Consider the following 45453-nt stretch of genomic DNA (forward strand, 5'->3'; position numbering starts at 1 on the left):
GATCCCTTCTCGAACTCAGAAGTGAAACATCGTCGCGCCAATGGTAGTGTGGTTCGCCCATGTGAGAGTAGGTCATCGTCAGCTCCCTATACCTAAAAGCCCCCATTCATCCGAATGGGGGCTTTTTCATTTGCCGAGGGTTTTTATTAGCGGTGCAACATACCAATAAAGGGGTTGTTTAGAAATTAGTGGTAAAATACAGTAATCTTTATAAGCTTTATGAGTACTCAGATGGCCATTGATTTATCTAATACCCTTATTGTTGCAATCTCTGCAACTGCACTTTTTGATTTGAATGAATCTGAGCAGTATCGTGAGCAGTTGATTAAAAAAGATCCTCTAACTGCTGCCCAAAGTTTTAGGGAGTATATGTATGAGCGTGAAAATGAGCCATTAGAGACTGGCGCTGGCTTTCCGTTGATTGAAGCCATTCTTAATTTGAATAAATGTGCTCAAAATACCAGTGACAGCAGTTATCAAAATAACGCTCCTTTAGTTGAAGTGGTGATTATTTCAAAAAGCTGTCCTGAGACAGGCATTAGAGTGCTGAATGCTATACGGCAGCGAGGTCTGTGCATTACGCGTTCCGCCTTTATTTCAGGTGCGAAAGTGGCGGATTATATTGCAGATTTTAAGGTGGATTTGTTTTTGACCACAAATCGTGAGGATGCTCAAAGCGTGGCTGACGCTCAAATCTGCGCTTGTGCTATTTTAGACGCTACTCCTGTTAATACTTTTAAATTAGACACAGATCAATTACGCATTGCCTTTGATGGTGATGCGGTACTATTTGATGATTCAGGTGAGTTGCTATATAAGCAAAAAGGACTTAAAGCCTTTCATGATAGAGAGGCTAAGATGGCGGACTTACCCATCGAAAAAGGGCCCTATGCAGATTTACTGATTAAGTTGTCGGTGTTGCAAAGAAGATTGCCAAATTTAGAGGCGCAGCAGCCCATTCAGATTGCACTAGTGACCGCACGGAATTCGCCCGCTGATTTGCGCGCTATCAAAACTTTGCGGCAATGGGGTGTTACGGTTGATATGGCTTTCTTTTTAGGGGGGCTTGAGAAGACGGCTGTTCTTAAGAGTTTTGCCCCACATATTTTCTTTGATGACTCTATTCAGCATATTGAAGCCGCTAGAAATTATGTGCCTTCAGGTCTTGTACCATACCATTCCACCTCGAAGCTACACTCACACACTTGGCAACTGACCGAAAAATAGCCGTTAACAGAGACGCTTTTACGCCATCTATGACTTTTGATACGGCATGACTTATGAATTGGCAAAGAATCTTTAGATTAGTCGGGCAGCGCATTCAGCAAGTGTTTGGCTTGTATGCCTTCATGTTGATCCCTATTTGGGGCATGTTTTTTATCAATAGGTTGGTGCTGTTTGATTACTGGAATGCTTTTGGTATCGTACCACGCACTTTAAGCCTTGGTAGCTTGATAGGGATTACCGCCTCTTGGACCATGCATGATGGCTTTGCGCATCTGATGGGCAATACGTTGGTGTTGGTGCAGATTTTATTTTTGTTTGGTATCTTTGAGCGCAATGCTTATCGCACTATGGTTAAGCTCATTATTGGCTCAGGCTTGATGACTTGGGGGCTCGGCTCTCCTTTTTCGATTCATATTGGTGCTTCAGGTCTGATTTTTGCTATGTTGGGCTATATGGTTGGTGGTGCATTTTTTGCTAGGCGTTGGGGCTATCTATTGGCCTGTGTGCTGATGAGTGCCAGTTATTGGCTGATTCTTAAAGAGGGGCTAATGCCGCAAGCCGGTATTTCTTTTGCTGCTCATTTTGGTGGTCTGTGTATTGGACTGCTATTAGGCGCAAATTCTAAGCATTATTATGGTCAGGCTTACTAACTGACTGATTAATGTAGCTTAGGTTGAGTATGTTGGGCAGCAGCCTTGAAAATTTGTTACACTAACGCTTATATATGCCTAGTGTTACTGCTTATAATTGATAGCAGTTAATACAGCGCTTTTGTTGGTTTGTAGGGAGTAGATGCATGGCAGAACGTTCAGCCAAGCAGTTAGGGTTAAGTAAGGCGGATTTACCCAATTCGATTATTGAAGTGATTGTCACTTTAAACAAGGGTGGTTTTGATGCCTATATTGTCGGTGGCGGGGTTCGCGATACACTTTTGGGCTTAAGTCCAAAGGATTTTGATGCCGTAACTGATGCCAGACCGCATGAAGTAAAAGACTTATTTGGCAAACGTTGCCGTATTATCGGTCGCCGCTTTCAATTGGCGCATGTGTATTCTGGCCGTGACATGATTGAAGTGGCTACTTTTCGTGCGCCACCAACGGGAGATGCGCATGCCACCAGTGATGGCATGATTGTGCGTGATAACGTCTGGGGCGATATTGAGCAAGATTTTGCACGCCGTGATTTTTCTATCAATGCCATGTACTATCAGCCTTTAAAAGGCGTGGTACATGATTTTTGCAATGCCTTAGACGACATCAAAAATAAGACCCTAAGATTATTAGGTCATGCGCCTTTGCGTATTGAAGAAGACCCCGTTCGTCTGCTACGTGCCTTACGTTTTAAAGCAAAGTTGGGTTTTGAGTTTGATGAAGAGCTGTCCAATCAGTTTCATGATGACAATTGGGCGCTGTTAGATCAAGTGTCTCCGCACCGTCTGTATGATGAATCACAAAAAATGTTTACCGGCGGCTATTTGGTCCCTTTATTGCCCTTATTATTTGAATATGGTGCCATTCGTCATTTGATTATTTATCCACCACAAGCGCCCACGCGATTGGTTAATCAAGTGGCCATTAATACCGATAAGCGTATTGCTCTGGGCAAAAGTATTAATCCAGCGTTCTTCTATGCCGCTTTGTTGTGGGAAAATTATTTGCATCAATTGGCTAAGTTTAAAAAGAAAAACATGCCTTTTCATGATGCACAATTGCAAGCAGCAAGTAAGGTCATTGACCGTCAACGGGTAAAAACAGCCATTCCTCGTTTTGCTGAGCAATTTATTCGTGATATCTGGGTTATGCAGCCCAAGCTTGCCAATCCTAGAGTAAAGCAGATCCCACAGTTGGCCGAGCACCCTCGTTTTCGCGCTGCGTTCGACTTTTTATTATTGCGTGAGCAGTGTGATGATGAGCTCAATCCTTTATCTGAGTCGACCAATGGCATGGGTGAGTGGTGGCAGACTTATCAGACCCTATCTGAAAAACAAAAGCAGCAAGCCATTGATAACTTTGCAGGTGATGCGCGCCGTGGCAGCGGTAAGTCAGGTCGCAATCGTAGCCGTAATAGAAATCGCATCGAGGAGCAAAACCCAATAGACGCACAAGCCAATACTGAGGCCACCACTAGCTATAAGCCAAAAGTGCCCAAACACAAGGCAGCACTTGATTCTAAGCCAAAAGACGCTGCTCAAGATGATCGCTATGTAGAAGAAAGAGCCCAGCTTGAGAAGCTGTCATTAGGTAACTTAGTGGGTGAGCAGTCACCCAAGCACAATCAGCCAAGCCCACTATTTACTATTAATGCTGAAAAAATGGCCAAACAAGTGCCGCAGCAGCCAGGTATTGAGGCGCAGGCAGAGTTACAGGCTACCAGCGTACAAAATGAGGTAGAAAGTAAAGCAGCAGGTCGCACCGAGACTGCCTCTAAACCTGCTAAAGCCAAGAATTCTCAAAAGCAGGAGCCTCAAAAGCAGGAAGCTAAGCTAGATCAGGCAACTGCTGCACAGGCTACCGTTCAAGTTCAGTCACAGGCCGTGCTATTGCCTAAATCTGAACCAGTACCTGCCAAGCGCCGTCGTCGTCTACCCAGTCAAGAGATGAGCCAGTCTGAACAAGCGCAGGCTAAGCTCGCTACCGCTCAGCCGTCATCCACTAAAGCCGACGTAACACCAGCTACTAACAACGCCGCTTCTGCCGACGCTAAGTCTGCCAAAGCAGAAGAGCCTGCCAATAACAGTAAAGCTGCTAAGACATTAGTTGAGGTACCCGCTAATAGCGAAACGAGAGTTGATAGCGAAACCAGAAAGGCTAAGCCGGAAGTAGCAAAAAAACGGTCAAAGCCGGCAGCAACCCTTGATGTGAATAGTCTAATTGCAAAAAGTGAGCGGGTTCCTGCCACACGTCGTCGTCGTCAACCAAGCTCGATGCTTAGTGTGAGCGAAACAAGTCAGTCGTAACTTTTGTTAAGCATTTGGAAGAGGATAACCACTAATATGGTCAATCTGTCTGAGTCTCGAGCTTTAAAAACCTGCTACCTTGGACTCGGTGGCAATCTAAGCAATGAGCTAGGTACGCCCAGTGAGCATATTGCTAAGGCCATAGCCAGCTTAAGTGCGCATCCACAAATTGAGCAAGTGCGTGCCTCTTCCTTATATGCCTCTAAGCCTATGGGGCCCCAAGATCAGCCAGATTTTATCAATGCTGTGGTCGAGCTGCAGACCTCGCTTAGCGCGCAGCAACTGTTAGAAGTGTGCCAACACTTAGAGCAACAAGCACAAAGAGTACGCCTACGCCGCTGGGGTGAGCGCAGCTTGGATGTGGATGTGCTGCTTTATGGTGATGAGAGTGTATCGACGCGCACGTTAACTGTGCCGCATCCAGGGATTAAGCTGCGTAATTTTGTGCTTATTCCTTTAGCTGAGCTCAATGCTAAGCTTGTGATACAAGGTGAGCTGATAACTGATTTGGCACCCGCTCATGACTGGACGGGGCTGACCCGTTTGGATGACAATCCTTCTTAACCTCTCATTTCAATCAGTACCGCTATACCAGCGCGCACTTCTTTGTTCTTACCCATTTTGCCTAGGTACTTTCTATGATTACTTTATCCACTTTAAAAAAATACAAAAAAGAAGGTCGTAAGTTCAGCTGCCTAACTTGCTATGATGCTATGTTTGCAAAAATGATGCAAAATGCTCAAGTAGATACCATCTTAATTGGAGATAGCTTAGGCATGGTGGTGCAGGGTAATGACTCAACCTTACCTGTAACGGTAGAGGATATTGTTTATCATACTGGCAATGTGAGTCGTAGCAATAAACATGCCCTTATCCTAGCTGATCTGCCTTTTATGAGCTATGTCACAGTAGAAGATGCCATTGCCAATACGCGCAAAGTGATGCAGGCTGGTGCTCAAGTTATTAAACTTGAAGGTGGGGCAGAGCTGAGCGAGATGGTAACCACGTTGACTAAGGCAGGCGCCCCTATCTGTGTACATTTGGGGTTAACACCGCAGTCAGTAAACGTATTTGGTGGCTATAAAGTGCAAGGTAAAAGCGATGATGCGGCCGCTAAGCTTATGAGCGATGTTCATGCTGTGGTCGCGGCGGGCGCTTCACTGATCTTGTTAGAATGTGTTCCAGCCTCCTTGGCCAAAGCGGTAACTGAAGCGGTGGACGTGCCAGTGATTGGCATTGGTGCAGGTGCGGATACTGATGGTCAAGTACTGGTGATGCATGACATGCTGGGCGTGACCCACGGGCGTACTGCTCGCTTTGTCCATGATTTCTTGACTGATGAGCGCAATCAAAAAAGTGAATACGCCGGCAGTGTGGAAGGGGCTTTTGCTTTGTTTCATAACTCAGTCATTGAAGGCAGCTACCCTCAAGCTGAGCATCAGTTCAATTAGTTAATTTCGGACAACAGTTATGACGATCACATTTAACGCTATCCAAGATCTTCAGCAAGCGTTGCATCCGCTTCGCACGGACAAAAAAATCGCCCTAGTGCCTACCATGGGTAATTTACATGACGGCCATATCTCTTTAGTAAAACTGGCACAAGAGCACGCAGATGTGGTAGTGGTCAGTATCTTTGTTAACCCTACTCAGTTTGGTGTAGGGGAAGACTTAGACAGTTATCCACGCACGCTTGAGGCCGATACCCAAAAGCTGACTGAGGCTGGGGTAGATTATATTTTTGCGCCAAGCGTGGAGGAGATGTATCCTGTCATGCCGCCGCCTACTCAAGTATTAGCCGGTGCTATCAGCCAGTATTTATGTGGCAAGTCACGTCCTACACATTTTGATGGGGTCGGCATTGTGGTGACTAAGCTGTTTAATATCGTGCAGCCGAATGTGGCAGTATTTGGCAAAAAAGACTATCAGCAATTGGCCATCATTAAGCAATTGGTGCGTGACTTAAGTTATAACATTGAAATAATTGGCGCGCCTTTGGTGCGGGCAGTAGATGGATTAGCTTTATCGTCTCGCAACCAATATCTTACCGAAACAGAGCGTCAGATTGCACCGATGTTAAATCAACACCTGAGTAAATTAGCTCAAAAACTTAAAAATACCCCTATCGCTAATAATCAACAGCTACAGGCCTTAATCGAAGACACGATAGCACAAATAAATAATGCAGGCTTTAGGGTGGATTATCTTGAGGTTAGCAATCAAGATTTGAGCAAGATTACGGATTTTTACGGTCAAAAGCAGTGGGTTATCGCTGTAGCAGCCTGGCTTGGCAAGGCGCGCTTACTCGATAATCAAGAGGTGAATGGCTAAGCGCCTAAGCGATGATAACCTTGGGTCGTTATTATCTGTCGTATCATAAAATAGGGAGCAAGCTTTATGTCGGCCAATGAGTCTGTGGTAACTGCTGACTTAAAACCAAGAGTACCTTCGACAGGCGGTGTGGATGTACTTATCGTCTCAGGGCGTTCAGGTTCGGGCAAAACGTCAGTGCTTAATATCTTAGAGGATTTGGGCTATTATGTGATTGATAATATGCCGCTGTCTTTGCTCTCTGATGCCGCCCATAAGCTTACCGAAGATGGCGGTATTACTAATCTGGCGTTAGGGGTAGACATACGCACCTTAAAGGCAGATTCGGCCAGCTTCTCAGCCATATATGACACTTTGCTAAACAGCTATGGGCCTGATAAAGTCAGAATTATGTATGTGACGGCTCAAGAGTCGGTATTGGTGGCTCGATTTGCTGCTACCCGCCGTGTACATCCTCTAATGGCAGTTAATGATTACGAAATCAAAAACCTGCCCAGCGCGATCATAAAAGAGACTGAAACGCTGCGTCCAATATCGGGCAATGCTGATATTACCATTGATACCAGTCAGCTAAACATTCACCAGTTAAAAGAGTTGGTACGCGAATATGTGGGAGCGGACAATCAAATCACGGTGAATGTTTTGTCTTTTGGGTTTAAATATGGCGTGCCTATTGATGCAGACTTCGTGTTTGATGTGCGTATCTTACCCAATCCGCATTGGGAGCCACAGCTTCGCGTCAAAACTGGCAAAGATACCGAAGTGGCAGCATTTTTTGCTAACTTTCCCCAAGTTGAAGAGATGAAGCAAGATATCTATCGCTATTTGGACCGCTGGCTACCTGAATTTTTGCATAACAATCGTCACACAGTGACAGTCGCCGTAGGCTGTACAGGCGGTAAGCACCGATCAGTGTTTCTTGCTGAATACTTATATAGCATATTAAGTGAGAGCCTACCACGTGAGATTAAGGTGATGGTTAAGCACAGAGAAAAAGCGCACTGGAAAGCCTAAAAGATACGGTCTCATATCGCATAAAGACAACATGCTAAAAGTATCGCCTATAGCACCACCGCCTGCCGAAGTGGCAAAAATAGCAGGTGATAATATTAGGAAAATTGCGGCGCTATGAACGTTTTAGCCCCAGCCGCGCAAGTTTATTTATTAATAATTTGAGAGTTTTATGATTGATTGGTCCGAACATGATATGCGAGTTTCTCGCACTGAGCTAAAAAAAGCACACGAGCGCTTACAACAGCTGTCTGTGCCCTTAGCTGCATTATCAAAAAAACAGATGAAAAAGCTGCCAACCACTGAGTATTTTTTGGCAGAATTGATGGCTTTAGCCGACATAACCAGTGCGAATGCTCGCAATCGTCAAATCAAGCGTGTGGGTAAGCTGATCAGTGAAGAGGATCGTCATGCCTTGGTAGATGCTCTATTTCAAATCCGCTTTAGTCATGAGCAGGCGGCTAAAATTGAAGGCTGGTTCACCCGCTTAAACATCCATGATGAAGGCACTCTCAAACAGTTTGGTAAACAGTTTAAAGCCTCTGAGCGCAACAGCGTTTATCAGCTATTATTGTGGATTGAGTATGCCAAGCACATGAATGATGATGAGCTGCTGCAAGAATCTGAAGATGATTTAATGAGCTATATCAAAGAGGTTGCCATTTTAACTCAGTTAGCTTAGTAGGCTTAACGTATCTAAAACGACTCTAGCTTTATCACGTCGTAAGCGGGCGTCTCATAAGGATGCGCCTGCTTTAAAGCCTCTATAACGGCTGTTATCTTATCTTTGGCCACCACCATCTCGACCCGCCACTCATTTACTTGCTCTATATGGTTTTGCTGACCGATGTGCGGCTGACTGCCTGATAAGGGCATAAACTGCCCTGTGCCTTGCACCTGCCAACAGCAATGAGAGTAGTTACCAATATGACCAGCACCTGCCTTAAATAAAGCGGCCTTGACTGCTTGTAGATCAGAATCTGGTATAAACACGGTTAGTTTGTACATAAATAGAGACTCCTTAAGGGTTTATTATAAGACTTAAATCGGGTTATTAACTATAGATGCCCCCACACAGTGCAAGGCGAAAAAAAGGCCGACTATAAATTACTCATAGTCGGCCTTTTTTACACATTAGCAGTCATTTTTAGTTCATTGGAACGCCGATACGTTGAGCCACTTCTTCATAAGACTCGATAACATCGCCTAGGCTCTGACGGAAACGGTCTTTGTCTAGTTTTTTCTTGGTTTCTTTGTCCCAAATACGGCAGCCATCTGGAGAGAACTCATCCCCTAATACGATGCGGTCTTGGAACACACCAAATTCAAGTTTGAAATCAACCAACATCAAACCGCCTGCATCAAACAGCTCTTTTAGCACGTCATTAACCTTGAAGGTAAGCTCTTTCATTTTTGCTAATTGCTCAGGTGTCGCCCAGCCTAAAGATACAGACAATGATTCGTTAACCATAGGGTCGCCTAGCGCATCATCTTTGAAAAACAGCTCATAAGTGGGTGGTGTAAGAGGCTGTCCTTCTTCTAGACCTAAGCGGCGTACTAAGCTGCCGGCAGCAAAGTTACGTACCACACACTCTACAGGAATCATCTCTAGGCGTTTTACCAATACTTCATCATCAGAAAGCTGTTTTTCAAAATGAGTTTCAATACCGGCTTCAGCAAGCTTTTGCATGATAAACGCATTGAAGCGGTTATTCACTTGTCCTTTACGGCCTAACTGTTCGATGCGCTCACCGTTAAAAGCTGAGGTGTCATCACGGAAATGAAGTATCAGATAATCAGAGTTCTCTGTTTCATAAACAGATTTGGCTTTGCCTTTGTAAAGGAGGTCTTGTTTTTGAAGCTGCATGATTTAAGTCCTATGCAAATAGCTAAGTGAGATAAGTATCTTAGCTAAGAGGGGGTTGAAAAGGGTAATGTGAGTGCAACCAATCGCGCGACTGGGCGCATAAACGCAGGGTATAGTGTACTAAATTAGAGCATCAGACTAGTTAGAATCAGACTCAATATCGCCAGATTTTTGTCCCAGTACTTGACGATAAGGCGGTGGTAGCTCGAAGCGTTTACCAGACTCATTTTCAAGATCAAGCGTATTTACCCCAACAGCGGGTGTGGCATAAAGTGGAACAAATGGGCCTGCTTCTAGGTCTGCAGGCAATTGAATTGGATCAAGCTTTTCAGCTTTTTGGTAAGCCAAGCTGCCATCATCAACCTTACCAAATACGCCTTTGGTGGCTTGGCATCCTGATAGAATAGCCAGACTACTCGCACCGACAATGAGCAGTTGTATAGCGGTGCTAAGAGCAGCATTAACCGGCTTTGGTGAAGTTTTAGAAAGTTGGGTTTGGTGCATGGGAAATCCTTTGTCAGTGGCGCTTTATGCAAACCCAGCGTGGGTAATTGGCATAAAACAGCCACTTATCTTCAAAAGTACTATGTATCAAAGTACAGGCGTTGAAACGGTTGGTCGTAACCATTGATCTTAATAATGGGTATAATTGCTTTAAATCTAGTTAATCAAACCGGCAGCTCGTAAACCGGCGTCCACTTGGTCATGAAACTTCTCATTTAACCACACCATAGGTAAGCGGATGCCTTTCTCAATTTTGCCCATTTTATTTAAAGCATATTTGACCGGAATGGGGCTTGATTCAACGAACATAAGTTTGTGCAAAGGCTCAATGCTGTCATGTACCTTTTTGGCCGTTTCAAAGTCACCTTTTAAGGCGGCACTAAATACATCACTCATCGCTTTTGGCACAATGTTAGCCGTTACTGATATATTACCTTTGGCACCATGTTTCATCAGCTCTAGCGCCGTGCCATCATCACCTGATAACACCACGATACGATCACCTAAAGCGTCAATTAATAGCTTGCCACGTTCTACCGAGCCGGTGGCATCTTTTATGGCGACAATGTTGTCAAAATCTGCCAAACGCTCTACGGTCTCTTGCGCAATATCGACCACAGTACGCCCTGGCACATTATAAAGCATTTGCGGCATATCTACAGCCTCAGATATCGCTTTATAGTGCTGGTATAACCCCTCTTGAGTGGGCTTATTATAATAAGGTGCTACTAAAAGGGCGCAATCGGCGCCGGCCGCTTTTGCCTCAGAGGTTAGGTGAATTGCCTCTTGAGTATTGTTGGCACCAGTACCTGCTATTACGGGCACTCGGCCGTTTACGTGTTTCACAAAAAAGTGGATAACATCACTGTGTTCTTGCATAGATAACGTGGCTGACTCTCCGGTGGTACCTACGGCAACCAAGCAGTGAGTGCCTTGTTCAATTTGCCAGTCAATCAGATCGGCTAAGCGCGGGTAATCTACTTCGCCATTGGCTTTCATTGGGGTTACTAAGGCAACCATTGAGCCTTGCAGTTGGGTTTTAAAGTCAGAATAGCGGTTACTCATAATATTGCCTTGTTATTTTAACTAATTTGTTTTAACTAATGTTATCTGAACTCGTTTGGCTCACCCTAAGCGGCGTAAAACTGAGTTGGGTTAAACTGTGTGGCCCACAGTTTTGAAATTGCAATACTGATGTCAATTAGTGTAGCACAATCTAGCCTGCGCAATCATCAAGCTATTTTACGTCTAAATGTAGCACAGTGATACCATGAGCGGCATAAAAAACATGAATAAAAGATGAATTCTTTTTTACCCATGCGGCAAATACCCAATTAGCTTACCTGTCTGTTGTGACTCCTTACAAACTGTAGTTTTGTGTGCTAAGCAAGTGTGGTTTAATTAAAGGACATTTTAAGCCATATTTTAAGGCTCACTTGCCTTTTTTTATTGATGCCCTATTTTTTAAAGGATGAAGCAACATGAGCTCTGATACTGCCTCACAGGACAGCCGTCCCTATGACATCATACTTTACGGTGCCACCAGTTTTGTTGGTCAATTGACTGCCGCTTACTTACATCAGTTTTTATCACAGGCTAATAAGGATGAAGCCGACTCAGTCAGATGGGCCATCGCCGGACGTAATCAAGATAAGTTAACTCAGGTCAAAGAACAGGTGGGCGATAGCAATTTGCCCATTTTAATTGCCGACAGTGAAGACGCACAAAGCTTAGATGCGCTGGCCTCTAAAAGCCGCGTAATTATCTCAACAGTTGGCCCTTATCTTAAATATGGTGAGCCATTAATTAAAGCCTGTGTGGACAATGGTACCGATTATGTTGACTTAACCGGTGAGGCTATATTTATCAAAGCCATGCTTGATAAATATCAGTCTGCCGCTCAAGCGTCGGGCGCTCGCATTGTTAACTCATGTGGCTTTGACTCTCTGCCTTCTGATTTGGGCGTGCTTTTTACCCAAAATTATGCCCAGCAGACATTAAACGCGCCTTGTCATACTATTCATATGCGCGTCAAAGCAGCCAAAGGCGGTCTGTCAGGCGGTACGTTTGCTTCGATGGCCACCATATTACAGGAAGTCGGTACCAATAAGGCCGCGCGCAAATTATTGGCCAACCCTTATGTGTTAAATGATGACCCAAAGCGCCCTAATATTCGCCAAAGTAGTGTAAAAGTACCTGAGTGGGATGAGCAGAATAAGCGCTGGCTGGCACCATTTATCATGGAGTCTATCAATACCCGCGTGGTACATCGCAGCAATCAGCTACGTGGCTATGAGTATGGCCGCGACTTTAAATACGATGAGGCGATGTGGATGCCATCTGGACTAAAAGGTCGCTTGCTAAGTTATGGCTTAGTGGCGGGTATGGCCGGATTTGCTGCAGGCATGATATTTAAGCCCACTCGTGATTTGATTAACGACAAGCTGTTACCACAATCTGGTGAAGGTCCAAATAAACAAGAGCGAGACGAGGGTTACTTTGATATTCGCTTCTTTGGCGAGGGCAGTCATGGCAAGCAGGTGTTGACCAAAGTAACCGGAGATAAAGATCCTGGATACGGCAGCACTTGCCAGATGTTATCTCAAAGTGCGCTTTGTTTACTACAAGATATCTCAAAGCAAGAAATAACAGGTGGGTTTTGGACGCCGGCTTCATCAATGGGCGAAAGATTAATCGAGCGTCTACAGGCGCATGCTGGTATCACATTTGAGGTGCTGTAAATCGCTGTCAATCACAGTTAGGCTAGCTGTGATCAGCTTTTATGGACAGTTATATTTATGAATAGTTATAACAGTCACGCATAAAAATACCCCACAAGTTGTGTGCAACTGATGGGGTATCGTTTAATGGGCGGCTCTATTTGATTTTAGATATTGATTGCAAAGCAGCAATGAATGCTAGGTTATTTTTTTAACCCAGCTTGCTGTAGCAAGGCACCGAGTGAGCCTACTTTAGCCTCTTCAGCTTTGGGCTTAGCAGATTTGCTAGGCTTTGGCTTATCACTGCGGGTATTGGCAGTACGAGCGGCTTTATTGGCAGGTTTAGCACGACTATTTTTGCGCGCCTTGGCCGGCTTAGTCACAGCATTCTCAGCGTTTTTGTCAGTACTGCGCTGCGGGCTAGTAGCACGTTTGGCCGAAGCGGCATCTTCTGATTTCATGCTAAAGCCGATACGATTGCGTTTGGCATCAATTGAAATAACGCGAACGCTGACGATATCACCGGGTTTAACCAAGTTCATGGGGTCTTCAACAAAGTCGTTGGCCATCTCAGAGATATGCACTAAGCCATCTTGATGTACGCCAACATCCACGAAGCAGCCAAAACCAGTCACATTGGTAACCACGCCTTCAAGCTGCATGCCTTCTTCTAGATCGCTTACGCTGTTTACGTCGTCTCTAAACTGAGCTGTTTTGAACTCAGGGCGAGGGTCATGAGCAGGCTTAGCAAGCTCTTGTTTGATGGCGGCAATGCTGATGTTGTCATCGTTGGCTGCGTCAATACCATCGGTGCTTAGCGTATTGATAAGGCTGTCATTACCCAGTACGTCAGCAATTGACTTGCCAGATTTGTCTAATATGGCTTTCACCAAGTCATAGCTCTCTGGATGCACACCGGTAGCATCCAGCGGCTCTTCGCCATCACGAATGCGTAGGAAACCCGCTGCCTGTTCAAAGGTTTTTACCCCAAGTCTGGGCACATCTTTTAGTTGCTCGCGGTTAGTAAATGCACCATGTTCTTTGCGGTAGTTGACAATTTGCTGAGCGACGTTACGGTTTAGACCGGCAATGTGGGCTAAGATAGCAGGGCTTGCGGTATTGACATCCACACCCACTGCGTTCACACAGTCTTGCGTCACTTTATCTAAGCTGTCAGACAGCTGAGCTTGGTTCACATCATGCTGATATTGACCTACGCCAATGGCTTTTGGCTCAACTTTAACCAGCTCTGATAAGGGGTCTTGTAGACGGCGGGCGATAGACACTGCACCGCGGATAGAGACGTCTAAATCAGCGAGCTCATCACTGGCAAGCTCGCTGGCAGAATACACAGAAGCGCCTGATTCATTGACCACGACGGCTTTGGCTGTGATGGTCTCATCGGCTTCAATCAGCTCTTTGATCATGGCATCGGTTTCACGGCTGGCAGTGCCATTGCCGATTGCCACAAGCTCTACCTGATGGTCTTTTAACAGATGAGCAATAGTTGCTTTAGCCTCATCCATTTTGTTATCGGGGGCAAATGGATAGACTGTCGCGATGGCCGGCTTACCTTCGCCATCTTGCATAACTTGACCTTGTGCATCGATCACCGCCATTTTTACACCATGACGAATACCAGGATCCACACCTAAAATAACTTTACGGCCGGCAGGGGCGGCCATTAATAGGTGCTGTAAGTTACTGGCGAAGACATCAATAGCATCAGCTTCTGCGGCCAGACGTTTTTCGGTCAATAAGCGGTGCTCTAAATGCGGGCGCCACTTATCCTTCCACAAGCTGTTGGCAGCAGTTATTAAAAAGTCATGACGCTCTTGAGGCTTGGTATTTTCAAGCTCAAATTTATTGATAACTTTATCGACAAAAGGAGTATCTTCACCATCGACTTTAAGCACCAATACATTTTCTTGACGACCACGTAGCATCGCAAGCAGGCGATGATTGGGCAGGCGTGCTAAGCTTTCGCTATGCTCAAAATAATCAGCGAACTTCTCACCCACCTCACGTTTTTCATCAGAAGCTAGGCTTGAATTGATAGTGGCAGTTTTAGCAAAACCGCTACGTAAGTTATCAAGTAGCTCAAGCTCTTGGGTCCAGCCATCGATGATAATGGCTTCCACGCCGGCTAATTGTTTTTCGGTATCTGAAAAATCAACGTCAATCTCAGCGCCGGTATCATCAGTGATAGTCTCAGGCAGACTGTAATCGCTTAGGGCGTCAAGTGGCGTGACTTCATTATTGAGTAGAGTTTTAGCAACCTTATCCAGACCTGCAGCACGGGCTTTAGCAGCCAATGAGCGGCGGCGAGGGCGATAAGGCAGGTAGATGTCTTCTAATTCAAGCTTAGAGGTGGCCTGCTCAATTCGAGATTGCAGCGCTTCGGTTAAGTTACCTTGGCTTTGCAGTAGCTCAAGAATCTTAGCACGACGTGAGGCCATGTCACGCTCGTAGTTTAAACCTTTTTCCAAAGCACGTAATTGGCTGTCGTCTAAGCCTTGTGTTTTTTCTTTACGATAACGAGCGATGAACGGCACCGTAGCACCTTCGTCGTAAAGCTTAACAAACGCATCGACTTGCGCAGGCTTAATACCCAGCTCTTTTGCAAGCTTATTATGGATGTTGGCAATGACATCAGCCGGCAAATTGCTGCTGCTTTGGCTGGTAGGGGTGTTGGCAGTTGTAGTATCGGTTTGGTTCATATCCGTATCGAAGTTAAGAAATGTGGTTGGCATTATAGCAAAAGCTGAGATAATAAAAATGGTTTTGCTTATTAATGTTTATTTATGTGATTTTGTCTGCTTAAATTAACAAACACATACAGCATTACTATGTAATAAGTGTGTAATTTCTTGCGTAATCTTATACACTAATTAATTACTACAGTTTATCTGCTTTATGTGGGTAATAAAAGCCGACGCTTGGTGTCATTAAATACAGATACTATATCGTCTAAAGATGGTTTATTAAAAGCACCGTCATTATCAGACAAACGTAACTGCGCTAAAATAAACCTGTGTCAGCCACGCATAAACAGCAACCAGATAACTAGCAGCCGCATAAATGACAAGCAGATAAAGCGCTGCTGTATAGGATTTAAAAGACGCTTAAAATAATAATAAATACCGGACAATAAGGGATAGGGAATAAAAAGATTGATAAATAGCCCAAACACTCCCATATAAATAATGAGTCTCTTATAATAATTTAAGCGAATAAGTAGTACCCTTTAAAACCATTGCCCCTTTATAATCAATTTATAATAATGAGTGATAGCCCTTTTATCAAAAATACGCTTTAATCGTGATTTGCTAAACTTGCGCCATAAGCTTTAGCGCTAAATGTGTATAATTAAGCCATATTAAATAAAATAACAATAGGACGCCTAGTATGTCAGACAATAAAATCAACAATACCGACAGTTTAACCCACCGTATCTTGGTGGTCGATGATGATGCCCGTTTACGCTCTTTGCTACAGCGCTTTTTAGAAGATGATGGCTTCGTGGTGCGTACCGCCCATGATGGCAGCCAAATGGATAAACTGATGCAGCGCGAGTTATTCTCCTTGGTGGTATTAGACTTAATGCTACCCGGTGAAGATGGCATTGCTATCTGTAAGCGCCTGCGTGAAGAGAACAGTGATATCCCTATTATTATGCTCACTGCAAAAGGCTCAGACAGTGATCGTATTGCTGGCCTTGAGGCGGGTGCTGACGACTATTTGCCTAAGCCTTTTAACCCAAAAGAGTTGCTGGCCCGTATCAAAGCGGTTCTGCGTCGTCACAGCCGTGAGCTGCCTGGCGCGCCTTCGCAGCAAGTGGAGGTGGTGGAGTTTGGCCCATGGACGCTTGATTTATCTACTCGAACTTTAAAACGTGATGGTAATGTGGTCACCTTGACCACAGGTGAGTTTTCGGTATTGAAAGCTTTAGTACAGCACCCTCGAGAGCCACTCACGCGTGATAAGCTGATGAATTTAGCACGTGGCAGAGAGTGGGGTGCTATGGAGCGCTCAATCGATGTGCAGGTATCGCGTCTACGCCGCCTGATCGAAGATAATCCTTCACAGGCTCGTTATATCCAGACAGTCTGGGGTGTGGGGTACGTATTTGTTCCTGATGAAGAAGAGGCCTAGCCTGCATGTAGGTATTTATTAGTAGGTATTTATTAGTAGGTATTTGTTAGGGTGTTGATAGGTGACAATACTCCTTTTTAACGATTAACACATCTAATAAGACATGGCTCATCAAAGACACAAGACAATAAAAAAGGCGCTTAGTCCTTGGGACTAAGCGCCTTTTTTATTGTCTGCTTGGCTAACGTAGCTGGCTGTCTTTACTACCACGGCGGTTATACAGCTCTTGGCTCTTGCTATGAGCTTCTATTTCACTTTGGCATTTTACGCAGTGCTCGACACCAGGCAGCGCTAGCCTACGTGCTTTGGGTATTTTTTCTCCACACTCATCACAATACAGCAGGCTTTCACCACTTGGCAGCGCCCTGCGAGCCCGCTCTAGAGCATCATTCACTGTGGCGTCCATTTGTTCGTGTTCTGCGCCATCACGCGCCCATCCTCCGGCCATAATTGACTCCTTTTTATTATGCAGATGCACCCGGTAATCAGGGCGCTATCCTTGATATATGAGGCTCAAGCCGCCTGTTATCAAGCCAGAGTAAATAGGATTGGTAACACGCATAGCACAAAAATATCACAAAAAAAGGCCACCTATACGAGTTAGGCGACCTGATGTACTTAGCCTTGATGACAGGGCACTGGTTTAAAACACAGTTAGCAGGTGTCAGCTTTATTTAGGTTGTAATGCAATAACTTGACCTCTAACCCCAATACTGGCATCGCTCATTAAGCAGACATATGCCGGCATTAAATCCTCAGCGGTCTTTAATGACATAGGGTTCTCGCCGGGAAAGGCATGGGCGCGCATGTTGGTGCGGGTGGCGCCAGGATTGATACAGTTAAAGCGTAGGCTGGTGGTATTTTGGGTTTCTTGAGTGAATATGTCACTCATGCCTTCCACCGCCTGTTTTGATAAGGCATACGCGCCCCAGAATGCGCGAGGATGCGTACCCACTGAGCTGCTTGTGAACACAAATGAGCCGTTATCTACAGATTTGACCAAGGGCATAAGCACTTGAGTGAGCATAAAGGTGGCGGTGGTATTCACTCGCATTACCTGCTCGAAGGTCACCACATCATACATCTCAAGCGGGGTTAGGGCACCCAATATACCAGCATTGTGTAACACGCCATGCAGCGTACCAATCTCACTTTGGATGAGATTGGCCAATTGCTGCATATCGCTATAGCTGGCTGATTCTAGGTTCATCGGCATGATGGCTGGCTGCTTACCACCAGCGGCTTCTATTTCATCATAGACCGCCTCAAGCTTGCTTAACGTTTTGCCAAGCAGTAATACAGTGGCGCCATATTTGGCATAGGTTAAAGCAGCCACGCAGCCAATGCCGTCACCGGCGCCAGTGACTAAGATGGTTTTACCCTCTAGACAATTGGGCTCAGGGTTAAAGGTGCGTATCGCTTCATGAGTTAAAACAGGTTGAGTCATAAGGTCACTACTATTTTGGTAGAGGTTTTATTAAATGGTAAATACTAAGGGATAACTGTTAAGTGATAAATACTAAGTTATAAGTACTAAGTTATAAATAATCAAACTGCTTTGAGCGCAGTAGTTTCACCAAGGCCTTGGGCGTGTCGGCAATATAATCGGCGCCCCAAGCTTCCAAGTCATCTTGGTCCTCTGGCGGGATATAGCCATAGCTGGCCAGAACCGTCGTCATGCCTGCTGCACTACCTGCTTGCACATCACGGATATGATCTCCGATATAAATCACACTGTTGGCAATACCGCGTGGCAATTCTAACTTCTCTAATGCCAAATACATAGGCTCAGGGTCGGGCTTGGTATTGCTCACATCATCGGGGCAGACCAGCACTGAGCAGCGCTCATCGAGAGCAAGGCTTTGTAATAATTTGGTGGCCAAATAGCGCGGCTTATTGGTGACAATTCCCCAAGGAATGCCGCTTTTTTCATAAAAGCTTAGCAGTGGCTCAAGCTCTGTAAACACCTGGCTATCAACACAGATATCGGCCTCATACTCATCCAAAAATTGCTGGCGGTAGTGCTGAATCTGCCCTTCAGTAAGCGGCTGCTCATTGTGCTTGAGCATCAGGCTCACCATAGCACCTGCACCGGCCGACACTTGCTCACGGATGGCTTGACTTGGTGGTACTTGCCAGCCATTTTGCTCTGACATACGCTTGATAATACGGATAAAGTCAGCAGCGGTATCAATGAGAGTACCATCTAAATCAAATAAGACGGCTTTGACATAATTTGTTGACATAATGTTGTACTTTTTAAAAGGTGTGTTTATAACGCTAAACTTAAGCTCAGTGGCCCATTAAATAGAGCGCTAAATGGGCAATTAAGCGGGTTTTACGACGGCCATCATGTAGTTGACATCAACATTCTGTGCTAACCAGTAGCGTTTGGTGATGGGGTTGTAGTGTAGACCGATTAAGTCTTGACGGTTGAAGCCGGCATTAATTGCCATCTTATCTAACTCAGCAGGCGTGATGAATTTGGCATAATCGTGGGTACCACGGTCAAGTAGACGCAGCACATATTCAGCACCAATAATGGCGAACAGATAAGACTTAGGATTGCGGTTAATGGTCGATAGCACACACACCCCGCCCGGTTTTAGTAAATCATAGCAGGCTTGCACGATTTGGCTGGGGTCAGGTACGTGCTCTAGCATCTCCATACAAGTGATGACATCATAGCTCTGTGGCTGCTCAGCGGCCAATTGTTCAATAGCAATGTGCTTGTATCTTAGGCGGTCGGTTAAGCCGCTTTGCTCAGCATGTATGGTCGCGGCCTGTAGATTTTCAAGTCCCAAGTCCACACCGGTGGCATCAGCGCCTCGGCGGGCCATAGATTCGGTTAAGATACCGCCGCCACAGCCCACATCCAATACTGTTTTTCCGGTGAGCCCTGTGCCTGTGTAACGAATGACGTTCTCTTCTATCCAGTTCAAACGAAGCGGGTTAATCTGATGCAAGGTTGCAAAAGGACCTTGTTTGTCCCACCATTGGCTGGCGAGTTGAGTAAATTTACCCACTTCACTCATATCAACATTATTACCCAGGTTAGAGGCGGTATTATCAGTGGCAGCAGTGTTAGAGGTTGCGTCGGTATGGGTCTGAGTCATGAGCTGTCCTAAACCTTAAAATATTAGGGGGGTTAATAGGGGAAGATAATATAAGGCTGATAACCGATACTGGGCTTAAAATGCCTTATTATGAGATGGTCTATCTTACCATGCTTCGTAAATCCTATCTTACCATGCTTCATAAAATAGGGCATCTTTGATAATATTTTGCTACGATGACTACGCCATTATTTTAAGGTTGTTGGCTGAAAAAAATCACAATATAAGATCTAAATGAGAATTACTAACGCTTATTTAACCATTGGTTAAGGTTTTAGCAATGCTGACGGTTCACACAGACTGGGCAAATGCGGTATCATAGGCAATCTTAAAAAAAGTAAAGTAGCAGGCGACAATCTACTAAAGATATCAAGATCAGGGTTGTTTGAACTCGCTGTCGCTGTAAGCTCTATGTTGAATACAAGCCACTTATAATATAGACCCCAATCACCTCCTAAATATTCTTAAGGAATTACGATGAAGTTTTATTCTCAACGAGGTTTTGCTTTGGCCTCTTTAGCTGCTGCCGTTGGTTTGGCTTCTATGCCAGCATTTGCTGCAGATTATGTGGCCGGTAAAGACTATATAGTATTGGACAATCCCGAAACCATCAGCGGTGACAACATTATCGTACGCGAGTTCTTCTGGTACGGTTGCCCTCATTGTTACAATCTAGACCCTTATATGCTTAAATGGGCGAAAAACAAGCCAAGCGACGTCATCTTCATGCAGTCGCCTGCTGCGCTTAATCCTATGTGGGAAACAAATGCCCGAGGATTCTATGCCGCTCAACTTATGGGATATCTACCGCAAACTCACACTAAGCTATTTGATGCCATCCATAAAGACAACAAGCGTCTGTTTGATCAAGCTTCTTTATCTAAATGGTATGCCAGCCAAGGCTTAGACCAAAAAGAGTTTAACAAGCTATACAATTCATTTGCGGTAAGTACCAAAGTAGCGCGCTCTAAAGCAGGTGCTATGCGTTATCAAATTACTGGTGTGCCTGCGGTAGTGGTACATGGTAAATACGTGGTACAAGGTGAAGATGGTAAGGTGCCAAAAGTGGTGGATTACTTAGTCAAAAAAGTACGTATGGATATGAAAGCGGGTAAATAGCCAAGCTTTTATGTCGTGGTTTAATTTTTGATTACCGCTACTTATTATCCTAAGACAATTAAGACTGAGCTTAAGCTCAGTCTTTTTTTTTGGCTAAAAGCTATATAGATAGGTAATTTTTAGCTGTTATCACTAATGCAAATAGTGGCGTTAATCAAGTTTTTCTGAAGTTAATTTTTTTGTAAATATGGCGAATTAGATAAAAATAACTGTTGTGAATAAGAATTATTATCGTTATCATAAGCAGTAACTTACTAATCTTAGGTGCTTTGGCAAGCCAATAACTGAGGGTATCAAAATGATCGTTTGCATATGCAATAATGTTAAGGACCGCCAAATTAAAGCGGCACTTGCTTCGGGCGTGGACTCTATGGATGCCTTAAAAGAGGCCTTAGATGTGGCTACTTGCTGCGGCTGCTGTGAGCCTATGGTCAACGACTACCTAGAAGAGCATCATGCCATGAGCTACGATAGTGAATTGGTAAGTCAATTGGCTTATGCCGTTTAGCTTGCCTTTAACCTTAGTGGATTAAAAGTAAAACAGCCTAAAGCGTAGATACAATATAAAAGACAATATAGTGAAAGTGAGCCATGATAAATTCAGGTTCACTTTTTTTTGTTTGATACGTTCTCATTTGCATTTGTCCCTCCATTCTCAGTTCTAAAAACAACTGTCTTAATACTGTGAATTTGCTACTATATTATTTATACAAAGAGTTATGGTTATACAAAGAGTTATGGGTTTAAAGACGTAGCCACATTGCAAATGATAGGGCGTCACTTATCAATAAAACGTTAAATAAAAGGTAACTACCATGAAAGGCAGCCAAAAAGTCATTGATTACTTAAACTTCTTGCTCGGGGGTGAGTTAGGGGCCCGCGATCAATACTTTATCCATTCAGAGATGTATGGTGAATGGCATTACGGTAAGTTATATGATCGTATTCATCATGAAATGGAAGATGAAACCTTACATGCCCAAGCCATTATCCGCCGTCTATTAATGCTAGGTGGCAAACCTAACATGACTGTAGATCCTATCAATATAGGTAGCACAGTACCTGAGATGCTGAAGCTAGACTTAGAGCTAGAATACAAAGTACAGCAACATCTAAAACAGGGCATCGCGCTGTGTGAACAAGAGCACGACTATGTCACCCGTGATATTTTGGTGGCTCAGTTAGAGGATACTGAAGAAGATCATGCGCACTGGTTAGAGCAGCAGCTTCGATTGATTGACATGGTAGGTCTACCAAACTACTTACAGAGCCAAATGGGCGAGATTTCAGAATAAGCCTCATTTGCTATGAGTACACAATTTTAGCCGCCATGAAGTCAACAGCAGGATTAGGAGAAAGTTATGCAGGGTGACAAAGACGTTATTCGTGCCTTAAACAAGGTGCTTGGCCAGTCATTAATCGCAATCAACCAGTATTTTTTGCATGCCCGTATTGCCAAAAACTGGGGTATTGAAGAGTTAAATGAGGCGTTTTATAAACAATCTATCGCTGAGATGAAATGGTCAGATGCGCTGATTGAACGCATCTTATTACTAGAAGGTCTGCCTAATTTGCAAGATTATGGCAAGCTGTTCATCGGTGAAGATGTGGCCGAGATGATTGAGTGCAACGTACTTTTAGAAAATCAAAAATTTGATACTATTACCGAATCAATTACACTGTGTGAGCAAAAGCAAGATTACGTGTCTCGCAAGCTGCTACTGGATCTAAAAGACGGTAATGAAGATTATGTGGATTGGTTAGATACTCAAAAAGACTTGATTGAAGCTATGGGTATTGAGAATTATATCCAAGCCAAAATCGAAGATGAGTAATACGTTATCTCGCTATTACCTTTGTAATCTTTGCCAAAGACCCGCTTACTCATAAGTGGGTCTTTTTTTTGTTAATTCCGCTCAGTCATGAGTTAAGTTGTACTCATCAGCAGGTTCCAGCTATACTAAAAACGCAAGGTAGTATTTGTGGTATAACTAGTGTCACCCCCCAAGTATGATTTTAATAAAAAATAGGAGTAGCTATGCCTGCATTACGTTCCGATGTTGATCCTGATGGTTTGTTAGAGTATTCAGTAGTTTATACCGATCGTGCTTTAAACCACATGTCAAAAGTATTTCAGCAAGTCATGACTGACTTATCCAGCAATCTAAAGCAAGTTTATGCCGCCGATGCTGTGGCCATTGTGCCAGGCTCAGGCACCTATGCTATGGAAGCGATTGCCCGCCAATTGGCCACAGACAAAGACTGTTTGGTGATACGCAATGGCTGGTTTAGTTATCGCTGGACCCAGATTTTAGAAAAAGGCAAAATTGCCAAATCTGTAGAAGCGCTAAAGGCCCAGCAAGTAGAGGGTGAGTCAGAACAAGGCGCGCCCAATCCATTTGCACCTGTGGCCATCGAAGACGCTGTGGCTGCCATTAAAGACAAAAAGCCTGCTGTGGTATTTGCGCCGCATGTTGAGACCGCCTCAGGTATGATTTTATCTGATGACTACATCAAGCAGTTAGCAGAGGCTGTACATAGTGTGGGTGGATTACTGGTTATCGACTGTATTGCTTCAGGCTGTATCTGGTTAGATATGAAGCAGTTAGGTATTGATGTTCTGGTTTCTGCGCCGCAAAAAGGGTGGAGTAGTACCCCTTGTGCCGGTCTTGTTATGCTCAGCGAAAATGCGGTCTCCCAAGTAGAGGCGACTGAGTCTGACAGCTTTAGCTTAGACTTAAAGCAGTGGCTTAATATCATGCGTGCCTATGAAAATGGTGGACATGCCTATCATGCCACTATGCCCACCGATGGCCTACGTATGTTCCGTGATGTGATGCTAGAAGCCAAAGAAATCGGTTTTGAGGAATTAAAGCAGGCGCAGTGGGAGCTTGGCAATCGTATCCGCGACTTGCTAGAAGACCGCGGTATCCAAAGCGTTGCTGCCGAAGGCTATCAAGCGCCAGGTGTGGTGGTGTGCTACACCCAAGATGAAGAGATGCACAAAGGCCGTGCTTTTGCTGCTCAAGGTATGCAAATTGCCGCCGGTGTGCCGCTACAAGTGGGTGAGCCTGATGGCTTTAAGACCTTCCGCTTAGGTCTGTTTGGCTTAGATAAATTGATCGATATTGATGGGGCAGTGGCGCGCTTTAAGCAAGTGCTAGATAAGGTGCAGCCTGCTGCTTAATTGGCTGATTGTAAGAGTTAAAAAAACGCCAGCGAATCATTCCTCGTTGGCGTTTTTTATAGCGGCTATAAAGTATGGATACTGCCTAAGACTTTACCTTGGGCTCTTCATTGGCCATAGATTGGGCGGCATTACGCAGCTCAAACTTTTGGATTTTTCCGGTGCTGGTTTTAGGAATTTCACAGAAAATCACATGTTTGGGCACTTTAAACTTAGCCAGATGATGACGACAATGCTCAATAACCTGATCACGGGTCAAAGTTGCGCCCTCAGCTATTTCGATGAAGGCCACAGGCACCTCTCCCCACTTATCATTGGAGGCTGCCACCACGCCGCAGCTACTCACCTCAGGCATTTTGTATAAGGTGTTTTCAATCTCAATACTTGAGATGTTCTCGCCTCCTGAGATAATGATATCTTTTAGGCGATCCATAATTTTGATATAGCCATCTGGGTATTTGACGCCCAAGTCACCGGTACGGAACCAGCTGCCTGCAAACGCCTCTTTGGTCGCTTTGGGGTTTTTTAAATAGCCTTTCATAACCATGTTGCCCTTTAAGGCCAGCTCGCCCATCTCAGTTGCATCAGCAGCAACCGGCTCGGTGGTGCCTTGTTTGAATACCTCAAAGCCGCTCATTAAGTGTGACACCACACCTTGACGCGATTTTTTGGCAGCACGTTCTGACACCGAAAGCTGTTGCCATTCATCATGCTCAGCACAGATGGTCACCGGCCCGTAGACCTCAGTGAGACCATACACATGAGTGACATTAAAGTTCATCGCCTCCATCTTCTCGAGCATGGCTTCAGAAGGCGGCGCACCGGCCACAAAGCCTTTCACATTATGGTTAATGGCTTGCTGTAGCTGGCTATCACCTGCTGCTATCATATTATGCACAATGGGGGCGGCGCAGTAATGAGTAATCTGATATTTGGCAATCAGTTTTAGGATTAAATTGGCATCGATTTGACGTAAGCAGACGTTAATACCAGCACGCTCAGCGACTGTCCAAGGAAAACACCAACCGTTACAATGGAACAAGGGTAAGGTCCATAAGTAGGTGGTATGCTTGGGCATGTCCCAATCTAAAATATTTGACAGCGCATTCAAAGTAGCGCCGCGGTGATGATAGACCACGCCTTTGGGCTTGCCGGTGGTACCTGAAGTGTAATTGAGAGCAATGGCATCCCACTCATCGGTGGGATAGATGGTGCCATCAAAGGCTCTGATTGCCTCATCAGAGTCAAATTCACCGCTTTGTAAGAGTGCCTCATAGCTCATTTTGCCAAAAGCAGGCACATCAGGCAGCGTCATGTCGATGGCGTGAATGAGGATTAAGTTGGGGAAGGTTTCTTCTATAAGCTCTACATGATGAGCGTATTCGCTGTCAATGATCAACACTTTGGCTTCGGAGTGCTGCAAACAAAAGGTGAGGGCATTGATGTCTAAACGCGTATTTAGAGTACACAGTACCCCTTGCGACATAGGTACTCCAAAAGCGGCTTCCACCATGGCCGGTGTATTGGGTGCCATAATGGCCACAGTATCTTCTTTGCCAATACCAAGCTTGCGCAGGGCGTGGGCCAATTTACGGCAGCGCTCAAAGGTTTGAGACCAGGTATAGGTAATGGGCGTGTTGACTAAATCATCATAAATGATAGAGGTTTTATGAGGATAGACCGAAGCGGCGCGAGTGAGGAATTGTAAGGGCGTGAGCGGCTGGTGATTGGCCTCGGTTTTGCCTAAACCGGTAGTATAATCGGTCATAAAAGATAGTCCTTTATCAGAAATGTTGAGTTAGGTATCTGAGCATGAATGTCTAAGCGGTCATTGCATACCCTTTGCACGACCCCTCTAAATAAGCTTATGATACAGATAGTTTGTCATTTTTATTGTGATGACAATGAGTGAGTATATGTTAACTCAAATTAGTTGGTCAACTAACAATATCAAATTTGTATTACCCAATATACCGGCTAAGTATAAGTTAATAAATAATTTTTTTATGATTGAGTTGCCGCTTTAGTCCGCAGCTCTTTATAAGAGCTAATTATTAGTTCAGTTAAGTTAAGCAATGTTATCGTTAGAGAACCCGCTACCCATCTGTTACCTAACCATTTAGATAATTTTCCCTTTAAGTCATTGTATATTGATAAGGATATTTTTTATGGCAGCTGCCGCTACCTCAGCCCAACCTTCCATCTCGGTCGATAATGCACAGAATATTTCTGTGACCAATATGGCCTATCCACATATTTTTGAGCCTTTAGATTTGGGCCACACCAGCTTAAAAAACCGTATTGTCATGGGGTCGATGCACACCGGATTAGAAGATCGCTTTTATAACTACGGTAAGCTGGCAGCTTATTTTGCTGAGCGTGCTAAAGGCGGCGTGGCGATGATGATTACCGGTGGTATTTCACCCAACCGTGAAGGGTGGCTGCTGCCGGCAGGTGGTAGTATGAATACTAGAGCGGATGTGATTAATCATCAGCGGTTAACCCGTGCGGTACATCGCCATGACAGTAAAATCATTATGCAAATTTTGCACAGTGGTCGTTATGGTTATCATCCATTTGTGGTATCTGCCAGTCCCTTTAAGTCGCCCATATCCCCCTTTAAACCGCGCCAAATGAGCATTAAAAATATCAAAAGTACCATTGCTGATTATGCGCGCTCTGCTAGCCTTGCCAAACAAGCTGGCTACGATGGGGTAGAAGTGATGGGCTCAGAAGGCTACTTACTGAACCAGTTTTTATCGCGTCATGTGAACCAGCGCACCGATGAATATGGTGGTGATATCAATGGGCGTATGAAGTTTGCAGTCGAAGTAGTCGAGGCAATACGCGAAGCGGTGGGTGAAGACTTTATTATTATATTTCGTTTATCCATGATTGACTTGGTCAAAGATGGCAATGTTATGGATGAAGTCATCACGGTCGCCAAGGCATTAGAGGCGGCTGGAGTGAGTATCTTTAATACAGGTATCGGCTGGCACGAAGCCCGTGTACCGACCATTGTCACCAGTGTCCCACGTGCCGCTTTCGTAGACTATACTGCAGAGGTCAAAAAACATGTGTCCATCCCTGTGATGGCAGCCAACCGCATCAATATGCCACAGACAGCAGAGCAAATCTTGGCGAATGGGCAAGCTGATTTAATTCAGATGGCGCGCCCCTTTTTAGCGGATCCAGACTGGGTCAATAAGGCCAAAAATGGTCAAACCGATCGCATCAATACCTGCATTGCTTGTAATCAGGCCTGCTTAGACCATACTTTTGAAAACAAGCGCTCCACCTGTTTGGTCAACCCCAGAGCCTGCTATGAGACTGAGCTGAGCTATGAGCCTACCAAAAAGCCGAAGAAAATTGCTGTGGTTGGTGGCGGTGTGGCAGGCATGTCAGCGGCGACCATTGCTGCCAAACGTGGCCATGATGTCACCCTTTATGAGGCCAAAGACATCTTAGGCGGCCAGTTCAACTACGCCAAAGTGATTCCGGGTAAAGAAGAGTTCTTTGAAACCACCCGCTATTATCTCAACGAATTAAACTATCAAAACGTTGCCATTAAGCTCAATACCAAAGTGACCAAAGAGATGTTGGACGAGGCCGAGTATGACCACGTCATTATCGCCACAGGGGTAGTGCCACGCAGCTTAGAAGGCAAGCTTGAAGGGGCGGATAATGCTAAGGTGATTAGTTATGCTGAGCTGCTATCTGGCGAAAAAGCTGTGGGTGAGAGCGTAGCGGTGATTGGGGCTGGCGGTATTGGCTTCGATGTCAGTGAGTACTTGACTGCCCGTCATGGCCAGCCACTACATGAATTGGGCCCTGAGACCTTAAAAGACCCAAGCTACCGCCCTGAGCCGCAGTCTGTGACTGACTGGAAGCAAGAGTGGGGGGTCAATACTCAAGCGGATTATCAGACCGATGGCGGCTTAACTCGTCCTGAGAAGATTGTTCCGGCTCGCCGTGTGTATTTGCTACAGCGCCGTGATGGTCGTCTGGGCAAGGGGCTGAACAAAACCACCGGCTGGGTGCACCGTGCCCATATTAAGTCTCATGGTGTGCTACAAATGCCTGGTGTGACTTATGACAAGGTAACCAATGAGGGCTTATGGGTCACCACGCCGCAAGGCCACAGTCAGCTACTTCGTGTTGATACCATTGTGGTCTGTGCAGGGCAAGAGTCAGTCAATGAGCTTATGCCGGCCTTAACAGATGCCAAAGCCAGTACCAAACTAGGTAAGACTGAATACCATATTATTGGCGGTGCGAAATTAGCAGCAGAGCTTGATGCCAAGCGGGCGATACGTGATGGGGCTGAGCTTGCTGCTAGACTATAACGCCAGCTCATAGCTTAATCATAATCAGACACAAAAAAAAGAGGCCGTTAACGGCCTCTTTTTTTTGGCTTTGCGACAACAATGGCTTATCTGGCTAAAAGCTGCGTGCAGCAGCTAGGCGGCAGATTTCGCCAGCAACACTGAATAGAAGATAAAGGTTAGAATGAGCACCACGCCACTGCCATGCTTCATCTCACCTTGACGCTTAAAGGCTATAATTGCCAATATAAAAAGTAGCACGCTGACCATGCCCACCATCATCACATCGCGAGACAAAATCTGAGGGTCAATGTGTTGCATGGGTTTAATGATGGCAGCCAGCCCTACCACACCTAATGTATTAAATAAATTTGAGCCAATGACATTGCCCAGTGCCATGTCATGCTCACCGCGTCTAGCGGCTGCCACACTGGCTACCAGCTCGGGTAATGAGGTGCCAATGGCCACGATGGTTAGACCGATAAGCAGCTCACTCATGCCCCACAGTGTGGCTAATTCAACCGCACCCCAAACGATGGCTCGTGAGCTGGTGATTAATAAACTCAAGCCCAAGATTAAGGTGCCAAAGGATTTGAAAACATTAACCTGCTCTTTGGCTGCCAATTGCTCTGGTAACTCTACTTTGTCCTTGTTACTTCGTAGACTTAACAGAATCTGTATCAGTAACACCGCCACTAAGGCGACAACAAGCACAATGCCATCGAGCCGAGATAAACTACCATCGACCAACTGAATAGCCGCCAAAGCAGTGACCGCCAGTAACAGCATTAAGTCGTATCGAATCACATCGCTACGGATCAAGATGGGGCTAATTAACGCGGTCACGCCAAGTACTAAGGTAATATTGATAATATTAGAGCCATAAGCGTTACCCAGCGCCAAATCTGGACTACCAGCAAACGCTGCTAAAGCAGATACCACAAGCTCGGGCGCTGAAGTACCAATGCCTAAGATAATGACCCCAATCAAAAAACTTGGCATATTAAAGCGCACAGCCAAGCTGGTGGCACCATCAATAAAGGTGTCTGCACTCCAAACTAAAATGGCCAATCCAAGGACAACAGCGACAATCGCTAGGCCCATAAAACACTCCCATACGGATTAATAAAAATAATAGGATAATAAAAATAAAAAATGCTAAGCAAAGTGAATCGCTTAGCATTTACTAAAAGGGGGAATAAAGGGTAGGGATTAAGACACTTGGACCGGAATGATATTGGCCGTATCTTTTACAGTATTGTCTTCATTACAATAGACTAGTTTTGGTTTATGCGTATCGGCTTCTTGCTCATCCATCTGAGCGTAAGCACAAATGATAACGATGTCGCCTAAGTCTGCCATATAAGCGGCAGCACCATTTAATGAAATAATACCAGAGCCGGCTTCAGCACGGATGGCATAAGTGCGAAAGCGCTTGCCATTGCTGACGTTGTAGATATCAATGGATTCGTTTTCACGAATACCAGCTAGATCCAATAAGTCGCCATCTATCCCACAAGAGCCTTCATAGTGCAAATCTGCATGGGTAACGCGGGCACGGTGTAATTTGCCTTTTAATAAGGTCAATAACATAGAGGATTCCTTGAAATAATGGGCCGGAAAAATTGTACGCAAAAAACGTGAGAGCAAATTATACTCATAAAAACAGCACTATTCTGCTATTTTTTGAATAAATTAGCAAAAAGAAAAATACGGAAGGGGTAGTAACTTAATAGCGGCAAATATCAAAAAAATCAATAGCCGCCTTAAGTTAATGTCTATCAATTGGGAAGTTTAAAGCCATTAATTTGACTGCGTGCTTTTTCAATATCGCCTGTTACCATCAACTTTAATGAGGACATAGCGGCGTCTAAAGCAGCTTCAATAGCAATTTGATCTTCAGGAGAGGGTTTAGATAGGACATGGCCACTTACTTTAGATTTATGACCGGGATGGCCAATGCCTATACGTAAGCGGTGAAAGTCATTGCCTAAATGGGGCGTGATATCACGTAGGCCATTATGACCGCCATGACCACCGCCAGTTTTTAGCTTAATACTACCTGCTGCAATATCAAGCTCATCATGAGCGATAAGGAGCTCTTCAGGTTTAATGTCATAGTATTTCGCCATAGGCACAACCGATTGACCTGACTTATTCATAAAAGTCATCGGCAACAACAGGCGAACATCGGTACCAAAGATACGTCCGCGTCCGGTTAAGCCATTGAACTTCTTGTCAGCTGCCAATTCAATATTAAATTGATCGGCAATCAGGGCCACAAACCAAAAGCCAGCATTATGTCGGGTTTCGACATACTGCTGACCTGGGTTGCCAAGCCCAACAATAAGTTTAAGTTGGGACATAGCGTTTTCACTGTCTAGTAAGTAAGGAGGGCCACCCATAACTGATAGCACAAGGCGTATCGGTTGTGAGTGGCGGGCGAAAATTATTCGCCTTTGTCTTCTTCACTACCTTGTTCGGTAGCTGGAACGTCAGCTGCGTCAACTTCTTCAGCATCAGTGTCAACTTCTTCAACAGTTGGGGCCTGCATGTTAACCACAGTGCGGTCAACTGGCTCATCAACGTCAAGTTCGAAGATAACAACACCTTCAGGAAGTTTGATGTCTGTTAAGTGTAGAGACTCACCGATTTCTAGGTTAGACACATCTACTTCTAGGAATTCTGGTAGGTTAGAAGGTAGACATACGATTTCGATGTCAGTCACTAGCGTAGATAAGATACCGCCTGCTTTGATACCTGGTGCTTCTTCACGACCTGTGAAGTGCAATGGAATCTGCATGTTGATCTTCTGACCTTTAACGATGCGCTGGAAGTCAGCGTGCATTGCAAAGCCTTTAGAAGGATGGCGCTGTAGGTCTTTAATAACCGCTAGATGCTCTTCGCCTTCAAGGTTGATGGTCAAAATGTTTGAGAAGAAAGCTTCGTTTTCAAGAAGTTTCCATAGCTCATTTTTTTTGATAGCGATAGCTGTAGGCTCTTCGTTACCACCATAGATAATGGCTGGTACAAGATTTTGCTTACGCAGGCGGCGGCTCGCACCTTTGCCCTGCTGATCGTCGGTACGGGTGATGCCGTTTACCGTGTATAAAATATCACTCATGAGAGTATCCTTGATTAAATAATTTGGTTTGATGTTGTCTTCAAGCTACGCTTGCGACCAACGTGGCCAGACAAACATCGTAGTTTTTGTACCCAAAATAGCCTCAACTTGAGGTTGATACAGATACAAAGGCCGTATTATACGGGTAATGGGCATTAAAATCTAGCACAAAAAAACCGCCCGGCATTAGCGGGCGGTTTTTTTGTTAGTCATCAGGCTGCAGTGATTAGTCGATAGACTCAAACATTGCACTGATAGACTCTTCATTGTTGATACGGCGTAAGCTTTCGGCCAATAGTGAAGCAATGGTCACTTGACGAATTTTGCTGCAAGCCTTAGCTTCATCAGACAAAGGAATACTGTCCGTTACGACCAGCTCATCCAACACAGATTCGCCAATGGTTTTAATCGCATTACCTGATAATACAGGGTGAGTGATATAACCTAATACGCGACGGGCGCCATTGTCTTTAAGGGCTTGGGCGGCTTTACATAGCGTGCCTGCGGTATCTACCATGTCATCAACAATCACACAATCACGGTCTTTTACATCACCAATGATGTGCATAACTTGTGATTCATTAGCACGAGCACGACGCTTGTCGATGATGGCAAGCTCGGTGTTACCGCCAAGCTCTTTGGCCATAGCACGCGCACGAACAACACCACCTACGTCTGGTGACACAACCATTAGGTTGTCGTAGCCTTGCTTTCTAAGGTCTTTTAACAATACTGGCGTACCGTAGATGTTATCTACTGGAATGTCAAAGAAACCTTGAATTTGGTCAGAGTGCAAATCGACAGTCATCACACGATCAATGCTAACGATGTTTAGCATGTCTGCCACTACTTTTGCCGAAATAGGCACACGCGCTGAACGGGGACGACGATCCTGACGGGCATAGCCGAAGTAGGGCATAACCGCAGTGATACGACCGGCACTTGAACGACGCAGTGCATCAGCCATCACCATGATTTCCATCAAGTTATCGTTGGTAGGGGCGCAAGTAGGTTGTAGAATGAAGACGTCTTTACCACGTACGTGCTCTTTAATCTCAACAGCGATTTCACCGTCAGAGAAGCGCGTGACATCAGCACGGCCAAGAGGAATGTGTAAATGATCTGCGACAGTTTTTGCCAGCTCAGGGTGGGCATTACCCGTAAAAATCGCCAGATATGGCATGGTTCAAGTCCTATTTATTTGACTTAGGAGAGGAGCAGTAGAGACTGCACAAATAAAGAAGAAAGTTGAACGTTTAGAAAATGGCAGGGGTAGCTGGACTCGAACCAACGGATGTCAGGATCAAAACCTGATGCCTTACCAACTTGGCTATACCCCTGTAACAGACAAACTTTATCAAGAACTCATGTGCTGCTGTTAAAGTAGCATGTCTCTTGATAATTTACTATCAAAATATTTATAATTTATCAATATTTTGATACTTTTTACTTACTGTCTTCTCGGTTGCGTTCGACGCGAACTATACCGAAAACTAACTAGATATGTCAATAAACTAAGCCATTTAATTTTATAAATACTTGGCTAAGCCTTTGACGAATATGGCAGGGGTAGCTGGACTCGAACCAACGGATGTCAGGATCAAAACCTGATGCCTTACCAACTTGGCTATACCCCTTTATGGGCGAGTTATTATACACAAGAATTTTTCGATTGCAATAGTTTTTCAATACTAATTTAAAAGATATTATTTTTGATGGAAATTACCAGGGTTTAAAACAGCAGGGTGCCCTGCATTTAGATAGTCTTTAAGCAGCCTTTAAATAGCAATTTTGCCAAATTATTCAGGGTTTTGCCCGTTTTTATCTAAACTTTGGGTCAGTACATAATCACAAGGCGCCCCAGCATTGCTAAGGTGATGTGTTATGAGGCTGATTTTGTCAGTAGGTATTGGCAAAAATACACTGCTGCCGGTACCGGTCATACGTGCTTGGGTGCCGGTGAGCGCCTCAAGCTGTCTAAGATAATTGAGTGCCTGATTCACCTCAGGCACCAACTTGGTCACCACCGGCTCAAATACATTGCTAAATGGCGCATTAAGCTGCTGCAAGTAGCAAGATTGTGCCGCTTTTATCTCATCTATGCTTAATGCGGGCACATTGCGCTGCAAGTCAGGGTGGGCAAATAGGGCTTGGGTTGCTGCATGAGCTGCAGGATTTAATAGCAAATATTGATGCTGTGGCAACTTGATGGGGGTTAGCCGCTCGCCGATGCCCTCAGCAATGGCATCTTGCCCAAGCACAAAAATTGGCACATCAGCGCCGACCGTTGCGCCAATCTTGATTAAAGCCTCGATGTCATAATGAAAGCCCCATAGCTTATTTAGCGCTATTAAGGTAGTGGCTGCATTTGAGGAGCCGCCACCAAGGCCTGCGCCAGTTGGTAGAACTTTGTTGAGCGTCACTTCGATAACCGGCAGGTGAGGGGTTACCGCGGGGTCAGATGACCGTGCGGCGGCACTGTTTTGCCATGCCTGTAGCAGCGCCATAGCCGCTTTGATGACCAAGTTGTCCATCACCTGTGCGGTGATGGCCACTGTGCTACTTAAGCGAACCGGTAAGTGCTGCTCATTAATCGGCGCTGTAGGATCGAAGCTGTCTTGGGTGACCAAGAACTCTAGGGTATCACCCCAGTCTAGCAAACGAAACACCGTCTGCAAGTTATGATAGCCATCTGCTCTTTTACCGGTAATGTGCAAAAACAGATTGATTTTCGCCGGTGAAAATAAACTAAGCTTGGCATACGAGGTCATAATACAGTCTTCTTACAAGAGGCTATTAACGTATCTGCTTCAACAGTGAATTGGACGCAAATTTATTGGTTATTTATCGTGCGCTATGGTCAAGATAACTCGGTGACCATCGTTACGCATCACAGTGATTTTATTGGGGCGACGGGTTTGTGCTGCGCTGTCTTTATAATCGAAGCGGGCTATCCAGTCGCCATTTTGTGAGGTCTGTAGGCGCCCTTGTGCGTCGAGCTCACTGTTGCTATCAGTAGGCGCAGGGCGACCAGAAATCCAGTGGCGTAGCTGAGAGATCGGGGCTTGCCAGCCTGTAGCTTGCTGCAATAATTCCTCTGGTGAGGTGGCACTAATCTCACCAGTACGGTCGCTGACTAAGGTTGCGGTATTACCATCATATTCAATCACAGTGTGACCGATGCCCAGTGCGCCAGTGATATCAATGGCAAAGCGCTCATCTTCTTGTGCCCACACATAAAAGGCACTGCCAGATTGTGCAGCGGCAGTTTGTGTCTTAGGCGTGGTAACCCCAATTTTACCGCGAATGCTAAAGCTTTTTAGCAAGTCAGGATACTGAGCATCGCCTGCGGTGACGACCTGTGTGGTATTAACGCCCCCTAACGTCTGAGTGGTCTGGCAGCCCGTGATTGCCACAGCACAAGCGGCTAGGGCTAAACCTGCCCAAGCTTTGGTCATGCGAGGGGTATTGGTAGGCTTAGTAGCGGTAATACTAGTGTCAATCATAGCGTCACTAGGGCGCTGAGTAACAGTAGCCGCACGGCTTGAAAACAGTAGGGTCATAATTGTCCTTAATAAATAAGTCTTAAAAATAAATCCAAAATTGAAGCAAGTGTATAACAATGATAATAAAAACATAAAACTGGGCGCTAAAAACAGCCAATAAGCGCTAAGTTTAGCAAAGCTTTATCATCTGTAAGCGTCTAGATGGTTCGGTTTTTGTGATTTTCACGGTATCGGCGGCGGCCAAATTTATAAGCTTTGTCGATTTATAATTAGGATAGATTGACAGCTGCACGACACATTCATACTAATACGACTGCAAGCGATCACTTAAATCTTGCTGACCGACCGCAAAGCGCTGCTGAATATCATTAAATAAGCTCAGCACTTTATCCTGCTCATCTAAGCCTTGATAAGCGCGCAGCAAAATAATTCCTGAGTCTAGGGTGGGCGAGATGTCATAAGGCCCCTCTAAATATTCAACCACCGCTTGATACTGCTGTTTTGATAGAGCATCAGCGGCTAAGATGTTTAAAGCAGCCAAATAATTGTTTTGCTTAAACATAGGTGAGTCAAAAGGAATCTCTAATATTGACTGCGCCAAAGTAAGCGACTTTGCCACCTCTGTCTCGTCACCTTGCTCAAATAACAATACCGCCAATGCCAAAATATAATCCGGGTTTTCTGGGTTAATCAACAGCAGATGGTCCAGCAGTTCGTGTTTGAGCGCGGTATCTTTTTCATTATCTAACAGTTGTGCTCGGGCAAAAAGTAGCTTGGTATCATCGGGCGCACGCGCATTGGCGTCGGCCAACAACTGCTGCGCTTCAGGCAATTTACCTTGCTGACGTAAGATATCGGCCTGCATGATGGCACTTTCGGGCGCATAGACATCAAATTGATGGCTAAACTGCTGTAAGGTAGCCAATGCTTGATCGGCATGACCCTGTAGCAACTGGATAGACACCAGCTTTTGACGTGCTTTTAACACTAAGTTTTCTTGCATGACTTTGGACAAAAACCGCTCAGCACGCTCGTATTTGTGCTGACGTTCGGCGCTGATACCCAAATAATAATAGGCTTGGTCGATATAAGCGGGGGAGGAGGCCAGCTCAGAGAGCAGCTCATCGGCCTTGGTATAAGCCTCAATATCGATACTGACCAAGGCGGCCAGCAAAGTCACCTCTTCATCATGAAATAAATCATGCGCTACTAATAACAAATCCCAAGCTCCTTGGGTCTGACCCAGCTCAAGTAGATAGCGGATTTCATAAAGATATAAGGTTTTATTATTCTTTAAGCGTTTGCGCTCGCTACTGACAAATTTTAAAACCTTACGATCAGGTTCTAGCTGCTTTAGGATATCGGCTTTTAGCACAATAAAGGGGGCGTTGTTGGGCTGAGACTTCAAGGCACGATTGACACTGACCAAAGCAATATCTGGCTGACCCAAATGTGACATTAGTCCAGCCTGCATGACAAGCAGTGAGGGGTTGTTGTGCTTGGGCAGTCGCAGCAAGGTCTCTAACAAGCGGCGCTGATCGGCCTCGTTATTGGGATAAATACCGATCAAAATCTCGCTCAAATCGGCTTGAGAATCATAACTTAATATCTCAGAGAGTACTTTTCCGGTCAGCTCATAATCACTGGCCTTGAGTGCCAGATGCGCCACATAAAATAAAGCAGGAATATGCTCTGGGTTTTGCTGCTGCCATTTGAGTGCAAAATCTAAGGATTCTCTGGGCGTCTCGTATAACAAAGACAACTCAAGCGCACGCTCAAACACACTGGTGGCATCTTGTTTGAATGACTCTTGTTTATAAAGCGCCAACGCTTGATCAATCTCGCCGCGACTTAACAAAAACTCGGCATTCATCACATTGAGCAGGCTAGGACGGTCTTTGGTTAAGGACAGCCGGGTATTGCTATCTTGTTCTATGGGATGACTGCTGATATCGGGGTCTAAAGCGGGCTGTTCGGTCACCAATTTTCCTGCTCGCGGCTCAGAAGGTGGCTTTCTATCAATAATATTAATAATGGGCGAGAACACTCGGCGGATAGGATCAAGCACACTGGCATTGGCAGAGACTGAGAAAGTCGCCATGCTGGCCAGACTCAATAAAATACATAGCCTTAAAAAGCGCTGGCGGGCACTCAAGCTATTGGCAGCAGGCAAAACTGCATAAGAGGTCTTAGTGGGGCTTAATCGGTCATTTTGAGGGCCATTTAAGGGTTGGCCGATATCATAAGAGGAAGTGTTAGATGTGCGCTTGACAAAAAAAGGCTGTGACAAGCCATTAAACAGCCGAGTGCGCCCACTAGGGCTGCGTTTGGCAGCTTTACTACGTTTGGCGGCCGTACTGTTAAGGGCAGGATTTGTTTTGGTTGACTTAGATTTAACGGCATTATGCAAGCGGGCTTGAGCGCCCCGAAAACGATTTTCGACCCTTTGGGCTAACGCTTTAGATGAATCAAACTTACGCGAGAAAAGCATAATTTTCCGGTTGCTATGATAAAGAGTTAAGTCAAAAGCGCCGCTTATTGATTAAGCTAAGCCTGCCCAACAGCTGACAGTATAAGTTATCTATTATAATCAAATATGATAGGGGCTAATAGTATCGATAGCGTATCAAGCTTGTTATTTTTGACGCTGCCACAACCACTGTGCTAAGTCGATTAAGCTGCTATTTTTATCAAAATTATCATCGATGGCTTGAGTTGCCGCCAAAAATAATGACTTGGCATAGTCGGTGGCAGCCTCTACGCCCATCAATTTGACATAAGTCGATTTGTTAAGTCCCTCATCACTGCCAGTAGGCTTGCCTAAAGTATCGGTACTTGAGGTGACATCCAATATATCGTCTTGGACCTGAAATGCTAAGCCCACATTACTGGCAAATGAAGTAAGGGCTTGGTATTGAGTGTCATTGGCATCAGCGCAGGCGGCGCCCATTAACACCGCAGCCTCAATTAACGCCCCAGTTTTATCGCGGTGAATGGCCTCAAGCTGAGGCTGACTCACTTGTTTGTTCTCAGCATTTAAGTCCAGCATCTGACCTGACACCATACGGCGGGCACGGGGTGCAAAAAGGGTAAGTAAGCTGGCCGCTTTGTCATTGGATATGGGCGCAAAACCAGGCAAGTCAGCGCTTAAAGCTTCAAAAGCCAAGGTCTGCAACACATCGCCGGCCAGCAGGGCTGTCGGCTCACCAAACTTAATATGGCAAGTGGGACGGCCACGGCGCAAGTCATCGTCATCCATACAAGGCAGGTCATCATGAATTAGTGAGTAGGTGTGCAAGAATTCAACCGCTAACATGGCACGGCGACAGTTGTCATCAAAGAGGGGTAAGGTGTCGATTGTGGCCGCCTGACTACCGGCAAGCACGGTAAGATAGCCACTGGCCACTAGCAATGGACGCACTTTTTTGCCTTGCCCAGTCATGGCATAGTGGCAGGCCTCATGTAAGGGGCTAGGCAGATTGGCATGATTAAGCAGGGTCTCGATATCCGCTTGTAAGGTAGAGATGACCTGTTGGCTGAGAGTGTCAAAGTTGAGGTGCTGATTAGTCATAAAAGCGGACCCGATAAACAAAATTAGGACGATAAGAGAAGGTTAGGAGGCGTAGTTTACCATGAGAGGGAGAAATTTAGCGTAGCCGCTGGCCTTTACCCACGACCAATTACAATTAAAAACGGCACAGATAAGGCGCAGTTAAGTTACCAATGCCGTACGTAGCAGCTTTTGACAATCGTAACACGCACATCCATTATAGAAAATATATGACCTATGAGTCAGTCATTGCGCTGTGACAGCGGGGGGTTAAATCCCCTACACTAACCGGCGTAGAGATTGTAGGAGCAGATAGAAACGGGCAACCATATAATAGAAATTTAATACAGCTGCCCCGCGTTTAGTGCTATAAAATCAAGACATGTATGATTCAATCCATTCCCTGACCTACATTGACCTAAGTTTAGATTCTGAAGCAAACACTTGCTGTCAGGACTGAAAAAAAAGCGCTATAAAATAACAAGGAGATTTACATGATATATCAAGGTAACCGCATTACGGTATCGCTGTTAGACGACGGTATTGCTAACATGCAATTTAACGCCGAGGGTGAGAGTGTTAATAAGTTTGATGCCGAAACAAATAAGCAGTTCGATGAAGCTGTGAGTGCCTTAGAAAAAGCAGATAATGTAAAAGGTTTAATTGTTACCTCAAGTAAAGGCGTCTTTATCGCGGGTGCTGACATCACAGAATTCGTGGGTCATTTTAATAAAGAAGCAGCTGAGATTGAAAAGTGGATCGTTGACATCAACGGTGTATTTAACCGTTTTGAAGACCTGCCATTCCCGAAAGTTGCGGCCATTAATGGCGCAGCATTGGGCGGCGGCTGTGAAATGACTTTGGTTTGTGAATACCGTGTCATGGGTGACAAAGCGCAAATCGGTCTACCAGAGACTCAGTTGGGTATCTTCCCAGGCTTCGGTGGTAGCGTGCGTACACCTCGTGTTATCGGTATTGATAATGCAGTAGAGCTGATTGCAACCGGTAAAGCACAAAAACCTGCTGAAGCGTTGAAGCTGGGTCTAGTAGATGCTGTGGTAGCACAAGATGACTTACAAGAAGCGGCCGTGGATCTGGTCAAAAAATGTATCGCAGGCGATCTTGATTGGCAGGCCAAACGTGAAGAGAAGCTTCAGCCTGTTAAACTAAACCAGCTTGAGCAGACTATGGCATTTAGCACTGCTAAAGCGGCCATCTTTGCCAAAGCCAATCCAAAACAGTACCCAGCGCCTGCCATTGCAATCGAAACCATCGAAAAGCATGTCAATCTAGGCCGTGATGAAGCGATTAAAGTAGAAGCAGCCGGTTTTGCCAAAGCGGCGAAGACCCCACAAGCAGAAAGCTTAGTGGGTCTGTTCTTAAATGATCAAACGGTTAAGAAGCTTGCCAAACAGCACACCAAAAATGCACATGACATCAATGAAGCGGCGGTACTTGGCGCTGGCATCATGGGTGGCGGTATTGCCTATCAAGCGGCTTCAAAAGGCTTGCCAATTATCATGAAAGACATCAAGTCTGAGCAATTAGACTTAGGTATGGGTGAAGCCAGCAAGCTATTAGGTAAAATGGTTGAGCGTAAGAAAATGACCCCAGCTCAAATGGGTGAAACGCTAAGCCGTATCCGTCCTACTTTGAATTACGGCGACTTTGGTGAAACTGACATCGTGATCGAAGCGGTTGTTGAAAATCCAAAAGTAAAACACGCGGTACTAAAAGAAGTAGAAGGCTTAGTAAAAGATAACGCCATTCTTGCCTCTAATACCTCAACCATCTCAATCACCTACTTAGCCACTGTGCTTGAGCGCCCAGAGAACTTCGTGGGTATGCACTTCTTTAACCCAGTACATCGCATGCCGCTAGTGGAAGTTATCCGTGGTGAAAAATCATCAGAAGAAGCCATTGCAACCACGGTTGCGTTAGCTCAGCGTATGGGCAAAGTGCCTGTTGTGGTCAACGACTGCCCAGGTTTCTTAGTCAACCGCGTATTGTTCCCATACTTCGGTGCGTTTGACCTGCTATTAAAACAAGGCGCTGACTTTGTTCATGTTGATAAAGTTATGGAGAAATTCGGCTGGCCTATGGGTCCTGCCTACCTAATCGACGTGGTGGGTCTAGACACTGGCGTACACGGCGCAGAAGTGATGGCTGAAGGCTTCCCAGATCGCATGAAGCCAGATTACAAAGGCGCTATCAAGCATCTGTTTGAAAACAACCGTCTGGGTCAGAAAAATGGCGTTGGCTTCTACAAATACGAAAAAGACAGCCGTGGTAAGCCTAAGAAGACTGCTGACGACGCCACTTATGCACTGCTTAAAGACACCACTGATACAGATACGCAGCAGTTCGATGATCAAACCATCATCGATCGTATGATGCTGGCCTTCTGTAACGAAACCGTGCGCTGCTTAGAGGACAACATTGTTGCGACGCCAAGCGAAGCGGACATGGCGATGATTATGGGTGTGGGCTTCCCTGCATTCCGTGGTGGTCCATGCCGTTACATCGACCAAGTTGGCCTTGATAACTACTTAGCGCTATGTGAGAAATATGCACACCTAGGCAAAGCGTATGAAGCGCCGCAGAAAATCCGTGATATGGCAGCGGCTGGCGAGACATTTTACCCAAAAGCCTAATACGATAAACGGTTAAAACAATTTAATTAGGGCTTATGGCAATAATAGCTTTAACAACAGAGTGCCATTTATTTGCACTGTCTGACAGATAAAGCCAGAAGTTTAATACCTGAATTTATTTGCGTAAGTCCTAACAATAATAAAGATTCAAGGAGTATTACATGACAACATTAAGTCCAAAAGACGTGGTCATCGTAGATGGCGTGCGTACCGCAATGGGTAAATCTAAGAACGGTATGTTCCGCAACGTTCGTGCTGATAGCATGTCAGCTGAATTGGTACGTGCTTTGGTTAAGCGCAATGACTTTGATACCAATGAAGTAGAAGACATTATCTGGGGCTGTGTTAACCAGACCCTAGAACAAGGTATGAACATTGGCCGTAACATTGGTTTATTGGCTGATATCCCTAAGACTGCCGGTGGCCAAACCGTTAACCGTCTGTGTGGCTCATCAATGCAAGCCCTACACACCGCTGCCGCTCAAATCATGACCAACCAAGGTGATGTATTTATCATCGGTGGTGTTGAGCACATGGGCCACGTGGGCATGATGCATGGTATCGATATTAACCCAGAAGCCTCTAAGCATTATGCAAAAGCCTCTAACATGATGGGTTTGACCGCCGAAATGCTCGGCCGTATGAATGGCATCACTCGTGAGCAGCAAGATGAGTTCGGTTATGAATCACATCGCCGTGCTTGGGCAGCCACTCAAGCGGGTCGTTTTGATAACGAAATCATCGGTATTGAAGGTCATGACGCAGAAGGCCGCCTACAGCTTTGTACCGTAGATGAGGTGATTCGCCCTGATACCTCAATGGAGTCATTGGCTAAGCTACGCCCAGTATTCGATCCTGCAAACGGTACAGTAACCGCAGCCACGTCTTCTGCATTATCAGATGGTGCTTCTGCGATGCTGGTGATGAGCGCTCAAAAAGCCAAAGACTTAGGTCTTAAGCCACGTGCCCGCATCCGCAGCATGGCAATCGCTGGCTGTGATGCCGCTATCATGGGTTATGGCCCAGTGCCTGCCACTCAAAAAGCATTAAAGCGTGCTGGCCTAACGGTTGAAGACATGCAAACCATCGAGCTAAACGAAGCGTTCGCCGCTCAAGGTCTGTCAGTACTTAAAGCGCTAAACTTACTTGATAAGCGCGACATCATCAACGTTAATGGTGGTGCCATTGCTCTAGGTCACCCACTGGGCTGTTCTGGTGCGCGTATCACTGTGACGCTACTAAATGCGATGGAGCAAATGGATACTGAAATTGGTCTGGCCACTATGTGTATCGGTCTGGGCCAAGGTATCTCTACTGTGATTGAGCGTGTTTAATCCTTGATTTTAAGTGATTAGATGGCTGTTTTGCAGTAGCAGACGTTAACCATTAGCGTCTTGTATAAAAAGCACCTCTGACGTAATGTTAGAGGTGCTTTTTTAGGACTTACATTAAGCCATACACATACTGCTTTCGCTAAAAGGTAATACCTTATGACTGACAATAAAAATCCCTATCGCAAGTCAGCGCTTGCCAAGCTATTTTTAATCTCAGCGGTGGGCGTGGGCCTTAGTCTCATATCTAGTGCCAAATTGGCATCGAGCACTGTGGCACACAAAGCGGGTCAAGATGCTATCACGCCAAAAGTATTGGTGGGCAAGGTGACCAAAGGCTTGGAGCAATTTAGCTTTACCAGCGAGCAAGGGGTGCAATATCATATCTCAGACCCAAGTCATATCTTGGACGACTTGGCCAAAAAAAGAGGGGTGGTCGATAATTTTTATACCCTAAACCGAGTCCGAGTCAAGGCGGTGATTAGTAAGGCCGGTAATTATGGTCATATGGGCTATTATGAGCGTCAAATTAGTATTGTTGGTATCGCGGATGATTAACGCGGCTTTGTATTTTAGGTTCAGCATAGTGGCAACTCTAAATTTGCTTCAAATTACAACAAGTGTGCACCAAAGGGTTTGACCCGATGACACTAATATGACTTAATAGAGACAGGTATTTTTGTCCCCAACAACACAAGGAGTGCGTAAGTTTCATTATCTAGCGTTATCTAAATTTATCACGAGGCTATACAGTATAAGGGATTGGTGATAATATCCATTATTAGGCATTAGCATAAATTGGCTACCATTAACCATATAAATGGCTACCAAAACGGCTACCAAGAATTAATGACTTAATGATGGTGAGATATGGCAAAGACACTCAAAGGGCTAACCACAGTTACCCAGATAGATAAGGCAATAAAACAGGCTATTAAAGATGCCAAGCCCACCATTAGCCACTCAATAGCAGGCTATAAAGGCCTTGAATTGCGAGTAAGACCCCATTCAAATGGAATTACAGCCACAGCCGACTTTAGGCACCGCTATACCCACCCAGTAACAGGTAAACGGCCATATATGACAATAGGCCAATACCCCGCCATAACTTTAGAGCAAGCCCGCCAAGCCCATGCTGATAATATGCGCTTATTAGCCCAGCATATAGACCCCATAACCCATAGAGAAAAGCAGCGCCAAGCTAAAGCCAATGCTATGAATAATAGTTTTGAGAATGTGGCAAAAAGCTGGCTGGCTTATATGACCTCAAATAAAAGCAATAGGTTATCTGACTCTACTATTAGAGAATGGAACCGTTTTTTAAGTCACCCTCTTAAAGCTTGGGGTAAGGTGCCTATTAATGAAGTAACCACCCCTATGGTTTTAAGCTTATGCCGTGAAATACAGAAAGAACATATTCAGACAGGGGTTAGAGTTAGGGGGATATGTGATCGTGTTTTCTCTTATGCCATTGGAGCGGGCATGATTGAGGTTAACCCCGCCTTGCAGGTGAAAGGGCTATTACTGACAGCACAAGCCACCCACCAGCCAGCTATCACTAACCCCAAGGACTTTGGCAAATTGTTGCGTGATATAGATGCCTTGCCAGATAGAGACGACCGCACCGCATTACAGTTAATAGCCATGCTTTATACCAGGGTAAGCGATATGTGCGAAGCGAGGTGGGCGGATATAGACCTTGAGGCAGCCGAATGGACATTACAGCCTAAGAAGGGCAAAGGGCGTGCTGATATGGTAGAAAGCTTAATCATTCCTTTACCAAAGCAAGCGGTGGCGATCTTAAAAAGACAATATGAAAAAACTGGCATGTATGACTATGTTTTTTATAACCATAGACGCAGGAATAGACCATATTTAGACCGCTACAAGATAAATCACACGCTTACCAGTGCAGGTAAAGGGTACGCAGGTAAGCACGTGCCTCATGGCTTTAGGGCATCTGCTATAACAATGATCCAAGAGCAGCTTAAATACCCTAAATATTTACCTGACATGCAATCAGGCCACAAGCTTAAAGATAATAACGGTGAAGCCTATAGCCGTGTTAGGTTCCTAGATGAACGCAGGGAAATGATGCAAAAATGGGCGGACTACTTAGACAAGCTTAGAGCAGGTGAGAACGTGATACATGCCAGCTTTAAGCACCCAATACAAAAGCATGGGTAACCTCATGTTTTAATGACCATGCAAGGCTAGGATTAATTACCCGAACGGCTGCTATTTACACACCTTTAAGCGGCCACCGCCTTGCACCTTATTTTAGTTAAAGGTGTGGTAAAGGTGTGTAATGAGTATTTTAATTGATGAGTTAGAAGCGCGGAAAAATGATTATATTTTAGTAGCAGATGTTATAAATACTATGGCAAATGCGACTAATAGCGCACCTGGTGAGGTGGTCAAATATCTTGATGCCCATAATATTGATGAAAAGTTAGCCATACTTTATATGGACGAAAGCTATCACTTTGAACCTTACAATGGCTATTTTCTAAGTTTAGGTAATGATGCCAATATAACCTACTTTCAAAAATCTGATGTAATGGCGTTCGAGCCAATTACCAAACACGGCATTTTTGAAAACAACTTAGTTAATAAAAAAACACCTAATGATGATAAAGGCACCTTGAGCTATGCTGAAGAAACCGTACAAGTAAACTTGGTAAACTAAGCATATTAATCGGAGCTTATCATGGTCAAGAAAATAAGAACCTATAGCACAGAATTTAAAGCTGAAGCCGTTAAGAAGATA

The 45453-nt window shown here is 45.0% G+C and carries 40 protein-coding genes and 2 tRNA genes; 21 read left to right on the forward strand and 21 right to left on the reverse strand.

The window, feature by feature from the left end; genetic code table 11:
• Nucleotides 1-231: 231 nt before the first annotated feature.
• The 8 genes from JMX92_RS08085 (at nucleotide 232) to yjgA (ending at nucleotide 8207) form a co-directional block, all read left to right on the forward strand.
• A complete protein-coding gene (locus tag JMX92_RS08085) occupies nucleotides 232-1227 on the forward strand; it encodes a 5'-nucleotidase (protein WP_041773363.1) in 996 nt (331 codons plus the stop codon).
• 53 nt (nucleotides 1228-1280) lie between these two features.
• Entirely contained in the window at nucleotides 1281-1877 is a 597-nt protein-coding gene (locus JMX92_RS08090) for a rhomboid family intramembrane serine protease (RefSeq protein WP_011961347.1), read from the forward strand.
• A 146-nt stretch (nucleotides 1878-2023) separates the two neighbouring features.
• The gene (gene pcnB, locus JMX92_RS08095) at nucleotides 2024-4183 is read left to right on the forward strand and encodes a polynucleotide adenylyltransferase PcnB (RefSeq protein ID WP_201545077.1); all 2160 of its coding nucleotides are present in this window, start codon (nucleotides 2024-2026) and stop codon (nucleotides 4181-4183) included.
• A 36-nt stretch (nucleotides 4184-4219) separates the two neighbouring features.
• Entirely contained in the window at nucleotides 4220-4747 is a 528-nt protein-coding gene (gene folK / locus JMX92_RS08100; RefSeq protein ID WP_201545080.1) for a 2-amino-4-hydroxy-6-hydroxymethyldihydropteridine diphosphokinase, read from the forward strand.
• Between the two features lie 74 nt (nucleotides 4748-4821).
• Entirely contained in the window at nucleotides 4822-5634 is an 813-nt protein-coding gene (gene panB, locus JMX92_RS08105) for a 3-methyl-2-oxobutanoate hydroxymethyltransferase (protein WP_011961344.1), read from the forward strand.
• A gap of 19 nt (nucleotides 5635-5653) precedes the next feature.
• Nucleotides 5654-6514, forward strand: coding sequence for a pantoate--beta-alanine ligase (gene panC / locus JMX92_RS08110; RefSeq protein WP_011961343.1), 861 nt, complete (start codon nucleotides 5654-5656; stop codon nucleotides 6512-6514).
• Between the two features lie 66 nt (nucleotides 6515-6580).
• Nucleotides 6581-7528 carry an RNase adapter RapZ gene (gene rapZ, locus JMX92_RS08115; protein ID WP_201545082.1) on the forward strand — a complete coding sequence of 316 codons (948 nt, stop codon included), beginning with the start codon at nucleotides 6581-6583 and terminating at the stop codon, nucleotides 7526-7528.
• Nucleotides 7529-7697: 169 nt separating this feature from the next.
• On the forward strand, nucleotides 7698-8207 hold the full coding sequence (gene yjgA / locus JMX92_RS08120) for a ribosome biogenesis factor YjgA (protein WP_011961341.1): 510 nt from the start codon (nucleotides 7698-7700) through the stop codon (nucleotides 8205-8207).
• A gap of 14 nt (nucleotides 8208-8221) precedes the next feature.
• Here yjgA and cutA read toward each other — a convergent pair whose 3' ends face one another.
• From cutA to dapA, 4 genes are all read right to left on the reverse strand, one after another.
• Entirely contained in the window at nucleotides 8222-8533 is a 312-nt protein-coding gene (gene cutA / locus JMX92_RS08125; protein WP_011961340.1) for a YqfO family protein, read from the reverse strand.
• 139 nt (nucleotides 8534-8672) lie between these two features.
• Complete coding sequence (gene purC, locus JMX92_RS08130) at nucleotides 8673-9392, reverse strand: phosphoribosylaminoimidazolesuccinocarboxamide synthase (protein ID WP_011961339.1); 720 nt, start codon at nucleotides 9390-9392, stop codon at nucleotides 8673-8675.
• A 138-nt stretch (nucleotides 9393-9530) separates the two neighbouring features.
• Nucleotides 9531-9896, reverse strand: a complete 366-nt coding sequence (locus JMX92_RS08135) for a hypothetical protein (RefSeq protein WP_011961338.1) — start codon at nucleotides 9894-9896, stop codon at nucleotides 9531-9533.
• Nucleotides 9897-10052: 156 nt separating this feature from the next.
• Nucleotides 10053-10961 carry a 4-hydroxy-tetrahydrodipicolinate synthase gene (dapA, locus tag JMX92_RS08140; protein WP_201545084.1) on the reverse strand — a complete coding sequence of 303 codons (909 nt, stop codon included), beginning with the start codon at nucleotides 10959-10961 and terminating at the stop codon, nucleotides 10053-10055.
• Between the two features lie 416 nt (nucleotides 10962-11377).
• Here dapA and JMX92_RS08145 point away from each other — a divergent pair, with 416 nt between their 5' ends.
• Nucleotides 11378-12637: a saccharopine dehydrogenase family protein gene (locus tag JMX92_RS08145; RefSeq protein ID WP_201545092.1), complete on the forward strand. Its 1260-nt coding sequence runs from the start codon at nucleotides 11378-11380 to the stop codon at nucleotides 12635-12637.
• Nucleotides 12638-12819: 182 nt separating this feature from the next.
• Here JMX92_RS08145 and JMX92_RS08150 read toward each other — a convergent pair whose 3' ends face one another.
• Nucleotides 12820-15336, reverse strand: a complete 2517-nt coding sequence (locus JMX92_RS08150; RefSeq protein WP_201545129.1) for a Tex family protein — start codon at nucleotides 15334-15336, stop codon at nucleotides 12820-12822.
• Nucleotides 15337-16024: 688 nt separating this feature from the next.
• Between JMX92_RS08150 and ompR the strand changes: the two genes are divergently transcribed.
• Nucleotides 16025-16771: a two-component system response regulator OmpR gene (ompR, locus tag JMX92_RS08155; protein ID WP_011961334.1), complete on the forward strand. Its 747-nt coding sequence runs from the start codon at nucleotides 16025-16027 to the stop codon at nucleotides 16769-16771.
• 181 nt (nucleotides 16772-16952) lie between these two features.
• Here the strand turns inward: ompR and JMX92_RS08160 are convergent, their stop codons facing one another.
• The 4 genes from JMX92_RS08160 to ubiG all read right to left on the reverse strand — a co-directional run bounded on the left by JMX92_RS08160 (nucleotide 16953) and on the right by ubiG (nucleotide 19887).
• Nucleotides 16953-17219: a DksA/TraR family C4-type zinc finger protein gene (locus tag JMX92_RS08160; protein ID WP_011961333.1), complete on the reverse strand. Its 267-nt coding sequence runs from the start codon at nucleotides 17217-17219 to the stop codon at nucleotides 16953-16955.
• A gap of 222 nt (nucleotides 17220-17441) precedes the next feature.
• Nucleotides 17442-18218, reverse strand: coding sequence for a YciK family oxidoreductase (locus JMX92_RS08165; protein WP_201545094.1), 777 nt, complete (start codon nucleotides 18216-18218; stop codon nucleotides 17442-17444).
• A gap of 91 nt (nucleotides 18219-18309) precedes the next feature.
• Nucleotides 18310-19017: an HAD family hydrolase gene (locus JMX92_RS08170; protein ID WP_201545096.1), complete on the reverse strand. Its 708-nt coding sequence runs from the start codon at nucleotides 19015-19017 to the stop codon at nucleotides 18310-18312.
• An 81-nt stretch (nucleotides 19018-19098) separates the two neighbouring features.
• Complete coding sequence (ubiG, locus tag JMX92_RS08175) at nucleotides 19099-19887, reverse strand: bifunctional 2-polyprenyl-6-hydroxyphenol methylase/3-demethylubiquinol 3-O-methyltransferase UbiG (protein ID WP_011961330.1); 789 nt, start codon at nucleotides 19885-19887, stop codon at nucleotides 19099-19101.
• A gap of 477 nt (nucleotides 19888-20364) precedes the next feature.
• Between ubiG and JMX92_RS08180 the strand changes: the two genes are divergently transcribed.
• From JMX92_RS08180 to JMX92_RS08200, 5 genes are all read left to right on the forward strand, one after another.
• Entirely contained in the window at nucleotides 20365-21006 is a 642-nt protein-coding gene (locus JMX92_RS08180; protein ID WP_110817065.1) for a thiol:disulfide interchange protein DsbA/DsbL, read from the forward strand.
• A 298-nt stretch (nucleotides 21007-21304) separates the two neighbouring features.
• Nucleotides 21305-21514 (forward strand): bacterioferritin-associated ferredoxin, encoded by a 210-nt coding sequence (locus JMX92_RS08185; protein ID WP_011961328.1) that lies wholly within the window; start codon nucleotides 21305-21307, stop codon nucleotides 21512-21514.
• 307 nt (nucleotides 21515-21821) lie between these two features.
• On the forward strand, nucleotides 21822-22301 hold the full coding sequence (gene bfr / locus JMX92_RS08190; RefSeq protein WP_011961327.1) for a bacterioferritin: 480 nt from the start codon (nucleotides 21822-21824) through the stop codon (nucleotides 22299-22301).
• Nucleotides 22302-22367: 66 nt separating this feature from the next.
• Entirely contained in the window at nucleotides 22368-22841 is a 474-nt protein-coding gene (bfr, locus tag JMX92_RS08195) for a bacterioferritin (RefSeq protein WP_011961326.1), read from the forward strand.
• A gap of 203 nt (nucleotides 22842-23044) precedes the next feature.
• Nucleotides 23045-24193 carry an aminotransferase class V-fold PLP-dependent enzyme gene (locus tag JMX92_RS08200; RefSeq protein ID WP_201545097.1) on the forward strand — a complete coding sequence of 383 codons (1149 nt, stop codon included), beginning with the start codon at nucleotides 23045-23047 and terminating at the stop codon, nucleotides 24191-24193.
• A gap of 85 nt (nucleotides 24194-24278) precedes the next feature.
• On the opposite strand, the gene JMX92_RS08205 is transcribed toward JMX92_RS08200, so the two are convergent.
• Nucleotides 24279-25961: an AMP-binding protein gene (locus JMX92_RS08205; RefSeq protein WP_201545098.1), complete on the reverse strand. Its 1683-nt coding sequence runs from the start codon at nucleotides 25959-25961 to the stop codon at nucleotides 24279-24281.
• 472 nt (nucleotides 25962-26433) lie between these two features.
• Between JMX92_RS08205 and JMX92_RS08210 the strand changes: the two genes are divergently transcribed.
• Nucleotides 26434-28539, forward strand: coding sequence for an NADPH-dependent 2,4-dienoyl-CoA reductase (locus JMX92_RS08210; RefSeq protein WP_201545131.1), 2106 nt, complete (start codon nucleotides 26434-26436; stop codon nucleotides 28537-28539).
• Nucleotides 28540-28653: 114 nt separating this feature from the next.
• On the opposite strand, the gene JMX92_RS08215 is transcribed toward JMX92_RS08210, so the two are convergent.
• The 11 genes from JMX92_RS08215 to JMX92_RS08265 form a co-directional block, all read right to left on the reverse strand.
• On the reverse strand, nucleotides 28654-29622 hold the full coding sequence (locus JMX92_RS08215) for a calcium/sodium antiporter (RefSeq protein WP_201545103.1): 969 nt from the start codon (nucleotides 29620-29622) through the stop codon (nucleotides 28654-28656).
• A 108-nt stretch (nucleotides 29623-29730) separates the two neighbouring features.
• Nucleotides 29731-30111 carry an aspartate 1-decarboxylase gene (panD, locus tag JMX92_RS08220; protein ID WP_011961321.1) on the reverse strand — a complete coding sequence of 127 codons (381 nt, stop codon included), beginning with the start codon at nucleotides 30109-30111 and terminating at the stop codon, nucleotides 29731-29733.
• A gap of 188 nt (nucleotides 30112-30299) precedes the next feature.
• Nucleotides 30300-30884, reverse strand: coding sequence for an aminoacyl-tRNA hydrolase (pth, locus tag JMX92_RS08225; protein ID WP_041773826.1), 585 nt, complete (start codon nucleotides 30882-30884; stop codon nucleotides 30300-30302).
• An 83-nt stretch (nucleotides 30885-30967) separates the two neighbouring features.
• Nucleotides 30968-31642, reverse strand: a complete 675-nt coding sequence (locus JMX92_RS08230; RefSeq protein ID WP_155587554.1) for a 50S ribosomal protein L25/general stress protein Ctc — start codon at nucleotides 31640-31642, stop codon at nucleotides 30968-30970.
• A 226-nt stretch (nucleotides 31643-31868) separates the two neighbouring features.
• Nucleotides 31869-32825, reverse strand: a complete 957-nt coding sequence (locus JMX92_RS08235; protein ID WP_011961318.1) for a ribose-phosphate pyrophosphokinase — start codon at nucleotides 32823-32825, stop codon at nucleotides 31869-31871.
• An 81-nt stretch (nucleotides 32826-32906) separates the two neighbouring features.
• Nucleotides 32907-32982: transfer RNA gene (locus tag JMX92_RS08240), tRNA-Gln, on the reverse strand.
• 221 nt (nucleotides 32983-33203) lie between these two features.
• Nucleotides 33204-33279 (reverse strand) — tRNA-Gln (locus JMX92_RS08245).
• Nucleotides 33280-33441: 162 nt separating this feature from the next.
• A complete protein-coding gene (gene ispE, locus JMX92_RS08250; protein ID WP_201545105.1) occupies nucleotides 33442-34413 on the reverse strand; it encodes a 4-(cytidine 5'-diphospho)-2-C-methyl-D-erythritol kinase in 972 nt (323 codons plus the stop codon).
• Between the two features lie 69 nt (nucleotides 34414-34482).
• The gene (lolB, locus tag JMX92_RS08255) at nucleotides 34483-35205 is read right to left on the reverse strand and encodes a lipoprotein insertase outer membrane protein LolB (RefSeq protein ID WP_227675319.1); all 723 of its coding nucleotides are present in this window, start codon (nucleotides 35203-35205) and stop codon (nucleotides 34483-34485) included.
• Nucleotides 35206-35452: 247 nt separating this feature from the next.
• Entirely contained in the window at nucleotides 35453-37639 is a 2187-nt protein-coding gene (locus JMX92_RS08260; protein WP_201545107.1) for a tetratricopeptide repeat protein, read from the reverse strand.
• 144 nt (nucleotides 37640-37783) lie between these two features.
• Nucleotides 37784-38719, reverse strand: a complete 936-nt coding sequence (locus JMX92_RS08265) for a polyprenyl synthetase family protein (protein WP_201545109.1) — start codon at nucleotides 38717-38719, stop codon at nucleotides 37784-37786.
• 473 nt (nucleotides 38720-39192) lie between these two features.
• On the opposite strand from JMX92_RS08265, the gene fadB reads away from it, so the two are divergent.
• The 5 genes from fadB to JMX92_RS08290 all read left to right on the forward strand — a co-directional run bounded on the left by fadB (nucleotide 39193) and on the right by JMX92_RS08290 (nucleotide 45372).
• Entirely contained in the window at nucleotides 39193-41352 is a 2160-nt protein-coding gene (gene fadB / locus JMX92_RS08270; protein ID WP_201545116.1) for a fatty acid oxidation complex subunit alpha FadB, read from the forward strand.
• 161 nt (nucleotides 41353-41513) lie between these two features.
• The gene (fadA, locus tag JMX92_RS08275; protein ID WP_011961312.1) at nucleotides 41514-42686 is read left to right on the forward strand and encodes an acetyl-CoA C-acyltransferase FadA; all 1173 of its coding nucleotides are present in this window, start codon (nucleotides 41514-41516) and stop codon (nucleotides 42684-42686) included.
• A gap of 156 nt (nucleotides 42687-42842) precedes the next feature.
• Nucleotides 42843-43241: a hypothetical protein gene (locus JMX92_RS08280; RefSeq protein WP_011961311.1), complete on the forward strand. Its 399-nt coding sequence runs from the start codon at nucleotides 42843-42845 to the stop codon at nucleotides 43239-43241.
• A 312-nt stretch (nucleotides 43242-43553) separates the two neighbouring features.
• Nucleotides 43554-44870: a tyrosine-type recombinase/integrase gene (locus tag JMX92_RS08285; protein ID WP_201545125.1), complete on the forward strand. Its 1317-nt coding sequence runs from the start codon at nucleotides 43554-43556 to the stop codon at nucleotides 44868-44870.
• Nucleotides 44871-44991: 121 nt separating this feature from the next.
• Nucleotides 44992-45372, forward strand: coding sequence for a hypothetical protein (locus JMX92_RS08290; RefSeq protein WP_201545127.1), 381 nt, complete (start codon nucleotides 44992-44994; stop codon nucleotides 45370-45372).
• Nucleotides 45373-45453: the final 81 nt, after the last annotated feature.

The organism is Psychrobacter sp. H7-1, from assembly GCF_904846585.1.
GTDB lineage: Bacteria > Pseudomonadota > Gammaproteobacteria > Pseudomonadales > Moraxellaceae > Psychrobacter > Psychrobacter raelei.

Excerpts from the sequence above, each read along its gene's own strand:
- JMX92_RS08085 (WP_041773363.1), top strand. The coding sequence starts at position 232 with ATGGCCATTGATTTATCTAATACCCTTATTGTTGCAATCTCTGCAACT.
- JMX92_RS08090 (WP_011961347.1), top strand. The coding sequence starts at position 1,281 with ATGAATTGGCAAAGAATCTTTAGATTAGTCGGGCAGCGCATTCAGCAA.
- pcnB (WP_201545077.1), top strand. The coding sequence starts at position 2,024 with ATGGCAGAACGTTCAGCCAAGCAGTTAGGGTTAAGTAAGGCGGATTTA.
- folK (WP_201545080.1), top strand. The coding sequence starts at position 4,220 with ATGGTCAATCTGTCTGAGTCTCGAGCTTTAAAAACCTGCTACCTTGGA.
- panB (WP_011961344.1), top strand. The coding sequence starts at position 4,822 with ATGATTACTTTATCCACTTTAAAAAAATACAAAAAAGAAGGTCGTAAG.
- panC (WP_011961343.1), top strand. The coding sequence starts at position 5,654 with ATGACGATCACATTTAACGCTATCCAAGATCTTCAGCAAGCGTTGCAT.
- rapZ (WP_201545082.1), top strand. The coding sequence starts at position 6,581 with ATGTCGGCCAATGAGTCTGTGGTAACTGCTGACTTAAAACCAAGAGTA.
- yjgA (WP_011961341.1), top strand. The coding sequence starts at position 7,698 with ATGATTGATTGGTCCGAACATGATATGCGAGTTTCTCGCACTGAGCTA.
- cutA (WP_011961340.1), bottom strand. The coding sequence starts at position 8,533 with ATGTACAAACTAACCGTGTTTATACCAGATTCTGATCTACAAGCAGTC.
- purC (WP_011961339.1), bottom strand. The coding sequence starts at position 9,392 with ATGCAGCTTCAAAAACAAGACCTCCTTTACAAAGGCAAAGCCAAATCT.
- JMX92_RS08135 (WP_011961338.1), bottom strand. The coding sequence starts at position 9,896 with ATGCACCAAACCCAACTTTCTAAAACTTCACCAAAGCCGGTTAATGCT.
- dapA (WP_201545084.1), bottom strand. The coding sequence starts at position 10,961 with ATGAGTAACCGCTATTCTGACTTTAAAACCCAACTGCAAGGCTCAATG.
- JMX92_RS08145 (WP_201545092.1), top strand. The coding sequence starts at position 11,378 with ATGAGCTCTGATACTGCCTCACAGGACAGCCGTCCCTATGACATCATA.
- JMX92_RS08150 (WP_201545129.1), bottom strand. The coding sequence starts at position 15,336 with ATGAACCAAACCGATACTACAACTGCCAACACCCCTACCAGCCAAAGC.
- ompR (WP_011961334.1), top strand. The coding sequence starts at position 16,025 with ATGTCAGACAATAAAATCAACAATACCGACAGTTTAACCCACCGTATC.
- JMX92_RS08160 (WP_011961333.1), bottom strand. The coding sequence starts at position 17,219 with ATGGCCGGAGGATGGGCGCGTGATGGCGCAGAACACGAACAAATGGAC.
- JMX92_RS08165 (WP_201545094.1), bottom strand. The coding sequence starts at position 18,218 with ATGACTCAACCTGTTTTAACTCATGAAGCGATACGCACCTTTAACCCT.
- JMX92_RS08170 (WP_201545096.1), bottom strand. The coding sequence starts at position 19,017 with ATGTCAACAAATTATGTCAAAGCCGTCTTATTTGATTTAGATGGTACT.
- ubiG (WP_011961330.1), bottom strand. The coding sequence starts at position 19,887 with ATGACTCAGACCCATACCGACGCAACCTCTAACACTGCTGCCACTGAT.
- JMX92_RS08180 (WP_110817065.1), top strand. The coding sequence starts at position 20,365 with ATGAAGTTTTATTCTCAACGAGGTTTTGCTTTGGCCTCTTTAGCTGCT.
- JMX92_RS08185 (WP_011961328.1), top strand. The coding sequence starts at position 21,305 with ATGATCGTTTGCATATGCAATAATGTTAAGGACCGCCAAATTAAAGCG.
- bfr (WP_011961327.1), top strand. The coding sequence starts at position 21,822 with ATGAAAGGCAGCCAAAAAGTCATTGATTACTTAAACTTCTTGCTCGGG.
- bfr (WP_011961326.1), top strand. The coding sequence starts at position 22,368 with ATGCAGGGTGACAAAGACGTTATTCGTGCCTTAAACAAGGTGCTTGGC.
- JMX92_RS08200 (WP_201545097.1), top strand. The coding sequence starts at position 23,045 with ATGCCTGCATTACGTTCCGATGTTGATCCTGATGGTTTGTTAGAGTAT.
- JMX92_RS08205 (WP_201545098.1), bottom strand. The coding sequence starts at position 25,961 with ATGACCGATTATACTACCGGTTTAGGCAAAACCGAGGCCAATCACCAG.
- JMX92_RS08210 (WP_201545131.1), top strand. The coding sequence starts at position 26,434 with ATGGCCTATCCACATATTTTTGAGCCTTTAGATTTGGGCCACACCAGC.
- JMX92_RS08215 (WP_201545103.1), bottom strand. The coding sequence starts at position 29,622 with ATGGGCCTAGCGATTGTCGCTGTTGTCCTTGGATTGGCCATTTTAGTT.
- panD (WP_011961321.1), bottom strand. The coding sequence starts at position 30,111 with ATGTTATTGACCTTATTAAAAGGCAAATTACACCGTGCCCGCGTTACC.
- pth (WP_041773826.1), bottom strand. The coding sequence starts at position 30,884 with ATGTCCCAACTTAAACTTATTGTTGGGCTTGGCAACCCAGGTCAGCAG.
- JMX92_RS08230 (WP_155587554.1), bottom strand. The coding sequence starts at position 31,642 with ATGAGTGATATTTTATACACGGTAAACGGCATCACCCGTACCGACGAT.
- JMX92_RS08235 (WP_011961318.1), bottom strand. The coding sequence starts at position 32,825 with ATGCCATATCTGGCGATTTTTACGGGTAATGCCCACCCTGAGCTGGCA.
- ispE (WP_201545105.1), bottom strand. The coding sequence starts at position 34,413 with ATGACCTCGTATGCCAAGCTTAGTTTATTTTCACCGGCGAAAATCAAT.
- lolB (WP_227675319.1), bottom strand. The coding sequence starts at position 35,205 with ATGACCCTACTGTTTTCAAGCCGTGCGGCTACTGTTACTCAGCGCCCT.
- JMX92_RS08260 (WP_201545107.1), bottom strand. The coding sequence starts at position 37,639 with ATGCTTTTCTCGCGTAAGTTTGATTCATCTAAAGCGTTAGCCCAAAGG.
- JMX92_RS08265 (WP_201545109.1), bottom strand. The coding sequence starts at position 38,719 with ATGACTAATCAGCACCTCAACTTTGACACTCTCAGCCAACAGGTCATC.
- fadB (WP_201545116.1), top strand. The coding sequence starts at position 39,193 with ATGATATATCAAGGTAACCGCATTACGGTATCGCTGTTAGACGACGGT.
- fadA (WP_011961312.1), top strand. The coding sequence starts at position 41,514 with ATGACAACATTAAGTCCAAAAGACGTGGTCATCGTAGATGGCGTGCGT.
- JMX92_RS08280 (WP_011961311.1), top strand. The coding sequence starts at position 42,843 with ATGACTGACAATAAAAATCCCTATCGCAAGTCAGCGCTTGCCAAGCTA.
- JMX92_RS08285 (WP_201545125.1), top strand. The coding sequence starts at position 43,554 with ATGGCAAAGACACTCAAAGGGCTAACCACAGTTACCCAGATAGATAAG.
- JMX92_RS08290 (WP_201545127.1), top strand. The coding sequence starts at position 44,992 with ATGAGTATTTTAATTGATGAGTTAGAAGCGCGGAAAAATGATTATATT.